This window comes from Hydrogenophaga sp. (assembly GCF_011390835.1).
Classification (GTDB): Bacteria; Pseudomonadota; Gammaproteobacteria; order Burkholderiales; family Burkholderiaceae_C; genus Hydrogenophaga.
In genome coordinates this window covers 55,934-113,604 of sequence record NZ_JAABRQ010000005.1, presented here as the reverse complement: position 1 = coordinate 113,604, position 57,671 = coordinate 55,934, and the positions used below count along the sequence as shown (strand labels likewise).

The following is a 57,671-nucleotide window of genomic DNA, read 5'->3' as shown; positions in this document are numbered from 1 at the left end:
TCAACCGCCTTTCGAATCGCTACTGGAAAGGATTCAGCAGAACATTGACGCTATGTGACGCTGCCACAGGATCAAGCACGCTCACCCGGAGCTGCAAGTAGTGGTGCAACCGGGACACAAGCCAAGCATGCCGAGCAATTTCGGACACGGGTCGGGACACGGAGTCCGAACTGGCGCCAAGCGGGTAAGTGGTCAGAGCGCCAGTCGCGCCAAAGCTGCTGCTGCGTGGTCGGCACGCAAGTGCCCGTAGTGGCGTTCAATCATGGCGACGCTGGTCCCACTAAGCTGAGCGACGGTGAGCAAGTCAAGGCCGTCTGTGACGAGGTCCGTGATAACGCTGTGGCGGATGGTGTAGGCGGTCACGTTGGCCGATAGATCGGCCGCAGCTGCTGCCTCCTTGATCGGCCCCTTCCATGAGTCCTTGTTCCACGCTTTGCTGTCCGCGCGGCAGAAGATCGGTGACAGTGCGGGCCGATCTCTGCACAAGTCGGCGAACTCGCCAGCGGTGGTCTCGGGCAGCTTGATCTTCCGATCTCTCCCGGCCTTGTCCTTTCCAATCGTGAGAACCGATAGGCGCAGATCGAAGTTTTCGACGGTCAGTGCCGCCAGGGCTCCAGGCCGCAAGGGGACTGCCGACAGGCCTCGCAAGAGAGTGGCTACGTCTTGGACAGCGTGTTTGATCAACGACCTGCGTTGGTCCCGGTCCAGAAAAACATCACGTCGTCCATCTGCGTTTTTGCTAGGTCGGAGTGCAACCCGCCACGCTATGTCGGTGGTAACGCTGCCTGCATCGTGAGCGAAGTTCAACGCAGCGCGTAGCGCCGCAATGTCGCGGTTAACGCTGGCAGCGGACCTGGGACGTGTGATTGGGGTCTCGCGCTTGTCACGGTTGACGACGACGGGGGTCTTCGCCATCTCATTGCGCCAAGTCTCAATACGGGTTTTGTTCAGTTTTTCCAGATCAAGCGCAGCCAGATTCTTGTTGCAGAAGACCCACCGTTTGAAGCGCATGCCGAGGTCGTCGGCGGGCTTGTCGCCGCGGGTGGAGCGAACGTGCTTCACGTATCGCTCACAAGCCGTTCGGACGGTCACGGACTCAGCAGTTCCGCCCTTGCCGAGATGCGCAAACCACTGCTCGGCCGCTCGCTTTGCTGCGTCATAGCGCTGCGAAGGTGGCATCTCGGCGTACTCGCCGAAGCTGCGCTTCTGCTGCTTGCCCTTGTCGTCCCGAAAACGAGCCAACCAAGTTCCGGTCGATGTCGGAGTCATCTTGCGAAAACCAAGGTAGCAGCCATTGCTGAGCTTCAACCAGTGCGGCTCGTGCTGAGGCTTCAGCTTGTCTCTTGCCTGAACGACGCCAAGTGCCGGCATCCTGGGTCTCCATTCAAGTGAGATCAAGTCTCACGACAACAGCGCAATGGACGAGATCTGGTGGGGAAAAAGTGGGAAAAACTTCGCTGGAATTATAGAGACAGTTTGGGACGGTTTACCTATGAAAGCGATGTCCCGTAACGTCCCAGAAAGTCCTATTTCCCGTCATTCACACGGCAGGGGTCGCAGGTTCGAACCCTGCACCGCCCACCAAACAAGACAACGGCGCCCGCGGGTGCCGTTTGTCTTTGCCCCTCACTGTTTGGGGATTTGCGCTGAAAATCGTTTCAGTCAGCGTGTGTCCCTCGCGCCAGCGGCTGCCAGCGGAAAAACATCGGGTACACGCGCTCCACTACGGGACCGTTGAAATCCCAGGCCAGGCATTGGCCCAGGTGCATGGGTGGGCTGCCGTCCTCCGGTGGGGCGAATGAAGCCGAGCGGCTCTGAAAAGCGGCGGTGGCCATGGCGAACAGCAACTCGCGCAGGTGGGTGCAGCCCTGAACGCCGGCCAGGTGGCGCATCACAGTCTGGCGCCAGCCGCGTCCCAAACTCTCGCCAATCAGCCGTTGCATCGGCGCCTGTGCCTGCGGGCAAGGGGCGTGGGGAAAACTGTCCATTGCCACCGCCACGTCGCGAATCACCATTCCCTCATCGAGCGTGAGGCGCACATGCATGTGGTGAATCGCCTGCTCGGGCTCCCAGCGGCCTTCACCTTCGATCTCGAACGTGTGGGGCTTTGTGTCTATGAGTTCACCCTCGATATCCCAGCAGCCGTCGTCGCGCGCATATCCGCGAAACGTGGTGCGGCGGGTGTGCATGGGGGTGCGGGGAGAAGGGCTGGGCAGGGGCATTGTCGTGAGGCCTTGGGGAAAGGCGATGGCGTGAACGGTCAGGCGTCTGGAAGCGGTCGATTGGTCAGCGCCGCGGCCGCGCGCAGCTTGTCTTTTTTGCTTGGCCGCTTGCCTTTGATACCGCCGGTGCCCTGCAGATCCTGATCGTTGGTCGGCGCCGACTCAGTGGGCTCAAACCCGGGCAGCACCTCGATTGGCAGGCCTGTCAAATCCTGCCGTCTGGCGATCAGCCGCCAGTGGGCTTCGGTCTCTGGGCTGACCAGGCTGATGGCCAGGCCCGGTGCGCCGGCGCGTCCGGTGCGGCCGATGCGGTGGGTGTGGTCGGTTGCAGAGCGTGGCAGGTCGAAGTTGATGACCACCGGCAATTGCTCCACATCCAGACCGCGCGCGGCGAGGTCGGTGGTGACCAGCACATCCCAGCGTTGCTGCTTGAACTCGCCCAGGGCCTGGCGGCGCGCGCCCTGGCTCAGGCCGCCGTGGAATGAGGTGGCGTACAGCTCGCCCTGGTGCAGCTTTCGCGCCAGGTGGTCGGCGGCGTACTGGCTGGCCACAAACACCAGCACCCGTTCCCAGCCATGCTCGCGAATGAGCTTGCGCACCAGTTGAGCGCGCCGGGAAGCATCCACCAGAATCACGCGCTGCTCGATAGTGGCAGGCCCTGGGCTGGGACCTGCGATGGCAATGCGTTTCGGCTCGATCAGCCAGCGGCTGGCGAGCTGCTCGACCACGGCCGGGAACGTGGCCGAAAACAGCAAGGTTTGCCGATGCTTGGGCAACAAGGCCAGCACCCGGTCCAGCTCGTTGGCAAAGCCCAGGTCGAGCAGGCGGTCGGCTTCGTCGAGCACCAGGTGCTGAACCTCTGAAAGTGAGAGGGCGTTGTGATCGACCAGATCGAGCAGTCGGCCGGGCGTGGCGACGACCACATCGGCGCCCCCGCGCAAGTCCATCATCTGGGGATTGATCGACACGCCGCCGACAGCGGTGACGACCTTGGGTCGCGACTCCAGGCTCTGCGTCAGCTGCTGGATCACATCAAAAATCTGGGCGGCCAGCTCGCGCGTGGGAACCAGCACCAGGAGGGTGGTCGCCCGAAGTCGCTCCGCGTTCGTCCGGCTCAGACAAAGTTGCAGCAAGGGCAGCACAAACGCCGCGGTCTTGCCCGAGCCGGTGGGTGCGGTGGCGAGCAGATCCGCACCCGACAGCACCACCGGCAGCGTGGACGACTGGATGGCGGTGGGGGTGGTCCAGCCGAGCTGGGCAGCGGCCTGGGCGAGGGTGGGCGCGAGGCCGAGGGCGGTGAAGGGCATGGCGGTGTGAGGCATTCAGTTTAACGGCCCTGTGCGGGTAGGCCGCGCTACCATGCTGGTCATGAATCAACGAGTGAAGTCGGACAGAAAAATGGGCGGGCTGGTGTACTCCACCGAAGCAGGCCGCATGTGCCCGGTCTGTCGCCAGTCACAAGCCACTTGCCGGTGCCAATCGCTGGCGCGCGCGGCGCCGGTGGGCGATGGTCGGGTGCGGGTGTCCCGGGAAACGCAAGGTCGCGGTGGCAAGGCGGTGACCGTGGTCAAGGGCGTGGCGCTGGATGCGGCCGGCCTGCTGGCGCTGAGCAAGTCGCTCAAGGCGCTGTGCGGCAGCGGTGGCACGGTGAAAGACGGTGTGATCGAGATCCAGGGCGATCACGTGGACCGGGTGATTTCATCGCTGCAGGCACAGGGGCATCAGGTCAAGCGCGCTGGCGGCTGATCAAAAGGTCTGCGCCCACCACAGCCGCACCCGCATGCCGAGCTCGGTGGTGTAGCCCACGGTGGGTGTGCGCAGCTGCCCTCCGGCATCCACCACCACAAATGCGGGCACCGCCCGAAAGCCCAGCGCGCTCGCGATCTCGCCCCGCGCATCGACAGCGGTGGCCCAAGGCAACTGGCGCTGCGCCAGCACGCGCGCCACCGCGTCGGGCGGGCCTGACTGCATGGCGATGCTCAGCACAGGGTGGTCTTCAGAGAGCGACGTCACGCTGCCTTCTTCGGTCTGGCAGATCGGACACCACTCGGCCCACACATGCAGGGCGACCGCCTGGCCGGGGTGTTGCGCACGCCACTCGGCCAGGGTGGTGGTGCGGCGTTGGCCATCGGGCTCGATCAAGGTGAAGGCGGCAGCATCGGGCAGTGTGCCGCTCGGCACGCCGCGCGTCTGCCAGGCTTGCACACCGAAGAAGACAAGCAGCACCAGCCCGACGGTACCGAGGTGCGATCGCAGCCTTTGCGGCCAGCTGGCTGGTGGGGGGGGAGGTGGGGGTGTTGCGGACACGCTGGCGGGCGGGGTCAGCGAAGCACTTCAAGCAGGCGGTCCAGCCCACCTTCGTTGATCGCCACCATCGCCTGCTCGCGCACCCTGGGTTTGGCGTGGTAAGCCACCGACAAACCAGCGGCGTCCATCATGGGCAGGTCGTTGGCGCCGTCGCCCATGGCGATGCACTGTGCGGGCGCGATGCCCAGCAGCGAGGCCACCTCCAGCAACGTTCGGCGCTTCTCTGCGCCGTCGCAGATGTCGCCCCAGGCCTGGTCCACCATGCGGCCGGTGAGCTGGCCGCAGTTCGGACCACTTTCAGTTTCCAACACGTTGGATCGGGTGAAGTCGATACCCAGCCGGTCGCGCACGCGGTCGGTGAAGTAGGTGAAGCCGCCCGAGACCAGCAGCACCTTGAGCCCGGCCGCCTTGCAGGCTTTCACCAGCGCCTCAGCGCCCGGGTTGAGCTGCAGGCGCTCAGCCAGGACCTGCTCCATGTGCGCCACCGTCACGCCACGCAGCAGCGCCACGCGCTGGCGCAAGCTCTCCTTGTAGTCGGTGATCTCGCCGCGCATGGCCGCTTCGGTGATGGCCGCCACCTCGGGCTTGCGACCGGCGGCGTCGGCGATCTCGTCCACGCACTCGATGTTGATGAGCGTGGAATCCATGTCGAACGCGATGAGCTTGAAGTCCGAAAGCTTCAACGGCGGGTCAAAGCCCTGGACGGTCAGGCCAGGGGCGAATTCGGTGGCAGTGGTCATTTTGATTTCAAGCAGGTTCGGGGGTTGCGGTTGGCTGGCCGAGCGAGCGCAGCACATCGCGCACCAGCAGCACGCGGTCTTTCACCTCGGGCAGCTCGCGCTCGATGCGCAGCTTTTCATTGCCAGCCAGTTTGATGTGCTTGTTCTTCTGGATCAGCTGGATGATCTTCATCGGCTCGATCGGCGGGTTGGGCTTGAAGGTGATGAGGGTCACGCCGGGCGTCGCATCGACCTTGATCACGCCGAACGGGGCACTCAGCACGCGCAGCCGGTGGACATCGACCAGGGTCTGGGCCTGCACCGGAAGCTTGCCGAAGCGGTCGACGATCTCTTCCAGCAGCGCGTCGACCTGGTCGGGCGTCTTGGCCGTAGCGAGCTTTTTGTAGAACGACAGTCTCAGGTGCACGTCGCCGCAGTAGTCGCTCGGCAACAGGGCTGGCGCGTGCAGGTTGATGTCGGTGGTGACCGACAGCGGCGAGAGCAGATCAGGCTCGCGCCCAGCCTTCAAGGAGCGCACGGCCTCGCTCAGCATCTCGTTGTACAGCTGGAAACCCACTTCCAGCATGTTGCCGCTCTGGTTCTCGCCCAGCACCTCGCCAGCACCACGGATTTCAAGATCGTGCATGGCGAGGTAAAAGCCCGAGCCCAGCTCTTCCATTTGCTGAATGGCGTCCAGCCGTTGCCCAGCCTGTTTGGTCAGGCCTTCGATGTCGGGCACCATGAGGTAGGCGTAGGCTTGGTGGTGGCTTCGGCCCACGCGGCCGCGCAGCTGGTGCAGCTGTGCCAGACCAAACTTGTCGGCCCGTGCCATGACGATGGTGTTGGCGGTAGGCACGTCAATGCCGGTTTCGATGATGGTGGAGCACAGCAGCAGGTTGTAGCGCTGCGCCACAAAATCGCGCATCACCCGCTCCAGCTCGCGCTCGGGCATCTGGCCATGGGCAATTGCAATGCGCGCCTCGGGCAAGATCTCTTCTAGCTTTTGCCGGCGGTTCTCGATCGTGTCGACCTCGTTGTGCAGGAAGTAGACCTGGCCACCGCGCTTGAGTTCGCGCAACACCGCTTCGCGGATCACGCCATTGCTCTCGCTGCGCACAAAAGTCTTGATGGCGAGACGCCGCTGCGGCGCGGTGGCGATCACGCTCAGGTCGCGCAGCCCTTCGAGCGCCATGCCCAGCGTGCGCGGAATCGGTGTGGCGGTGAGCGTGAGCACGTCCACCTCGGCGCGCAGCTGCTTCATCTGCTCTTTGTGGCGCACGCCGAAGCGGTGCTCTTCGTCGATGATGAGAAGGCCCAGGTCTTTGAACTTGGTCTTCTCGCTCAGCAGTTTGTGGGTGCCGACCACGATATCGACCGAGCCGTCGGCCACACCCTTGAGCGCAGCGGTGATTTCTTTTTGCGAGCGAAAGCGGCTCATTTCGGCGATCTTGATCGGCCATTTGCCGAAGCGGTCGACCAGTGTCTGGAAATGCTGCTCGGCCAGGAGGGTGGTTGGCGCGAGAAAGGCCACCTGACGCCCGCCGGTGACCGCCACGAAGGCGGCGCGCAGCGCGACCTCGGTCTTGCCGAAGCCCACGTCGCCGCAGACCAGCCGGTCCATCGGACGCGGGCTGATCATGTCCTGGATCACGGCATGGATGGCGGCGCGCTGGTCGGCGGTTTCTTCAAAGCCGAAGTCGTTGGCGAACACCTCGTAGTCCTGCGCCGAGTAGCGGAACGCATGACCCTGGCGTGCGGCGCGGCGGGCATAGATGTTGAGCAGCTCGGCGGCGGCATCACGCACCTGCTCTGCGGCCTTGCGCTTGGCCTTCTCCCACTGGCCGCTGCCCAGCTTGTGCAGCGGCGCTTCGTCGGCGCTCACCCCGGTGTAGCGACCGATCAGCTGGAGCTGGCTCACCGGCACGTACAGCACTGCCTTGTCGGCGTACTCCAGATGCAGGAACTCCATCAGCGCGGGTGTGCCGTCGGGGTTCTTGTCGCCCATGTCCATGTTCACCAGGCCGCGGTAGCGACCGATGCCGTGGGCGTTGTGCACCACCGGATCGCCCAGGTTGAGTTCGGAGAGGTCCTTGATCAGCGCATCGACATCGCTGACCTGTTCCTGCTTTCGGCGTTTGCGCGTGGTGGGACCAGCAGCGAACAGCTCGGTTTCGGTGACGAAGTCGATGCCGTCTTCAATCGACGAAAAACCCACTGTGAGCGCAGCGGTGGCGATGCCCACGCGCTCGTCGCTGGTCTGGAACTCGGCCAGCGTGTCGAAGGCTGGCGGGTTCACGCCACTGGCGCGCAGGAAATCAAGCAGGCTCTCGCGCCGGCCATCGCTCTCGGCCAACACCAGCACGCGGTGCGGCGTGTTGCGGATGTGGGCTTGCAGGCGGGCGAGCGGGTCTTCGGCACCCCGCACCACCGACAGATCGCCCAGCGCCTGGGCAAATGCATTGTCGGCCGCATCGTCCAGCGTGGGGCGAATCGCGAGCTGGGCGTGTGCGTTGGCCTCGGTGTAAAACTGCTCGGGCTTGAGAAACAACGATTCCGGCGGCAGGGCCGGGCGGTCGGGGTCGGTGCGCACGATGCGGTAGCGCTCTTGGGTATCCTGCCAGAAACGCTGGAAGGCGGGCTCGAGGTCGCCATGCAGCACGACAGTCGATGCGTCGCCCAGGTAATCAAAGACGGTGGCAGTCTCTTCAAAGAACAGCGGCAGGTAGTACTCGATGCCGGCGGTGGCCACACCGTTGCCCACGTCCTTGTAGATGCGACTCTTGGTTGGGTCGCCTTCGAGCAGCTCGCGCCAGCGGCTGCGGAATTTGGCCCGCGCCGCATCGTCCATCGGAAACTCGCGTCCAGGCAGCAGCCGCACCTCGGGCACCGGGTAGAGGCTGCGCTGGGTGTCGGGATCGAAGGTTCGGATGGTGTCGATCTCGTCGTCGAACAGATCCACTCGGTAGGGCACCAGAGAACCCATGGGGAAGAGGTCGATCAGGCCGCCGCGCACCGCGTACTCACCGGGGCTCACCACCTGCGTCACATGCTGGTAGCCCGCCAGCGTGAGCTGGGCCTTGAGCTGCGCTTCGTCGAGCTGTTGCTTGACCTTGAAGTGAAAGGTGTAGCCGGCCAGGAAAGCAGGCGGCGCGAGGCGGTAGAGCGCGGTGGTGGCGGGCACCAGCACCACGTCGGCACTCCCTTCGGCGTGTTGTGCCTGGCCGCGGGTGTGGATGCGCCAGAGCGTGGCCAGACGCTCGGAGATCAGATCCTGATGCGGTGAAAAGCTGTCGTAGGGCAGGGTTTCCCAGTCGGGAAACAGGGCGCAGCGGATCTCGGGCGCGAAGAAGGCGATTTCCTCGATCAGGCGCTGCGCGTCGGTGGCATCGGCGGTGACGATGGCCGTCAACCGGCCTTGCGCCTTGTCGCGTCGCGCGAGCTGGGCGAGCAACAAGGCATCGGCCGCCCCAGTGGGACGGGGCAGGGTGAAGCGCTTGCCGGGGGAGAGTTTGGGGAGGTCCATGGTGTCGCGGTGAACGCATGGCGCAGGTGGCCATGACGAACACCCCCCGGCTGGTACGACGGGGGGTGGATGCACTGATTCTAGAATGCAGCTTCTCACCGAACCCTGACCAGGCTCACTTGACCCCACCCGACGCCCCCCGCTTCTTTGTGCTCATGCCTTGCGCGGGACAGGGTGCGCGCTCCGGTAGCGCCACCCCCAAGCAATACCAGCTGCTCGCCGGTGTGCCCATGGTGCTGCACACTCTGGCGGCGTTTCAAGCGGTGGCGCGGGTGCGGCAGGTCTGGATCGTGGTGGCGCCGGCGGACCGGTTCCTCTCTCTTGACCATCCAGACGTGCACCTCGCACGATGCGGCGGCAGCAGCCGCGCGGAGACCGTGTTCAACGGTTTGCAGGCTTTGCGCGATGGCGGTGCTACCGACATGGACTGGGTGCTGGTGCACGACGCAGCGCGTTGCCTGATCACGCCGCAGCAAATCGAGGTGTTGATCGACGCCGGCGAGCACGATCCCGTGGGTGGACTGCTCGCGCTCAAGCTGCCCGACACGCTCAAGGTTGAAACAGAGGGTCGGGTGGCTGCCACGCTGGACCGGGAAGACAAATGGCTGGCGCAGACGCCCCAGATGTTTCGCCTGGGCGCTTTGCTGGATGCTCTGCAAGCTCAGGCCGGCAGCCGTTTCGCCGGCGTGACCGACGAGTCCAGCGCCATGGAGTTGGCCGGCCACGCGCCGCGCCTGGTGCCTGGCAGTGCACAGAACTTCAAGGTGACCTACCCGGAAGACTTTGGCTTGGCCGAAACCATCCTGAGGAGCCGCGCATGAAATCGCCTTTGTTTTCCCTGCGCATTGGCGAAGGGTGGGACGTTCACGCACTGGTGCCGGGGAGGCCGCTCATCATTGGTGGCGTGCAGATTGCGCACCGGCTGGGCCTGCTCGGTCACTCCGATGCCGATGTGCTGCTGCACGCGATCACCGATGCCTTGCTGGGTGCGGCCGGGCTGGGTGACATCGGTCGCCACTTTCCTGACACCGATGCGCAGTTTCTCGGCGCCGACTCCAGCGTCTTACTGGCGGAAGCGGCGCGGCGCGTGCGCGCCGCCGGCTTTGAAATCGTGAACCTCGACAGCACAGTGATCGCCCAGGCCCCCAGACTCGCACTCCACATCGAGGCCATGGTGGCGCGCGTGGCGCAGACCCTGGGCGTCGCGCCTGCGCAGGTGAACGTGAAGGCGAAGACGGCTGAAAAGCTCGGCCCGGTGGGTCAGGAGCTTTCCATCGAGGCGCGCGCGGTGGTGTTGCTGGCGAGCACATCGGCGGGTTCGGAGGGCGCAGCTGGCTTGGCTTGAGCCTGCGCCTTGGGCGCTGAGGCCTTGCCTGCGGCTGGTGCCTTGTTGAGCTTCATGTGGGCAGACAGCCCACCGGTGCTGCTGTTGGCCAGTGCAAACCGGCCTCCCATGCGCGTGATGGCGCGTTCCACGATGGCCAGGCCCAGCCCAGTGCCCGTGGCCGAGGTGCGCGACTCGTCACCTCGAAAAAAGGGCTGAGTCAGCTGGGTCAGCATCTCCGGGCTCACGCCTTGGCCGTGGTCGCGCAGCTTGATCAACACAGAGTCGTCTTTTTCCCGGGCCGCGATATCGATCTTGACCGTGCCGGTGACGGCATCCCGCCCATAGCGCTGCGCGTTTTCCAGCAAGTTCGATAGCACCCGCTGCAGCTCCACTGCATCGCCTAGAACCATGGTGTCAGGCGGGATGCTGGTGGTGATCTGTACCGACGGGTCCGAGCCTAGCGCAAAGGTAGCGGCGTCGACGCTTTGGTTGAGGTTGACGCGCTCAAGTTGGATGTTATCCGGGCGCGCGTAGTCAAGGAACTTGTCGATGATGGCGTTGACCTGCTCGATGTCTGCCGCCATGTGTTCGCGCGCTTGCTCGTCGCTCACGCTCATCTCGGTTTCCAGCCGCAGGCGTGAGAGCGGCGTGCGCAGATCGTGCGAGATCCCTGCCAGCATCAGGGCGCGGTCCTGCTCGATCTTGGACAGGCGCTGCGCCATGCGGTTGAAGCCGATGTTCACCTCGCGGATCTCGCTGGTGGCCACCGCTTCGTTGAGCTGGCTGGAATCAAAATCGCCTTCCCGCACGCGACTCGCGGCGAACGACAGTTTTTTGAGCGGGTGGTTGATCAGCCGGGCGATCACCGCCGCGCCCGTGAGTGAGAGCAGGGCGGCTGTGCCGAGCCAGATCAGCCAGGTGGTACCCGCGACAGGCCCGATTCGCGAAGGATCCGTGAGCAGCCAGTAGGGGTCGCCATCGATGGAAAAGCCAATCCACAGACCCGCAGTGCCATTGACCTCACGGGCCACCACCGTGTCGGGGCCGAGCCGTGCGCTCAGGCGCGCACTCACATTGCGGCTAAGCGAATCCCCGTTGTAGAACTTGAAGGTGTCGGCGGGCTCTCGGGGCGCGATGCGCAGGCCCTCTTCGTCGGCCAGGGTCTTGATCAGCGAGACTCGCGCGATCGAGTCCGAGTGCACCAGGGCGGCTCGACTCAGGTTCACCAACGAGGCCAGCTGCTGGGCACTTTGCAGGGCACGTGGCTCGTATTCCAGCGCACGAAAGGTTTGCAGCCAGGCGATGATGCAGCCGACCAGCAGAACCGAAAGAAAGAAAAACGTGCGCCAGAACAGGCTCACGCCGCGCCCCGGCCGCATCTCCAGCGGCGCGGGCGCCGTTTCCAGCTCGGCTGGCTGGGTTTCGAACGGGACGCGCGACTCCAGGCCGGACATCAGGCGCTTCCGTCGGGAACAAATACGTAGCCCACTCCCCAGACCGTCTGTAGGTAGCGCGGCGACGCCGCGTCTTCCTCGATCAGCTTGCGCAGGCGCGAGACCTGTACATCCAGGCTGCGGTCAAATGGCTCAAATTCACGACCGCGCGCCAGCTGGGCCAGCTTCTCGCGCGAGAGAGGCTGCCGCGGATGCCGCACCAAGGCCTTGAGCATCGCGAACTCGCCGGTGGTCAGTGGCAGGTCGGCACCTTCTTTGCGCAGGGTGCGCAGGCTGAGGTCGAATTCGAACGGGCCGAACTTGACCACCTCCTGGTCTTGTGACGGCGCGCCCGGTACCTCGGTGGGTGGGCGGCGGCGCAGCACCGCGTGGATGCGCGCCAGCAGCTCGCGTGGGTTGAATGGCTTGCCGAGGTAATCGTCGGCACCCACCTCCAACCCGACGATGCGGTCCACGTCTTCGCTTTTGGCGGTCAGCATGATGATGGGGGTGCGGTCTCCGTTGGCGCGCAGACGGCGGCAGATAGAGAGACCGTCTTCGCCGGGCATCATCAGATCCAGGACGATCAGGTCGACCGAATCGCGCTGCAGCACCCGGTTCAGCGCTTTGCCGTCTTCGGCCAGCATGACCTCGAAGCCTTCCTGCATCAGGTACCGCCGCAGCAGATCACGGATGCGGACATCGTCGTCTACGACTAGGACTTTGTTGGGGCGGGCGTTGGTTTGTGGCATGGCAGCAACTTCCGATAAATGTAACAACGGCCATTGTGGCAGCGCCAAGTGCTTGTCACGTCACGTTTTTCGGTATTTTGACAAGGTGTTACAGATGTTGCGCCCAGCCTGCCCTTCTCAAGGTCGATCCTGCTCGCACAATGCCCTCATCGTGACTCATACAAAGCCAATGAAAACGTACTGGGTGGGTTCTCTTCTTGTGTGCTGCCTGGGATCCGCGATGGCGGAGCCCGGTGGCGTTCTTGTGCTGACCAATGGCGCGTCGGCTCCGCTGGTGGTCCTGCCAGTTTCCGTGCAAGAGGAGGAGCCTCGGACTGCTGCCCGGCTGCGGGACGTGCTGCGTCATCCCTTTGACGAGCAGCAAGATCTGAGCAACAAGCCATATCGCCTCTCGTCTGAAGAGCGGCACCGGTTGCGGGAGCAACTGCGCAGCCACGCAGACGCTGGCAACACCAAAGACAAGCCATGAGTGCCGCCAGTGGACGAGCCAGGCAGAGCGCCCTGCTGCTGGCGATCTGGACGGCGGCTTTCGCATGGCTCGGCCTTGCACACGCTCAACCTATGGCGATGCCGGCTCCCGCCAACGTGGTGCAGATCGATGCCAGTGGCTTCAAGGAAGTGACACAGGACTGGCTCACTATGCGCCTGACCACCACCGAATCGGGCGCCGATGCTGGCACGGTGCAAAACCAGCTCAAGATGGCGATTGAATCCGCGCTGGTTGTGGCGCGTGCTCAGGCGCAACCCGGTTTGCTGGAGGTGCGCACCGGGCAGTTCAGCCTGTACCCCCGCTATGGCAGCGGCGGCAAGATCAATGGCTGGCAAGGTTCGACCGAGCTGGTGCTGGAAGGCCGCGACTTCGCCCGCATCAGCAGCACGGCGGGGAAGATCTCGACCCTCACCATGGGGGGCGTTGCATTCAGTCTCTCGCGCGAGGCGCGGCAGCAACTGGAGTCCGAAGTGCAGGCCCAGGCCATCGGGCGATTCAAGGCACGCGCTGCGGAAGTGGCCAAGGTCTTCGGGTTCAACGGCTACACCTTGCGCGAGATCGCGATCAGTTCGGCCGACTCGGGTGGCGAGGTCGTGGTCCGTCCTCGCGTGATGGCGATGGAAGCCAAGGCGGCCATGAGCGATGCACCGGTGCCGGTCGAAGCGGGCAAGAGCATGGTCAACGTGACCGTTTCGGGCAGTATTCAACTCCGCTGACATCGAACGGTGCAAAAAAGCCCGCTTTGCGGGCTTTTTGGTGGACGGGCGCTGAGCAGTCTCTGCAGCGCGGGTGGCGCTTATTGCGCGACCCAGCCACCGTCCATGTTCCAGGCTACGCCGCGCACGTTGCTGCTGGCTGGCGAGCAGAAAAACACCGCCAGCTCGCCCAGCTCCTCGGGCGTGGTGAACTGCATGGACGGCTCTTTTTCGCCCAGCAAAACCTTCTTCGCGTCTTCATTGGAAACCCCCAGGGCAGCGGCCTTGGCGTCCACCTGCTTCTGTACCAGCGGGGTCAGCACCCAGCCCGGGCAGATCGCGTTGCAGGTCACGCCGGTCGTAGCGTTCTCCAGCGCGGTCACCTTGGTCAGCCCAACCACACCGTGCTTGGCCGCCACGTAGGCCGACTTCTCGGCGGACGCCACCAGACCGTGCACCGAGGCCACGTTGATGATGCGGCCCCAGTTGGCCTTGCGCATAGCCGGCAAGGCGAGCCTTGTCGCATGGAAGGCGCTGCTGAGGTTGATCGCCAGGATGGCGTCCCACTTGTCGATAGGGAAGTCCTCGATGCGCGCCACATGCTGAATGCCGGCGTTGTTGACCAGGATGTCAACCTGGCCGAACGAGTGGGCCGCGAATTTCATCATGGACTCGATTTCGGTGGGCTTGCTCATGTCGGCGCCGTGGTAGGCCACCTTCGCGCCCAGTGCGCGAATCTCGGCCTGTGGGCCGTCGGCATCACCAAAGCCGTTGAGCACGATGTTGGCGCCCTGGCGTGCCAGCGCTTTGGCGATACCGAGGCCGATGCCGCTTGTGGATCCGGTGACGAGGGCGGTTTTGTTGGCAAGCATGGGGAAACTCCAGTTCCATTACGATTGGTCGAAAGGTTTGCGATCCATTATCGCGGACCCGTTCTTCTTGAAGATGCACGCCACATGATCGAACCCGCGCTCGAATTCCTCACCGTCGAAGGCCCTCGCGCACGCGGCGGTCAGCCACGTCGCCTGGCCTACTGGGACTGGCGGCCCGAGGCAGGTGCTTTGCCGGATCACATCGTGGTCTGCGTGCATGGACTGTCGCGTCAGGGGCGCGATTTTGATGCGCTGGCGCAGCAGCTCGTGCGTCGGTGCCGGGTGATCGCCGTCGACGTGGCTGGCCGCGGCCACAGCGACTGGCTGGCCGATCCCCTGGCCTATCAGGTGCCGACCTACGCAGCCGACCTCGTGTCGCTGATGTCCCGGTTGCGCGCCGACCAGCCGGACGCCTTCATAGACTGGGTGGGCACCAGCATGGGCGGGCTGATCGGCATGGCGGTGGCCTCTCAGCCCGCGCTTGCGCCACGCCGCCTGGTGCTCAACGATGTGGGTCCGGTGCTGCAGTGGGAGGCGCTGAGCCGAATCGGCACCTACCTGGGCCAGAACCCTTCGTTCGGCAGCGCGCAGGAAGCCACCGACTACCTCGCCTCCATTTCCACCGGCTTCGGACCACACACGCCCGAGCAGTGGCTGGCCTTGTCCCGCCCCATGCTGCGGCAGCGGGATGGGCGCTGGTGGCTGCACTACGACCCGGCGATTGCCGAGCCGTTCAAGGCCTTGATGGCGGGCGATGTGGAGACCTCTCGCCAGGCTGTGCTGGATGGCGAGGCGGCACTCTGGGGTCTGTACGACAGCATCCAGGCCCCCACCTTGCTGCTGCGCGGTGCCCAGTCCGACCTGCTCACGGCGGACACGGCCGCCCGCATGTGTGATCGAGGCCCTCGGGCGCGCTGTGTGTCGTTCGCCGGTATCGGCCATGCGCCCACGCTGGTGGCGGCAGACCAGCGACAGGCTGTGAGTGATTTCCTTTTGACTCCCTAACCACCCCACCGCATGGGCAGCAAGCGCAAGGTGGCCACCGCCACGCCTCAGGAGACACCCGTCGAAGAGCGGGCCATTCAGGCCGTGAGCATGTCACCCGATACGCCAGCGGCCATCATGGCGGTCACGGCGGCCAGCCTACCCCACCAGGCGCAGGCTCTATCGAGAGCGCGCGCCTTCGCCGAGCCCCTGCTGGTCAGCGAACGACTGGATACCGGCGAGAACATTCTCGACCACGCCGACGCGGTGGCCGAGATCCTGCGCCAGATCGGCGGCTCCGAGGCAATGCAGGCCGCGGCCTATCTGGTGTATGCCTGCGAGCACCTGAATCGGCCGCAGGAGGTGATCGCCAAGGCGTTTGGCGACAACTTCGCAGCGCTGGCGGTCGAGACAACCAAGCTGGTGCAGCTGCAGCGGCAGGCTCGCCTGAAGGCGGCCGAGGTGTTGGCCAAAAAAGAGGTTGAACGCATGGCTGCCCGGGAGCAGGCCTTGCCCATGCCATCTCCCAGCAAGCAGCCCGCCTCGGAGCTGGCGGCCAGCCAGACCGAAAACGTGCGAAAGATGCTGCTGGCGTTTTCCCGCGACTTGCGCGTCGTGATGCTGCGGCTGGCCTCTCGCTTACAGACCTTGCGCTTTTATGCGGCCAGCAAGGGCGATCCAGGGCAGGCCCTGGCGAGTGAGGCTTTGCATGTGTTCGCGCCGCTGGCCAACCGGCTCGGCATCTGGCAGATCAAATGGGAAATGGAAGACCTGGCTTTTCGTTTCCTGGAGCCGCGCACCTACAAGAAGGTCGCCAAGCAGCTGGACGAAAAGCGGGCAGAGCGCGAAACCCATGTCGAGCAGGTGCGCCAGACGCTGGAGCAGGATCTGTTGCGAGCGGGCGTCGAGGCCGCGGTGCAAGGACGGCCTAAGCACATCTACAGCATCGTGAAAAAGATGCGTGGCAAGGCGTTGGACTTCACCCAGGTGTTTGACATACGCGCTTTGCGGGTGATCGTGCCCCATGTGGACGCATGCTACGCGGCGCTGGCTCAGGTGCACGCGCAGTTCTCGCCCGTGACCGAGGAGTTTGACGACTACATCGCCAAGCCCAAGCCCAATGGCTACCAGTCGCTGCACACGGTGGTGCGCGACGAAGAGGGCCGGGCATTCGAGATTCAAATCCGCACCCAGGCCATGCACGACCATGCCGAGCACGGAGTCGCCGCGCACTGGGCTTACAAGGAGGCAGGCGCCAAAGGCTACGCTGGTGTGTCGGCGAGTTCGGCGTACGATGCGAAGATCGCCGTGCTGCGGCAGCTGCTGGCCTGGGAGCGCGATCTCAGCGGCTCGGGCGCAGCTCTGTTCGATGACCGTATCTACGTGCTCACGCCGGATGCCGCCATCGTGGAGTTGCCGCAGGGTGCTACTGCGGTCGACTTCGCCTACAGCGTGCACACCGACCTGGGCCACCGTTGCCGCGGGGCCAAGCTCGACGGCGTGATGGTCCCGCTCAACACCCCGTTGCAGAACGGGCAGACGGTGGAGATCAACGCGGCGAAAGAGGGGGGGCCCTCCCGCGATTGGCTCAATGCCGAGCTCGGCTATCTGGTCAGCCACCGTGCTAAGAGCAAGGTGCGCGCGTGGTTCAACGCGCAGGCCATGGAAGAGACGGTGGCCAGAGGTCGTGAAGCGGTGGAAAAACTGCTGCAGCGCGAAGGCCGCACCGCGCTCAAACTGGAGGAGCTGGCCACTGGCATGGGGCTGGACTCGGCGCAGGCCTTGTTTGAGCAGGTGGGCAAGGACGAGTTGTCGCTGCGAGCCATCGAGACCCACCTGCGTCCACCGGAGCCTGCCGCGCCGGCCGCCGATCCTGCGCCTTGGCTCAAAAAGGCACGCCGCGCTGACGCCCCGGCCAGCGCAGGCGTGCTGGTGGTGGGTGTAGGCTCGCTGCTGACCCAGCTGGCCAAGTGCTGCAAACCGGCGCCACCCGACGAGATCGGCGGCTTCATCACCCGCGGCAAGGGCGTGAGCGTGCACCGCGTTGACTGTCCCGACTTTGCGCACTTGCAGGGCAAGTGCCCAGACCGCCTGATCGAGGTGCAGTGGACGGGGGGTGCGCAGGGAGATGGTCAGGCGTCGTTCTATCCAGTGGATGTGGCGGTGGAGGCGCAGGACCGCCATGGGCTGTTGCGCGACATCTCCGACGTGTTCGCGCGCGAAAAGATGAACGTGGTCGGGGTGCAGACGCAGACCGTGCGTGGCGTGGCCTGGATGACCTTCACCATTGAGGTGACCGACGCGCGGCAGGTGGCGCGCGCTATGTCGGTTGTGGGGGATGTGCCGGGCGTGCGCGAGGTTCGTCGCAAGTAGCCTTGCCGCCGCCGGGGAAGCCCGCCATTGCTGATATACTGCCCAGCTTCGAACGGTTTGTAGGCGCGTAGCTCAGCTGGTTAGAGCACCACCTTGACATGGTGGGGGTCGTTGGTTCGAGTCCAATCGCGCCTACCAAAAAGATCGAAACAACGCCCAAGGCCTCCGGACTCGCGAGGCCTTTTTTTTGGTCTGCACTGCTGACTCGGCTGTGCCCCACAGGGTATTCCCATGCTGGCGCAAGCAGGCGGCCATTCTTAGAATCGGGCGTACCCTGAGGGTTTCTTTGCCCTTTCAAGAGAAAGTCACGACGTGCAAAAAAGCAAGGCTGATGCCGGCAGCGCCTCCCCCGGCGCCCTGCGGGTGATCAAAAAGTACCCGAACCGCCGTCTTTACGACACCGATACCTCGTCCTACATCACGCTGGCCGAGGTCAAGACACTGGTGATGGACAACGAGCCCTTCGTGGTGCGCGACGCCAAGACCAACGACGATCTCACCCGCAGCATCCTGCTCCAGATCATCCTGGAGGAAGAAACCGCAGGCGTGCCGATATTCACTGAACAGGTGCTGGCCAATCTGATCCGTTTTTACGGTCATGCGATGCAGGATTTCATGGGTGCATATCTGGAGAAGAACGTGCAGATCTTCATGGATCTGCAGCAGAAGATGACCCAGCAAACGCCTGGCATCAACCCCGATATGTGGAAGCAGTTCATGACCGTTCAGTCGCCCATGCTGAACGGCATGATGGGGACCTATCTGGAGCAGTCGCGCGACGCCTTCACCCAGATGCAGGAACAGATGCAGAAAAACAGCGAGCAAATGCTGGCTGCGCTGGGGCTCAAGCGCTGAGCGCCTCGCTGCTGCCCATCGGGCAGCCAACAGTCCTCGGTGGCGCCCGCGGCTCTGAGACAATCGCAGGATGAATGATTCCCCTGTCTCTCCGGGTATGTCCGCGCCCAAGGTCGGTTTCGTGAGCCTGGGCTGTCCCAAGGCGCTCACAGACTCTGAGCTCATCCTGACCCAGCTCAGCGCCGAGGGTTACGAGACCGTTAAGACCTTCGCCGGCGCAGATCTGGTGATCGTGAACACCTGCGGCTTCATCGATGACGCGGTGAAGGAAAGCCTGGATACGATCGGCGAGGCGCTGGCAGAAAACGGCAAGGTGATCGTTACCGGCTGCCTGGGTGCGCGCGAAGGCGAGGGCGGAGGCAATCTGGTGCGCAACATGCACCCCAGCGTGCTTGCGGTGACAGGGCCGCATGCCACCCACGAAGTGATGACCGCAGTACACCGGCACCTGCCCAAGCCGCACGACCCATTTGTGGACCTGGTGCCCGCGCAGGGCATCAAGCTGACCCCGCGGCACTACGCTTACCTGAAGATCAGCGAAGGCTGCAACCACCGCTGCACCTTCTGCATCATCCCATCCATGCGCGGGGATCTGGTGAGCCGTCCGATCGGTGACGTGCTGACCGAAGCCCGAAAGCTGTTCGACGCCGGGGTGAAGGAGTTGCTGGTGGTGAGCCAGGACACGTCCGCCTATGGCGTGGATGTGCAATACCGCACCGGCTTTTGGGACGGCAAACCAGTCAAGACCCGGATGCTCGATCTGGTGCGCTCGCTGGGTGAACTGGCCAAAGGCTACGGCGCCTGGGTTCGCCTGCACTACGTCTACCCGTATCCGCACGTGGACGAGATCGTCCCGCTGATGGCAGATGGGCTGTGCCTGCCTTATCTGGATGTTCCCCTGCAACACAGCCACCCCGCTGTGCTCAAGCGCATGAAGCGGCCTGCCAGCGGCGAAAAGAACCTGGAGCGCATCGCGCGTTGGCGCGAGCTGTGCCCGGAGATCGTGGTGCGCAGCACCTTCATCGCCGGCTTTCCCGGGGAGACCGAGGGCGAGTTTGAGCACCTGCTGAACTTCGTGCAGGAGGCTCGCATCGATCGTGCCGGCTGTTTTGCCTATTCGCCGGTGAAAGGGGCTGCTGCCAATGGATTGCCCGATGCGGTACCCAGCGAGCTGCGCGAAGAGCGCCGCGCGCGCTTCATGGCCGCGGCTGAGGCCGTGTCGGCAGACAAATTGCGTGAGCGGGTGGGGGCTACCATGCAGGTGCTGGTGGACTCGGCCCCCGGCACGGGCAAAAAGGGTGGCGTGGGTCGCAGCTACGCCGATGCCCCCGAGATCGACGGCGTGGTGCGCCTGTTGCCGCCCGAAAAAATCAGCAAGACCCTCAAGGTCGGGACCTTCACCCAGGCGCGCATCGTGGCGGCCGAGGGGCACGACCTGCTGGCGGTGCCATTTTGAAGTCTCCGCAGCGCAGCGCCTGCGCGCTGAGCCAACAAAAAAGGCTTGCAAACATGATGTTTGCAAGCCTTTATGATCGTGGTGCCCAAGAGAGGACTCGAACCTCCACGCCTCTCGGCGCTAGTACCTGAAACTAGTGCGTCTACCAATTCCGCCACCTGGGCATCTCAGGAAAACCAGAATTCTATCAGAGAAATTGTGAACGAAAAAAACAGCCTGTTGGCCGAATTTGAAGGTGTTGTATCCGGCCATCGCGATGGTCATGGCTTTGTAATCCGAGACGACGGACAAGCCGATATTTACCTGCCTTCCAATGAAATGCGCGCGGTCCTGCACCGGGATCGGGTCAAAGCGCGCATCGTGCGCACGGACCGCAAAGGCCGTCCCGAAGGCCGCGTGACTGAGATTGTGGAGCGCGCAGACGCCCCCATCATTGGCCGCCTGCTGCACGAAAGCGGCGTCTGGCTGGTGGCACCTGAGGACAAGCGCTATGGGCAGGACGTGCTCATCCCCAAAGGGGCCACGGGCTCGGCCAAGACGGGCCAGGTGGTGGTGGTCGAACTCACCGAACCGCCAGCGCTCTATGGGCAGCCGGTTGGCCGCGTCAAGGAAGTGCTGGGTGAAATCGACGACCCGGGCATGGAGATCGAGATCGCGGTGCGCAAATACAGCGTGCCGCACGAGTTTTCCGACGCGGCGCTGGCGCAGGCCCGCTCCCTGCCTGACCATGTGCGAGCGGCGGACCACAAGCACCGGGTGGATTTGCGCGACGTGCCGCTGGTCACCATCGATGGCGAAGACGCGCGTGACTTCGACGATGCGGTGTATTGCGAACCCACGAAAGTGGGGCGCGGCAAGGGCTGGCGATTGCTGGTGGCAATTGCCGATGTGAGCCATTATGTTGAGACCGGCTCGGCGATCGATGTCGACGCTTACGACCGCGCTACCTCGGTCTATTTCCCGCGCCGCGTGATCCCCATGCTGCCCGAGAAGCTCTCCAACGGCCTGTGTTCGCTCAACCCTGGTGTGGAGCGCCTGTGCATGGTGTGCGACATGCTGATCACCGCCAAGGGCGACATCCACGCCTACCAGTTCTACCCGGCGGTCATGTTCAGCCACGCACGCTTTACCTACACCGAGGTGGCGGCCATTCTGCAGAACACCCGTGGGCCAGAAGCTGCGCAGCGCAAGGGCCTGGTGCCTTACCTGATCAACCTGCACGACGTGTACGGCGCCTTATTGACGGCGCGCGGCGTGCGCGGCGCGGTCGACTTCGAAACCGTGGAGACGCAGATCGTCTGCGACGAGTCGGGGCGCATTGAGAAAATCGTGCCGCGCACCCGCAATGATGCGCACAAGCTGATCGAAGAAGCCATGCTGGCGGCCAACGTGTGCTCGGCCGACTTTATCGGCGAAGGCAAACACACCGGTCTGTTCCGGGTGCACGAAGGCCCCACACCCGAGAAGCAAGACGTCTTGCGCAACTACCTCAAGGCTATGGGCGTGTCGCAAACCCTGAGCGACAGACCGCATCCTTCGGAGTACCAGCGCATCGCGGCCGCCACCAAGGAGCGCCCGGAGTCGCAGCAGATCCACTCCATGCTGTTGCGTTCGATGTCGCAGGCCATCTACACGCCCAACAACGAGGGTCACTTTGGCCTGGCTTTTGAGGCCTACACCCACTTCACCAGCCCGATCCGGCGCTACCCGGACCTGCTGGTGCATCGCGTGATCAAGGCGATTCTGGCCGGCAAACGTTACCAGCTGCCGGTCTTGCCCACGCCAGGTGAGGCCCATGCCAAGTTGAGCAAACGCCTGGCCAGCCGAGCCAAGCCGGCGTCGGATGCGCCGGCCAAGAAGCCGTCGGCCGACACCCTGGCGTGGCAGGCGGCCGGCCTGCATTGCAGTGCCAACGAGCGGCGCGCCGACGAGGCGAGCCGTGATGTGGAAGCCTGGCTCAAGTGCAAGTACATGCGTGAGCACCTGGGTGAGGAGTTCAGCGGCGTGGTGAGTTCGGTCACCAGTTTTGGTCTGTTCGTCACGCTCGACAGCATGTATGTCGAAGGCCTGGTGCACATCACCGAGCTAGGTGGCGAATACTTCCGCTTCGACGAAGCGCGCCAGGAACTGCGCGGCGAGCGCACCGGCATCCGGTATGCGTTGGGCAGCAGGGTGCAGGTGCAGGTGAGCCGGGTGGACTTGGATGGGCGTCGTATCGATTTCCGCCTGGTGACGGGTGACGAAGATCTGACCTTGCGGGCCTTGCGCGACAAGAATGGTGTGGAGTCGACTGCAGGTGCCCCGGCAGGCAAGTCGCGTCGAAGTCGGTCAGGCGATGCTGCACCGCGCGATCGGACCAAAGGGAGCGCCGCAGGGGACCCAGCGGGGGCGCTGGCCAAGCCGAGCGGCCGCCGCTCGGAGGCCAAGCGCACCGACCGGGGCGGCGCGCGCAGCGCCACGGGCAAAGCCCGGAAAACCCGGCGCTGAGGCAATATGGTGCCCCTATCCCCGCGTGACCTTTCCCGATCCTGAGCCTGCCCTATGCGCGTCGTCTTCTTCCTGCTAGATACCCTGTTCTTTTTCCTGGTGGCCGCGACCTTGGTGCGTGCCTGGATGAACCAGCTGCGGATCCACATGTCGGCCCAGCCGGGGCAATTCGTCATCGCCATCACCGACTGGCTGGTCCAGCCGGTGCGTCGGGTGTTGCCTCGAGGCCTGGCACAAAGCCGAGTCGACTGGGGCAGTCTGATGGCCGCCTTGCTGCTGGCCATTGCCTATGGTGGCCTGTGGCTCACGCTGGCGACCATGGGCTCATCGGCCGATGTGTCGACCGCCGCCATGATCCTGGCCATTCCCACGCTTGCGTTCAAATTGCTGGTGCGCACCGTGCTGCAAGGTTTGATGGTGCTGCTGCTGGTTTATGCCATCCTCTCTTGGCTGCAGCCCCACGCGCCAGTGCTGGGCACGCTGGACCGCCTGTGTTCGCCGCTCCTGCGGCCAGTGCGCCGCATCGTCCCCACCGTGGGCGGTATCGACCTGTCGGTGCTGGTTCTCATCATCCTGCTGCAGGTGGCGCTGATGGTGCTGGGTTAGCGCAAGGTCATGACCCGCTCGGCGAGGCGGCTTGCGCTCAGTGCACCGCTGTCGGGCGGCCAGTGGTCGGCAAGCCAGCCGTGCTGGTACACCGCGGCGGCCACGCGCTGGCAGGCCTGCTGCGGGGTAAGTCTCGGAGTGGCCAGAGCCGCACCCACGAGGCCCGCGAGCACGTCGCCGGTGCCCGCAGTGGCCAGCGCTGCACTCCCGGTCGGATTGATCAGCGGCACAGCGCCCGGCGCTGCGATCACTGTCCCCGAGCCCTTGAGCACACAAATTGCCTGAAAACGCTCGGCAATTTCATTCGCTGCCTGCAGTCGGTCGGCCATCACCCGAGCGGTGTTGGTGCCGAGCAGGCGAGCCGCTTCCAGCGGGTGCGGCGTCAGCACTGTAATCCATGCGCGAGCAGTCCGTTGAGTCAGCTGTTGCTGCAGGGCTTCGTCGGCCGCGATGACGTTCAGCGCGTCGGCGTCCAACACCAGGCGCGGCGAGCGGGACAACACCGCGGTCAACGGACCGGCGACCGCCTGGCCGCCACCACAGCCACAGACCGTGGTTGAGTTGCTCAGGGCGCCGGCTTGCAGCAGCAAGTCGAGGTGCCGGAACATGAGTTCGGGTGCCAATGGGTCCCAAGCGGTGTGCGACTCGACGCCATCGAGCAGACCCACCAGCACCCGGCCAGCGCCGGCGTGCACGGCAGCGCGGGCCGCCAGCACCGCAGCGCCTGTCATGCCCGCGCCGCTCAGGCCGATGTCTTGTCCACCGATCACCACCACGTCGCCCCGACTGCCCTTGTGGCTGCTGTGAGGACCTGCGCTGCGGGACATGCCGCCATCCGTGCGGCCGGCCAGCCAGGCCGTTACCCCCAATTCGGGGGGTGGCGAGCACTGCAAGTCGTCGAACCAGACATCTCCAGCCAGATCGCGGCCGCGGTGGGTGAACAGGCCGGGTTTTAGAGTCAGCAAGGTCAGCGTGTGCTGCGCACCTGTGGGTGCACGGTCGGGTGACTTGCCTGCTGGTGGCAGCCAGTGACCAGTGTCCGCTGCAAGCCCTGATGGCACATCCACGCACAGGCAAGGGGCCTCTGACTGGTGCAGCCGGGACAACCAATCGCCCATCACGCCGTCGGGTGGGCGCGTCACACCAATGCCCAGCAATGCGTCGATGGAGAAGTCCCAGTGCTCAGGGGGGTGCTCGCAGATCTGCACACCCGCTGCCTGCGCTTTCGCCAGGGCCCACAAGGCATCGGCAGGTCGCTGTGCCGCAGGAAGCAGGGTGACCACCACCTGCAGGCCCTGGCCTGAAGCCAGCGCCCCTTGGTGCAGGTGCGTGGCGGCGATCAGGCCATCGCCGCCGTTGTTGCCGGGGCCGCAGGCAACCCAGATGCAGCTTGCGTGTGGTGCCAAAGCTTGCGCCAGCTGGGCCACAGCCAAGCCCGCTCGGCCCATCAACGCATGATCGGGAAGCCTGGCCGCAGCCGCCTGCTCCAGGGCGCGGGTTTGCGCCACGCCATGGAGCGGTTCAGTCGACTGCTGGGTGATCCGCCGTGGCGGCATGGGCTCAGGCTGCCGGAATGCGCAGCACCTGGCCGGGGTAGATCTTGTCGGGGTGGGTCAGCATGGGCTTGTTGGCCTCGAAGATCTGCGGGTACTTGTTGGGCGTGCCGTAGAAATGCTTGCTGATCTTGGAGAGGTTGTCTCCCTTGACTACGGTGTACATCTGTGATTCGGGCTCTGGCGTGGAGACTGTCATCAGGTCGTTGACTTTGGTGACGTTGGCCACGTTGCCGCAACACAGCACCACCTTTTCCCGCGTGTTCTGGTCGGGTGCGACGCCCGAGACGGTCACGGTTTCGGTGGCTGCATCAAAGCCCACGTCCAGCGCTTCAACCTTCAGACCCATCCTGTTGATGTAGGTGGCAATCGCGTTGCCGGCGGTCTTGCTCAGTTCGGCAGCCTGTTCCGGGCTGGGTGCCGCAGGTGCCGAGGGGGTGGCGGCCTGGGCCTTGCCAATGCCAAACAACTTTTCGCCGGCTTCCTTGATGAAACTGAACATGCCCATGACTATCTCCTGGTTTGGTAAGTGAAAAGAATCAACAACTATCGTGCGATGCTTGGCGCCCTGCGTCAAGACCTCGAATCGGTGCACGTCCATTTCCTCACATGCCTTGGCCGTCCTAGCAACACCCTAGCCTGGGACGGGCCAGGGATGTCGAGCCAGGCCGGGTGGGTGCGGTGGTGCCTCGGCGGGCGCCTGCTATAATTGATTGGCTTTGCAGGTGGTGAGCGATCTCGGGTTTCGGGGCGGCATTGATCGGCGAAGTCAATCGCAAACCAGCCCATCCGGGTGTTGGGGCGTGGGTTTGGATACCTCGGTGTCTGCCTGTGCCGCAATCGGGGCTGGATTTCAGAACCAACCTTTGGAAACTTAACTCATGTCTATCTCCATGCGCGAAATGCTGGAAGCCGGTGTCCATTTTGGCCACCAGACCCGCTTCTGGAACCCCAAGATGGCGCCGTACATCTTTGGCCATCGCAACAAAATTCACATCGTCAACCTCGAGAAGACGCTGCCGTTGTTTGAAGAAGCAGCGAAGTTCGTGCGTCAGCTCTCGGCCAATCGTGGCACCATCTTGATGGTGGGCACCAAGCGGCAGTCGCGCGACATCGTGGCTCAGGAAGCCCGCCGTGCTGGCGTGCCGTTTGTCGACCAACGCTGGCTGGGCGGCATGCTGACCAATTTCAAGACGGTCAAGACCTCGATCAAGCGCCTGAAAGAGATGCAGGCCCAACAAGAAGCTGGCTTGGACGCGATGAGCAAGAAAGAGCAGCTCATGTTTGCCCGCGAAATGGAGAAGCTGGAAAAAGACATCGGCGGCATCCAGGACATGGCTGCACTGCCGGACGCCATCTTCGTGATCGACGTCGGCTTCCACAAGATTGCGGTGCTCGAAGCGCAAAAGCTGGGCATTCCTCTGGTGGGCGTGGTTGATACCAACCACTCGCCGGTCGGCATCGACTACGTGATCCCCGGTAACGACGACTCGGCTCGTGCCATCGCTCTGTACGCCCGCGGCATCGCCGACGCCATCCTGGAAGGCCGCAACAACGCGGCGAACCACGTGGTCAAGGCCGTGTCGGCCGAAGGCGGCGACGAATTTGTCGAAGTCAAGGAAGACACAGCCGCCTGAGCTCAGGCACTGCGCGAAAGAGGGGCTCGCGTGGCCCCTTTTTCACAACCCGATTTGTTTAACGAACCGCCCGCTGCCCGATCCCGGCGGCGTGGCTCATGGAGAACCCCGATGGCAATTACCGCAAGCATGGTGGGCGAACTGCGCGCCAAGACCGATGCACCCATGATGGAATGCAAGAAGGCTCTGACCGAGGCCGATGGCGACATGGCCAAGGCAGAAGAGCTGCTGCGCGTGAAGCTGGGCACCAAGGCTGGCAAGGCCGCCAGCCGCGTGACCGCTGAAGGCGTGGTCACCAGCGCCATCAACGGCAGCACCGGCGCCATGATAGAAGTCAACTGCGAAACCGACTTCGTGACCAAGAACGACAGCTTCCTGGCCCTGGCCAATGCTGCCGCCTCCCTGGTGGCCGAGCACAACCCGGCCGACGTGGCGGCGCTAGGTGCGCTGTCCTACAGCCAGGATGGCTTTGGTCCGACCCTCGAAGACGTGCGCAAGGGCCTGATTGGAAAGATTGGCGAGAACATGAGTTTCCGCCGTTTCAAGCGCTACAGCAACGGTGGCAAGCTCGCCAGCTACCTGCACGGCACGCGCATTGGCGTGATGGTGGAGTTTGACGGTGAAGAAGCGCCGGCCAAGGATACCGCCATGCACATCGCGGCCATGAAACCCGTGGCGCTGACCAGCGCCGACGTACCGGCCGACCTGATCGAAAAAGAGCGTTCGGTTGCCACCGCGAAGGCAGCGGAATCCGGAAAGCCAGCCGATATCGCGGCCAAGATGATCGAGGGCTCGGTGCAGAAGTACCTCAAAGAGGTGTCGCTGTTCAACCAGCCTTTCGTCAAGAACGATAAGCAGACCGTCGAGCAGATGCTCAAGGCCAGCGGCACTACCGTCAAGGGTTTCACCCTTTATGTGGTGGGCGAGGGTATCGAAAAGAAGGTCGACGACTTTGCCGCCGAAGTGGCTGCCCAGGTGGCCGCTGCCAAAGGCGCCTGACGCGCCCGGCTGCTCGCAGCCGATTCGCCATATGACGACGGGCCGAAGGGCCCGTTGTCACGTCTGCGGCGGCTTGACGCCTCCGATCTGCACCGACCGCTCGGTACACTAAAGGGGTCGCCTGTTTGCGACCCGGATGACCTGAAAGTGATTTATGCCAGCCTACAAACGGATTCTGCTCAAGCTCTCGGGTGAGGCCCTGATGGGTGACGATGCTTTTGGCATCAACCGAGCCACCATCGTGCGTATGGTGGAGGAGATTGCCGAAGTGACGCGCCTGGGCGTCGAGGTGGCCATCGTGATTGGTGGCGGCAACATTTTTCGCGGCGTGGCCGGTGGGTCAGTCGGCATGGACCGTGCCACTGCAGATTACATGGGCATGCTGGCCACGGTGATGAACTCGCTGGCGCTGGCCGATACCATGGAAAAGGCGGGCGTGGTGGCGCGCGTGATGTCGGCCATCGCCATCGAGCAGGTCGTTGAGCCCTACGTGCGCCCTAAGGCGCTGCAATACCTCGAGGAAGGCAAGGTGGTGGTCTTTGCTGCGGGCACCGGTAACCCATTTTTCACCACCGACACCGCAGCGGCTCTGCGCGGCGCCGAAATTGGGGCCGAGATCGTGCTCAAGGCGACCAAGGTCGATGGCGTGTACAGCGCCGACCCCAACAAGGATCCCAAGGCCACGCGTTACGCCACCATTTCGTTTGACGAAGCCATGGCGAAGAACCTTCAGGTCATGGATGCAACCGCGTTTGCGCTGTGCCGCGACCAGAGGCTGCCGGTCAAGGTGTTCTCGATTTTCAAGCCGGGAGCGCTGCGCAAGGTGGTGCTGGGCGGCGACGAAGGCACGCTGGTCCACGTCTGAGCCCGCTGTCTCTGAGCGCAGAGGCTGGCTACACTGACCCTACTGAGGAGTATTCATGAGCATTCCCGAGATTCACGAACAGGCCGAGCACAAGATGCTTCAGTCGCTGGAGTCTTTCAAGCATGGTCTCACCAAGATCCGCACCGGCCGCCCCAGCCCCCAGCTGCTGGACACGGTGCATGTGGAGTACTACGGAGCCATGTTGCCGCTGTCGCAGGTGGCGAACCTGTCGCTGCTGGATGCGCGCACCATTGGCGTGGCGCCTTGGGAAAAGGGCATGGGAGCCAAGATCGAGAAGGCGATTCGCGAGTCCGATCTGGGCCTCAATCCTTCCAGCCAGGGTGACCTGATCCGGGTGCCCATGCCGGCCATGACCGAAGAGCGCCGTAAGGAGCTGACCAAGGTGGTGCGCAACGATGGTGAGGCTGCCAAGATCGCCATCCGCAACCTGCGTCGCGACGCCAACGACGCTGTCAAGAGGCTGGTCAAGGACAAGCTGGCGTCTGAGGACGACGAGCGCCGTGCACAAGACGACGTCCAGAAGCTCACCGACCGCATGATCAATGAAGTGGACCGGCTGGTGGCTTCCAAAGAGCAGGACATCATGGCGGTGTGAGGCGCCAGTGTGCTTGCTGCCGCTGTCCCTTGTCTACCTGATCGGAAGAGCCCCGTTTTGACCCAAGCCCTCCAGGTGCCGACCTGTTTACCGCGCCACGTGGCCATCGTCATGGATGGCAACGGGCGCTGGGCCAGCCAGCGCCATCTGCCGCGACTGGCCGGGCACAAGAAGGGCGTCGATGCGCTGCGCCGAGCGGTGCAGGCCAGCATCGACCAGGGTGTGTCGGTGCTCACCGTGTTTGCCTTTTCCTCGGAAAACTGGAGCCGGCCCGCCGCCGAGGTCGCTGGCTTGATGGATCTGCTCTCGCTGGTGTTGAACCGCGAGGTGGACGCCCTCGACAGCAATGGCGTGCGGCTGCACTTTCCTGGTGATCGCGCCGGTTTGTCCGAGCGGGTGGTGCAAGGACTGGCGGCGGCCGAAGCGCGCACCGCCCACAACCAGCGCCTGGTACTTAATGTCTGCTTCAACTACGGCGGCCGTTGGGACATCGCCAACGCAGCCCGCCGCCTGGTCGCCGAGGGCCGCGAGATCACCGAGCAAAGCCTCTCTGAAGCCACGGCCCTGTCCCATGTCGGCGACCCCGATCTGCTGATCCGCACCGGTGGAGAAATGCGCATCAGCAACTTCCTGCTTTGGCAGACGGCCTACACCGAGCTGTTTTTTTCCCCTTGCCTTTGGCCTGACTTCGACGCTAGCGAAATGGCGTGTGCCCTGAAGGCCTACGCCGAGCGAGAGCGGCGTTTTGGGCAGATCGGCGAACAGGTGCAGCAGCCGGTCGGGCCGCAATATGCTTAAGCAGCGCATCATCACGGCCGTGCTGTTGCTGGCCGTGCTGCTGCCAGCGCTCTTCTACCCTCGGATTGAGCCGTTTGGATTGCTGACGCTGGTGCTGATCGCCGCTGCCGGTTGGGAGTGGGCCCGCCTCAACGGATCTGGCCCGCAGACTTCGCTGCTGTTGGGCATCGGTCTGGGCGGCGCGCTGGCGGTTTTCTGGTGGCTGGGTGGCCTAGCTCAGGATTGGCGCTTGCTGTGGCGGATGCTGGGGGCCATCTGGGTGGTGCTTGCCTTCGTGATGCTGTCACGGGGCGTTCCGGGCTGGGTCAAGTGGCCTGCTGGGCTGCGCTTGTGGATCGGTCTGCTGTTGATCGCCTCCGCCTGGCTGGCCCTGGTGCAGGCGCGCCAGTTGGGCCTGGGCTTTTTGCTGTCGGCGCTGCTGCTAGTCTGGATGGCCGATATTGCCGCCTACTTTGGTGGCAAGACGCTGGGGCGTCGCAAGCTGGCGCCCACGGTGAGCCCAGGCAAAACCTGGGAGGGCGCCATCAGCGGCGCAGTTGGTGTCTTTTTACTGGCTAGCGCCTGGATCTGGGCCGACGTGCGCGGCTGGGGCGATCACAACAGCCTATACGTGCACCTCTGGTCGCTGGGCCCGCTGCTGGCGGTGCTCGGCTTGGTGTTTCTGGTCGCGATGAGCGTGGTGGGTGACCTGGTGGAATCGCTGGTCAAGCGCAGCGCCGGTGCCAAGGATTCAAGCCGCCTGCTGCCCGGCCACGGCGGCGTGCTCGACCGGGTCGACGCCTTGTTGCCAGTTCTGCCTCTGACCATGATGCTGGTCACCTTGTGAACCCATGACTACGCCGCAATTCGTCACCATCCTCGGCTCAACCGGATCAGTCGGCACCAACACGCTTGACGTGCTGGCCCGCCACCCCGATCGTTTCCGCCTGTTCGCACTCACGGCCTCGACGCAGGTCGACGCCATGTTGTCGCAATGCGTGCGATTTCAACCGCGCTTCGCGGTGATGGCCGACGCCACCGCCGCCCAGGATCTGGCGCAGCGCATCCGGCAGCAAGGGCTAACGGTGGAGGTACTCGCCGGCGCGCAGGCTCTCTGCGACGTGGCGCAGGCACCCGAGGTGCATGCGGTGATGGCGGCCATCGTCGGTGCCGCGGGGCTGGCGCCCTCGCTGGCCGCGGCACGCACAGGCAAAAAATTGCTGCTGGCCAACAAGGAGGCGCTGGTGGTGGGGGGTGAGCTGTTCATGTCGGCGGTGCGCGAGGGCGGTGCGACCTTGTTGCCCATCGATAGCGAACATTCGGCCATCTTCCAGTGCCTGCCACCAGACGCATCCACGTGGCGCCGCAGCATCCAGCACATCATGCTCACATCATCCGGCGGACCATTTCGGGATGCGCCGCTGAGCCAGATGGCGAGCATCACCCCGGACCAGGCCTGTGCCCATCCCAACTTTGTCATGGGGCGCAAGATTTCGGTCGATTCGGCCACCATGATGAATAAGGCGCTGGAGGTGATTGAGGCGCGCTGGCTGTTCGATCTCGCGCCCGAGCAGATCCAAGTCCTGATTCACCCGCAGCAGATCATCCACTCGATGGTGCAGTTTCACGACGCCTCCGTGCTGGCCCAGCTGGGTACGCCCGACATGCGGGTGCCGATTGCCTACGGCCTGTCCTGGCCGGAGCGTTTCGAAAGCGGTGCCGACCCACTGGATTTTCGTCAGCTCGCCGCGCTCACGTTTCGCGAACCCGACTTGCAGCGTTACCCAAGTCTGGGCCTGGCCTGGGATACCTTGCGTGCGCCTGAGGGCACCTCGGCGGTGCTCAACGCCGCCAACGAAGTGGCGGTGGCGGCCTTTCTTGATCGTCGCCTGTCTTTTGACCACATTCATGCGGTCAACCATGCAACTTTGTCGGCGCTCAGCCCCTCCAAACCGGGCTCTTTGACCGACCTGCTGGCCATCGACCGGGAGGCCAGGCAACTGGCCCAGGATCAGGTGCGGCGCCTGGCCGACTGACCCGGCGATCGATCTCGACACCGCGACGGAACCTTTTCTATGCTCACCCTGTTTGCTTTCATCCTGGCCCTGGGCCTGCTGATAGCCGTGCACGAATACGGTCACTACCGCATGGCCGTAGCCTGTGGGGTGAAGGTCCTGCGGTTTTCGGTCGGGTTTGGCAAGCCGCTGCTGAGCTGGAAACGCCCGGGCAATCCGACCGAGTTCGTGTTGGGCGCCTTGCCGCTGGGTGGTTACGTGCGCATGCTCGACGAGCGCGAGGCGCCGGTGGATGCGGCCGAGCGGCACCTGGCCTTCAACACCCAGCCGCTGCGATCGCGCGCGGCCATTGTGGCCGCTGGCCCCGCGGCCAACCTGTTGCTGGCGGTGCTGATCTATGCCCTGGTGAATTGGACCGGTGTCGAAGAGCCCAAGCCCGTTCTGGGCAGCCCTGCGCCAGCATCGCTGGCCGAGCGCGTTGGCATCCAAGGCGGCGAATGGGTGGCCCAGACCGCGGGTTCCGACGAGGCTCCGAGCGATGTGGGTTCATTTGAAAGTCTGCGCTGGCGCCTGACCCAGGCCGCTTTGTCCAACGAAGACGTGACGCTCTGGCTAGCTGATGCAGAGGGGGGTACCACACGCGCAGTGATCCTGCCGCTGGCCGAGCTTGACGTGCGCGAGGCCGACGCCAGCTTGTTCCAGCGTATCGGCATCGTCGGTCCCTGGACCGAGCCGGTGGTCGGTGAGGTGATGGCGGGTGGTGCCGCAGAAGCGGCTGGCCTGCGCGATGGCGATCGCGTGATCAGCATCGATGGACAGCCAGTGGGTGACGGCCAGCGGCTGCGCGCCCTGATCCGCGCCGGTGTGGGGCCAGCCGGCCAGGAAGTGGAACAGCAATGGGCGATCCGCCGTGCGTCCCAGCCACTGGAACTGGTGGTCAAGCCGGCGCCCGAGCCACGGGGTGAAGCCTGGGTAGGGCGCGTTGGCGCCTACATCGGTGCCGCGCCCGAGATGATGACGGTGCGGTTCGGCCCGCTGGACGGCTTGTGGCAAGGCGCGGTGCGCACGGTGGAGGTTTCCTGGCTTACGCTCAAGATGATGGGGCGCATGCTGATCGGCGAGGCCTCGATCAAGAACCTCAGCGGACCACTCACGATTGCTGACTACGCGGGCAAATCCGCCAGCCTGGGCCTTACCCAGTACCTGTTGTTTCTCGCGCTCATCAGCGTGAGTCTGGGCGTGTTGAACCTGCTGCCGCTGCCCGTGCTCGATGGCGGGCACCTGATGTATTATCTTTGGGAGGGTGTGACCGGGCGCAGTGTGAGCGATGCTTGGATGGAGCGCCTGCAGCGCGGAGGTGTAGCGATTCTGTTTGCACTCATGGCCGTTGCTTTGTTCAATGATGTAGCCCGCTTGGCTGGCTGACCGCTTCCTTCTCATGAAAAAATCCAAGATGGGTCTGCGTGGCCTGACGCTGTCGGTGCTCGCGTCCTCCCTGCTGGCGGCCTTGCCTGCCTGGGCAGTTGACCCCTTCACCGTGCGCGACATCCGTGTCGAAGGCCTGCAGCGCGTAGAGCCTGGCACGGTGTTCGCTTCGCTGCCGTTTCGCATCGGCGACCAGTACAACGACGACAAGGGCTCCACCGCCATCCGGGCGCTGTTTGGCCTGGGCTTGTTTAGCGATGTGAGGCTGCAGGTCAACGGAGACGTGCTGGTGGTGATCTTGGAGGAGCGGCCCACAGTGGCTGACCTCACATTTTCCGGCATCAAAGAGTTTGATGCCGAAGTGCTGAAAAAGTCGCTGCGCGACATTGGCCTGACCGAGGGACGCCCTTACGACAAGGCGCTGGCCGATAGGGCCGAGCAGGAGCTCAAGCGCCAGTACATCAACCGCAGCCTCTACGCCGCGCAGGTGGTGACTACGGTCACGCCCGCCGAGCGCAACCGGGTGAGCCTGAATTTCAGCGTGACCGAAGGCGATGTGGCCAAGATCCGTGATATCCGCATCGTGGGCAACGAGGTTTTTTCGGACTCGACGCTGCGCAGTCTGTTCGACCTCAGCACCGGCGGCTGGTTGACCTGGTACACCAAGTCAGACCGTTATTCCCGGGCCAAGCTCAACGCCGATCTGGAGAGCCTGCGGTCTTATTACCTCACGCGCGGCTACCTTGAATTCCGCATCGATTCGACCCAGGTTGCGATCGATCCGGGCAAAGAGGATATGACCATCACCATCAACATCAGCGAGGGCAATCGGTACGTTGTGTCCTCGGTGGAGCTGCAGGGTGAGTACCTCGGCAAAGAGGCCGAGTTCAAGTCCCTGGTGGCGCTGCGCGCGGGCGAGCCCTACAACGCCGAGGACGTGTCGACCACGGTCAAGGCCTTCACCGACTATTTCGGCGCTTTCGGCTATGCCTTCGCCCAAGTCGAAGCCACGCCGGAAATCGACCGGGTGAACAACCGCGTGGCATTTGTGCTGCGCGCCCAGCCCTCGCGCCGCGTCTACGTGCGCCGCATCAACGTCGAAGGCAACGACCGCACCCGAGACGAGGTGATTCGCCGGGAATTTCGCCAACTCGAATCGGCCTGGTACGACAGCGACCGCATCCGCCTTTCGCGCGATCGCGTCGACCGCCTCGGCTTTTTCACTCAGGTCGGCGTCGAAACCCAGCCTGTGCCGGGCTCGCCCGATCAGGTAGATCTGACGCTGTCGGTGGTTGAGAAGCCTACCGGTAACCTGTCACTGGGCGCGGGCTACTCGCAGGCAGAGAAGTTGTCCATCATTGCCGGTATCAAGCAGGAAAACGTGTTCGGTTCAGGCAACTACCTGGGTCTGGACGTCAACACCAGCAAGTTCAACCGCCAGTTTGTACTCAGCACCACCGATCCGTATTACACGGCCGATGGCATCTCACGCACCTTTGACCTCTACTACCGCACCACCACGCCATTCACCGAACAGGGCGGCGACTACCGCCTGATCACGCCTGGCATCAGCGTGCGCTTCGGCGTACCGTTCACCGAGCAGGACACGGTGTTTTTTGGCATTGGCGCAGAGCAGACCGAGATTGAACCCGGCACCAATATCCCCGCGGCCTACCTCAAGTACGCCACCGATTTCGGCTTCAAGAGCACCTCGGTGCCGCTCACCATCGGCTGGAGCCGCGACAACCGGGACAGTTCGCTGGTGCCCACCACCGGCCGGCTGCAGCGCGTCAACGGCGAGCTGGGTATTGCTGGGGATACCCGCTACGTGAAACTCAATTACCAAGTTCAGCAGTACATCCCTCTGAACAAGCAGTACACGCTGGCTTTCAACGCAGAGGCCGGCTGGGGCAAGGGTGTGGGTGGCCGCCCCTTTCCGGTGTTCAAAAACTTCTTTGGTGGTGGTCTGGGCTCGGTGCGTGGTTTCGACCAGGGCACGCTGGGTCCGCGGGACATCACCGGCTCCTTCATCGGTGGCTCTCGCAAGCTCGGCCTGAACGCCGAATTCATCGCTCCGTTCCCAGGTGCCGGCAACGACCGGACCTTGCGCGTGTTCGGATTCATGGACGTGGGCAACGTCTACGGCGAGAACGACAAAATTGACTTCGCCGAAATGCGGGCTTCGGTTGGCGTGGGCCTGAGCTGGATCTCGCCGATCGGCCCGCTGCGATTCGCCTATGCCAACCCAGTGCGCAAGTTCGCTGGCGATAGAATCCAGAAATTCCAGTTCCAGATTGGTACGTCGTTTTGATGAAGACTTATTTCCGCTCCCTCGTTCGTCCCCTGCTTGCCCTGGCCGCTTGCGGCTTGCTGGCCAGTGCGGCACTGGCGCAGGATTTCCGCATCGGTTTTGTCAACACCGAGCGCATCTTCCGCGAGGCCAATCTGGCCAAGGCCGCGCAGACCAAGCTGGAGCAGGAGTTTTCGCGCCGCGAAAAAGAGGTCGCTGGCTTGGCATCGCAACTGAAGTCGGCTTCCGAAAAGTTCGAGCGTGAAGCGCCTACCTTGCCCGAGTCGCAGCGCGTGACCCGTCAGCGCCAACTGGTCGAGCTCGACCGGGACTTCCAGCGCAAGCAGCGCGAGTTCCAGGAAGACCTGAACCTGCGCAAGAACGAGGAGCTTCAGCAGGTGCTGGAGCGCGCCAACCGCGTGATCAAGCAGGTCGCTGAAAACGAGAAATACGACCTCGTGATCCAGGAAGCGGTCTACATCAACCCCAAGCACGACATCACCGACAAGGTGCTCAGCGGCTTGAACAGTCTCAAATAAGAGGCGTCCAGGTGTCCAAATCCCTGGGCTCCCTGGTCGAGGCCCTGGGTGGTGAGTTGCTCGGAGACCCGGCCACGCCGATCGATCGGCTCTCGCCGCTGTCGAGCGCCCAAACCGGTGCATTGGCCTTTGTGGCGCAGGACCGGTACGCCCATCAGATCCAGACCACCGGGGCATCAGCCCTGATCGTCACGCCCGCACTGGCGGCAGCCGCTGCAGCGCGCGGCGCCTGCATCGCCACGTCCGATCCTTATCTGTATTTCGCACGCCTGACGCAGTGGTGGCGCGCCGAACATGCGCCGGTGGACGCGCCCGCCGTGCACCCATCGGCCAGCATCCATCCCGACGCCACGGTGGACCCTTTGGCCAGTATTGGACCGTTTGCGGTGATCGGCGCGCAAGCGACGGTTGCCAAAGGTGCGCGCATCGGCGCCCACTCCGTCGTGGGAGCTCGGGCGCAGGTGGGCGAGGGCTCGCTGCTGTACCCCCGAGTGACGATCGGGGACGACTGCTGCCTGGGCGATCGCTGCATCCTGCATTCCGGCGTGGTGGTGGGGGCCGATGGTTTTGGTTTTGCGCCTGAGGCGGGTCGGTGGGTCAAGATCGAGCAGCTGGGTGCGGTGCGCATCGGCAACGACGTGGAAATCGGCGCCAACACTTGTATCGATCGCGGAGCGCTGGACGACACCGTCATCGAAGACGGGGTGAAGCTCGACAACCTGATCCAGATCGGCCACAACGTGCACATCGGTGCGCACACGGCGATGGCCGGTTGTGTGGGCGTGGCGGGCAGCGCCACCATTGGAGCGCACTGTACCGTCGGCGGTGGCGCCGTGGTACTGGGTCACCTGAGACTTGCCGATGGGGTGCACATCTCTGCGGCATCGGTGGTGACCCGCTCGATCAGGCAGCCGGGCCACTACACCGGCATGTTTCCCATCGACGACAATGCAGCCTGGGAAAAAAATGCGGCTTCCCTTAAGCAACTCCATCGGCTGCGTGATCGCCTCAGAGCGATCGAACAGGCGATGGCACACGCCACACCCGAGACACCTGAATCACCATGATGGACATCCACGAAATCCTCAAGCAGCTTCCGCATCGTTACCCGTTCCTGCTGGTGGATCGCGTGATCGAGCTGGAAAAAGGCAAGCGCATCCAGGCGCTGAAAAACGTCACCATCAACGAGCCGTTTTTTGGTGGTCATTTTCCACACCGTCCCGTGATGCCGGGTGTGCTGATGCTCGAAGCCATGGCCCAGGCCGCTGCCTTGCTGGCCTTCGACGCGCTGGACAAGACGCCGGACGACAACACGGTCTACTATTTTGCTGGTATCGACGGTGCGCGGTTCAAGCGTCCAGTAGAGCCCGGTGACCAGCTCATCATGGATGTGACGCTCGACCGCATGAAGTCCGGCATCTTCAAGTTCACCGGGGTTACGCGGGTCGCGGGCGATGTGGTGTGCGAGGCGCAGCTGATGTGCACCATGCGTACTATCGCCTGAAGCAGCCGGACCCGTTGACGTGACGCAGGTTCATCCCACCGCCCTGGTTGATCCGGGCGCCGAGCTCGACAGCTCGGTGAGTGTCGGCCCCTACACCGTGATTGGTCCGCACGTGAAGGTGGGGGCAGGCACCAACATCGGTGCGCACTGCGTGATCGAGGGTCACACCACGATCGGGCGCGACAACCGCATCTTCCAGTTCAACTCGCTTGGCGCCATTCCGCAAGACAAGAAATACGCAGGCGAACCGTGTGAGCTCGTCATCGGTGATCGCAACACGGTGCGCGAGTTCTGCACTTTCAACATCGGCTCGCCCACTGGGGGCGCCATCACTTCGGTGGGGAACGACAACTGGATCATGGCCTATGTGCACCTGGCGCACGATTGCCGGGTGGGCAACCACACCATCTTCGCCAACAACTCGCAGCTGGCCGGTCATGTGCGGGTCGACGACTGGGTGATCCTGGGTGGCTTTACTGTGGCGCACCAGTTTGTTCGCATCGGTGCCCATGCGATGACCGCCATGTGCTCCCTGCTGTTTGCCGATCTGCCGCCTTTCGTGATGTGCCAGGGGCAGCCCGCCGGTGCGCGCTCCATGAACTACGAAGGCCTGCGCCGACGGGGCTTCAGTGCGCCTCGCATCGCGGCGGTGAAGGGCATGCACAAGGCCTTGTACCGCGGCGATTTGACGCTGGAGCGCGCCATGCAAGACATTGCAGCGCTGGGAGAGCAGACGCCCGAGGCGGCACCCGATGTGGCCATGATGCTGGACTTCTTGAAGCAGAGCTCCCCCCAGCGCGGTATCGTGCGCTGACGGTATGAATGGCAGCCCGCGTTTTGCCTTGGTGGCTGGCGAAACGTCGGGCGACCTGCTCGCGGGGCTGCTGCTGGGTGGCATGCGCGAACGCTGGCCCGACCAACAGAGCTACGGCATCGGTGGCCCGCGCATGGCGGAGCAGGGCTTCGAGGCCTGGTGGCCGAGCGAGCGCCTCGCGGTGCGAGGCTACATTGAGGTGCTGCGTCACTACCGGGGCATCATCGCAATCCGCAACCAGCTGCGCCAACGCCTGCTGACCCGCGACCGGCCAGACCTTTTCATCGGCGTCGATGCGCCCGATTTCAACCTCGATCTCGAAGCTGCGCTCAAGGCACAAGGCGTTCCCACGGTGCACTTTGTCTGCCCGTCGATCTGGGCCTGGCGGGCTGACCGGGTCGAGAAGATTCGCCGCAGCGTCAACCATGTGCTGTGCATTTTTCCGTTTGAGCCCGAGCTCCTGGCGCGACACGGCATTGCCGCGACCTACGTCGGCCATCCGCTGGCCAACGTGATCCCGCTGCAGCCCGACCGGGCCGCAGCGAGGACATCCTTGGGGTTGTCTCTGGATGTTCCGGTGGTCGCCATCCTGCCCGGCAGCCGGGCGTCGGAACTCCAATACCTCGGTCCCCGATTTCTGCAGGCGGCGGTGCGCATCCGCCAGGCTCGTCCGGGTGTGCGCTTCGTGATCCCGGCGGTGCCCGCGCTGCGTGAGCGGATCGAACAACTGGTGCGCGACAGCGGCCTGACCGATGCCGCCCAGGTTCTGGACGGGCAGTCGCACATGGCGCTGGCCGCCTGCGACGTGACCCTGATCGCCAGCGGCACCGCAACCCTGGAGGCGGCGCTGTTCAAGCGGCCCATGGTGATCGCCTACAACATGCACTGGCTGTCTTGGCAAATCATGCGACGCAAGCAGCTGCAGCCCTGGGTGGGCCTGCCCAACATCCTGTGTGAAAACGCGGTGGTGCCTGAGCTCTTGCAGGACGCGGCCACGCCCGCTTCCATGGCCCAGGGTGTGCTCGACTGGCTCGACGATGCTGCGAGAATCGAAGCTCTGCAGCAGCGTTTTCAGGCGCTGCACCTCACTTTAAAGCGCGATACCGCCCAACTCGCCACCAATGCGATCGAACAAGTTCTTGAAGGCTGAACAGGCCTCTTTAGTCTGGGACCTGCCTGGCCTCATGGCTGGGGTCGATGAGGCCGGGCGCGGCCCGCTGGCCGGCCCGGTGGTCGCAGCCGCGGTCATTCTGGACGACCGCGCGCCCATCAAAGGCCTGGCCGATTCGAAGCAGCTCAGTGAGCGGCGTCGCGAACAGCTGTACGACGAGATCCGGGCCAAGGCGCTGTGCTGCAGCGTGGCCCAGGCGTCGGTCGAAGAAATTGACCGCCTCAACATCCTGCAGGCCACGTTGCTGGCGATGCAGCGCGCTGTCCTGGGTCTGCGCCTGAAGCCGGCCAAGGTGCTGGTTGATGGCAACCGCCTGCCGGCTCTGGATGTGCTGGCCGAGGCTGTGGTGTCTGGCGATGCGCTGGTGCCCGCCATTTCGGCTGCATCCATCCTCGCCAAGGTCACGCGGGACCGGCTGCTGCTCACCCTGCACGAACAGTTTCCCGCCTACGGCTTTGATCGCCACAAGGGTTACGGCACTGCACAACACCTGCTGGCCCTGCGCACCCTGGGCCCGCTGGAAGCGCACCGGCGCTCGTTCGCGCCAGTGGCCCGGGTCATGCAACAACAGCAGCTGGCGCGGTGAGCACGCCACAGGACATCGCCTCGCGCGACAACCCGCTGATCAAGCGCCTGCGCCAACTGTCTCAGGACAGCACGGCCTACCGCAAGCAAGGCCAAGTGTGGCTCGAAGGTGAACACCTCTGCCTGGCACTGCTGGCGCGGGGCCTACGGCCAGCGGTTGCGGTGTTCACCGAATCCTTCTGGCCACAGGCCGAGCCCGTGCTGCGCGAAGCGGCACCGCAAGTGAATCGCATCCCGGACAGCCTGATGGCGAGCCTGAGTGGCCTGGAATCGCCGGCACGCGTGGGTTTTCTCTGGACGCTGCCGGCCCAGGCTCTGGTGGATCCTGACTTGCCCACGGTGGTACTTGATCGCTTGCAGGACGCGGGCAACGTGGGCTCCATCCTGCGCAGCGCCGCCGCGCTGGGCTTTGCCCAGGTGCTGGCGATCAAGGGCACGGCGGCCTTGTGGTCACCCAAGGTGGTTCGCGCGGGCATGGGCGCGCACTTTGGCCTGAACCTGTTGGAAGGGCTGTCGCACGATGACATAAAGGCGCTTGCCGTGCCCTTGTTGGTGACCAGCTCGCATGCTGGTGATTGGCTGCACAAAACCACGCTGCCCTGGCCCTGTGCCTGGGTGCTGGGCCATGAGGGGCAGGGCGTGGACCCGGCGCTGGTGGCGCTGGCCCGGCAGTCGGTGCGCATCGCCCAGCCGGGGGGCGAAGAGTCGCTCAACGTGGCAGCAGCAGCGGCCATTTGCCTGCATGCGAGCGCGGCTGCTCGCTGACCCTGGCGAACGCGCTCGCGGGTCGGTTGCTCAGCGGGCAGAGGCTATAATCCCGGGGTTTACCCGCAACCGACGCACTACACTGCGTCACCCGGCTCCCTGCCCAGGTTGCCGGCCCGTTCATCTCGGGGCTCGGCCGGCCCGAAGCCCGACAAGAACGGCCCGATTCCTCCCCGGTTGTGTCCCTTGACGGGGCGGGTGCGCTCGAAAAAAACCTCTGGAGAAGAACTTGCTGCCCGTCCACCCGAAAGCCCTCCTTGCGCTCGCCGACGGCACCGTGTTCACCGGCATTTCGATTGGCGCCACCGGGCAGACCGTGGGCGAGGTGGTCTTCAACACCTCGCTCACCGGGTACCAGGAAATCCTGACCGATCCAAGCTATTGCCAGCAGATCGTCACGCTGACCTATCCGCACATTGGCAACACCGGCATCAACGCCGAAGACACGGAAGCCAGCCGCATCCATGCTGCCGGTCTGATCATCAAAGATTTGCCTCTGCTCGCATCGAACTTCCGCAGCGAGCTCACCCTGTCGGACTACCTCCAGCGTGAACACACGGTGGCCATCGCCGAACTCGACACCCGCGCGCTCACCCGGCGCCTGCGCACCCACGGTGCGCAAAACGGTTGCATCCTGGCCCTTGCCGCGGGGGTCGCCCTCACCGATGCGCATCGCGACCAGGCTGTTGCTGCGGCGCAGGCGGCGCCAAACATGGCAGGCCAGGATCTGGCCCGCGCCGTCACCACCAGTGAACCGTATGCCTGGACCCAGACCGAGTGGCAGCTGGGCTTTGGCTATGGCGAGCAGATCTCGCCGAAATTCCATGTGGTTGCGTACGACTTTGGCGTGAAGCGCAACATCCTGCGCATGCTGGCGGCCCGGGGCTGCAAGGTCACGGTGGTGCCCGCGCAGACCTCGGCGGCCGATGTCGCCAAGCTCAAGCCCAATGGCGTGTTCCTCTCCAACGGCCCGGGTGACCCCGAGCCTTGCGACTACGCCATCACCGCCGCGCGCGACATCATCGACAGCGGGGTGCCCACTTTCGGCATCTGCCTGGGCCACCAGATCATGGCCCTGGCCAGCGGCGCCAAGACCTTCAAGATGAAGTTTGGCCACCACGGCGCCAATCACCCTGTGAAAGACCTGGACAGTGGGCGCGTGAGCATCACCAGCCAGAACCACGGCTTTGCGGTCGACGAAAAAAATCTACCCGCCAACCTGCGCGCTACCCACGTGAGCCTGTTCGACGGCACCCTGCAAGGCCTGGCCCGCACCGACCGCCCCGCGTTCTGTTTCCAGGGCCATCCGGAAGCGTCGCCCGGCCCGCACGACATCGGTTACCTGTTTGACCGCTTCGTGGCGCTGATGCAGGAGAGGGCCCCCGCATGAAGCTGTTTGCTTTCCCGGCCTTTGCGGTGGAAAAGGCGATCGCCAAGCGCATGCTCACACTGGAGCCCCCCCACCGGGAGTGGTTCACCCAGCGCTGGGTGCAAAAGCCTTACCGCAAATCCTTTGTTGAACACAAGGCGATGCCGCTGGTGACCTTGCTCGCCAAGGGCAAGACATGGGATGACGAGACCTTCAACACGGAACTCGCCGCCTGGGACGCCAGTTTCTACCCCGCCGAGGTCGAGGTGCTGCGACCCATGATCGAAGGCGATGGCCTGCTGCAGCTGATGCAGAAAAACATCCCGGTCGGGCGCGTGCAGGCGCTGCTGGCCCAGCTCGAGTCGCGACCCGTCGCCTGAGATCCGCACATACCGTTTTCGCCACCGGACCGCCATGCCCAAAAGAACCGATATCCAGACCGTCCTCATCATTGGCGCCGGCCCCATCATCATTGGCCAGGCCTGCGAGTTCGATTACTCGGGCGTGCAGGCCTGCAAGGCCTTGCGAGAAGAAGGCTACCGCGTGGTGCTGATCAACAGCAACCCCGCCACAATCATGACCGATCCGGCCACGGCCGACGTCACTTACATCGAGCCCATCACCTGGCAGACGGTGGAAAAAATCATTGCCAAGGAGCGTCCGCTGTGTGAAGGTGGCTTTGCGATTTTGCCCACTATGGGTGGGCAAACGGCGCTGAACTGCGCGCTTGATCTGTGGCACAACGGCGTGCTGGAAAAACACCAGGTCGAACTCATCGGAGCCACGCCTGAAGCCATCGACAAGGCCGAAGACCGCCTGAAGTTCAAGGACGCCATGACCAAGATCGGTCTGGGTTCGGCGCGCTCTGGCATTGCCCACAGCCTGGACGAAGCCTGGGGCGTGCAGAAGACGGTGGGCTTTCCGGTGGTGATCCGGCCGAGCTTTACGCTGGGCGGCACGGGCGGTGGCATCGCCTACAACCCGGAAGAGTTCGAAACCATCTGCAAGCGAGGCCTGGAGGCTTCGCCCACCAACGAACTGCTGATCGAAGAATCGCTGCTCGGCTGGAAAGAGTACGAGATGGAGGTGGTGCGCGACAAGGCGGACAACTGCATCATCGTTTGCTCGATTGAAAACCTCGATCCGATGGGCGTGCACACAGGTGACTCCATCACCGTGGCGCCCGCTCAGACGCTGACCGACAAGGAATACCAGATCCTGCGCAATGCCTCGCTGGCCGTGCTGCGCGAGATCGGGGTGGACACCGGTGGCTCCAACGTGCAGTTTTCGATCAACCCCAAAGACGGGCGCATGGTCGTGATCGAGATGAATCCGCGTGTCTCGCGCTCGTCGGCCTTGGCCTCCAAGGCTACCGGCTTTCCGATCGCCAAGGTCGCTGCCAAGCTGGCTGTGGGCTACACGCTGGACGAGCTGCGCAACGAGATCACCGGCGGTGCCACGCCAGCATCTTTCGAGCCTTCGATCGACTACGTGGTCACCAAGATCCCGCGCTTTGCATTCGAGAAGTTTCCTGCCGCCGACAGTCGCCTGACCACGCAGATGAAAAGCGTGGGCGAAGTGATGGCCATGGGCCGCACCTTTCAGGAGTCGTTCCAGAAAGCCCTGCGTGGCCTGGAAGTGGGCGTGGACGGCATGAACGAAAAAACCCAGGACCGCGAGACGCTGGAGCGCGAGCTCGGCACTCCCGGCCCGGACCGCATCTGGTACGTGGGCGACGCGTTTGCCGCTGGCTGGACGCTCGACGAAGTGCATCACTTCACCAAGATCGATCCGTGGTTCCTGGTGCAGATTGAAGAAATCGTCAAGATCGAGTTGCAGCTGGAGCAGACCAGCCTGGACGCCATTGATGCATTAACGTTGCGTGGTCTGAAGAAAAAGGGCTTCTCTGACCGCCGCTTGGCCAAGCTGCTCAAGACCACCGACAAGGCCGTGCGCGAGCGCCGCATTGCCGAGAATATCCGACCGGTTTACAAGCGGGTCGATACCTGCGCGGCTGAGTTCGCCACCGATACCGCCTATCTGTACTCCACCTACGAAGGTCATGGTGACGGTGAGTGCGAAGCCGAGCCAACCAACAACAAGAAAATCATGGTGCTGGGTGGTGGTCCCAACCGCATCGGCCAGGGCATCGAGTTCGACTACTGCTGTGTGCACGCTGCGCTCGCCATGCGAGAAGACGGGTATGAGACCATCATGGTCAACTGCAATCCCGAAACCGTGTCCACCGACTACGACACCAGCGACCGCCTGTACTTCGAACCACTCACCCTCGAAGACGTGCTGGAAATCGTGGACAAGGAGAAGCCACTGGGCGTGATCGTGCAGTACGGGGGGCAGACCCCTTTGAAACTGGCGCTGGGCCTGGAGGCCGCGGGCGTGCCCATCATCGGCACCAGCCCCGACATGATCGACGCTGCCGAAGACAGGGAGCGCTTCCAGAAGTTGCTCAATGACCTCGGCTTGCGCCAGCCACCGAATGCTACCGCTCGCACCGAGCCCGATGCGCTGGAGAAGGCCGCGGCACTGGGCTACCCGCTGGTGGTGCGACCCAGCTATGTGCTGGGGGGCCGCGCCATGGAGATCGTGCACGAGCAGCGCGACCTGGAGCGATACATGCGCGAGGCGGTCAAGGTGAGCAACGACTCGCCAGTGCTGCTCGACCGCTTTCTGAACGATGCCATTGAATGCGATGTAGATGCGATCCGCGACGCGTCCGGGCGTGTTTTCATCGGCGGCGTGATGGAACACATCGAGCAGGCGGGCGTGCACAGTGGTGACTCGGCATGTTCTTTGCCTCCGTACTACCTGTCCAAGGAAACGGTTGAAGAACTGAAACGACAGACCGCTGCGATGGCTGAGGGCCTGAACGTGGTGGGCCTGATGAACGTGCAGTTCGCGATCCAGGAAACCGACGGCAGCGGTGCCAAGAAGGATGTGATCTTTGTGCTGGAGGTGAACCCACGGGCGTCACGCACCGTGCCCTTCGTCTCCAAGGCCACGGGCATTCAGCTTGCCAAGGTGGCGGCGCGATGCATGGCCGGCCAGACGCTAGACCAGCAAGGCATTGGCGCCGAGGTCAACCCGCCTTATTTCAGCGTCAAGGAAGCTGTGTTCCCGTTTGTGAAGTTTCCGGGTGTGGACACCATACTTGGCCCTGAGATGAAGTCCACAGGTGAAGTGATGGGTGTGGGCAAGACCTTTGGGGAGGCTTTTGTGAAGAGCCAGCTCGGCGCCGGTACGCATTTGCCGCGGGCCAAAAAGGCCGATGGCACACCGTCGGGCAAAGTCTTCCTCACCGTCAAGAACAGCGATAAGCCTCGCGCAGTCGAGATCGCGCGCCAGCTGGCGGTCATGGGCTTCGAGCTAGTCGCCACGCGCGGTACGGCCGCAGCCATCTCGGCCGCCGGCATCGCGGTGGACACGGTGAACAAGGTCACCGAAGGCCGACCGCATATCGTCGACATGATCAAGAGCGACGGTATAGTGCTGGTGATCAACACCGTAGAAGAGCGGCGAAACGCCATTGCCGACTCGGGTGCCATCCGCACCTCGGCCTTGCTTGCCCGGGTGACTACCTACACCACCATCGCGGGCGCTGAAGCCGCGGTCGAGGGCATGGCTTACTTGGACAGCCTGGGCGTGATCTCGGTGCAGGAAATGCACGCACAGCTCGCGGCCTGAGTCGCCGCTGGGAAACGACTGCGCCCATCCCTGGCGGAGTGGTGTGCTGCATAATGTTGCGAAACCACCGCCGACCGGTAACGCTCGGCGGTTTCCTTTTGTGCTGGGGCCGCTTGCAAATGGCGACGCCCAGCTTGCTGGAGAGAAGCCATGCCCACGATTCCCATCACCCTGCGCGGTGCTGAAAAACTCAAGACGGAACTGCATCGCCTGAAGACGGTGGAGCGCCCCGCCGTAATTAACGCGATTGCCGAGGCGCGCGCCCAGGGCGACCTGAGCGAAAACGCCGAGTACGAAGCCGCCAAGGATCGCCAGGGCTTCATCGAAGGCCGCATCGCCGAAGTCGAAAGCAAACTTTCGGCCGCGCAGATCATCGATCCGACTACAGTGGATGCCTCTGGCAGAGTGGTGTTTGGCGCCACGGTGGATTTGGAGGACGAAAACAACGGTGCGAAGCTGACTTACCAGATCGTGGGCGAGGACGAGGCCGACCTGAAGCTCGGTCTGGTGAACATCAGCAGCCCGATCGCGCGCGCGCTCATTGGCAAGGAAGTTGGTGATGTGGCCGTGGTGGAGGCGCCCGGTGGCACGCGGCGGTATGAGGTCGTGGCGGTGCGCTACGTCTGACGGCCGCCGTGTCCGTGCTGCTTGCCCGCCTGCCGGTGCTGTTGGCCGCCCTGTGGTGGGGTGGCATCAGCGCATTGAGCTTTCTCGCGGTACCCACCCTGTTCGCCACCTTGGGCAGCCCCGCTGTGGCGGGACCGATCGCGGCCAAGCTCTTCTCGTTGCAATGCTGGGCGGGGCTGCTGCTTGGCCTGGCCTTGCTGATGTTGCTTCGCCGTGAACGCTCGCAGATGGTTGGCCCTGCGCCTTCGCCCGAGCAGCTGGTTCTCCTGCAGCGCACGCTGGCGACCATGGGCGTTGTCATTCTCGGGATGATGCTCGCGCTGTTGCAGGAGTTTGGCGTGGCCCAGCGCATCGTGACGGCTCGCGCCAGCGGTGGCAATTTGAAGCTCTGGCACGCCGTGGGCAGTGCCATGGTGCTCGGGCAGTGGCTGTGCAGCGGAGCGGTGCTCTGGCGATTGGGTAAATGACTCCCCGCGCCGCTCCTGCGGTGCGTCACTCCCCGGGGGCGGCACTTGCCGCCGGGCCAGTTCGTGCAAGTTCGAGGGGGAGTCGTTCCAGGGCACTGCGGAACCGGCTTTGCCAGACCGCCAGTGCTGCCCCCTGAGAGGTGTCAGCGAAGCCAGCGCGGGGGGTCAAGCCCTTTCAGCCGATTCCAGTGTGTTGACCATCAACATGGTGATGGTCATGGGGCCGACGCCACCGGGTACAGGAGTGATGTGGCCAGCGACTTCCTTGACGCCATCAAAATCGACGTCGCCACACAGCTTGCCTTCGTCATTGCGGTTCATGCCGACGTCGATCACGACCGCGCCGGGTTTGACCATGTCGGCGGTGAGCACGTTGCGCCGGCCCACCGCGGCCACCACCACATCGGCCTGACGGGTGAAGGCGCCGATGTCGGGCGTGCCGCTGTGGCAGATGGTGACGGTGGCGTTGGCCTGCAGCAGCAACAAAGCCATCGGCTTGCCGACCGTGTTGCTGCGTCCTATCACGACCGCGTGTTTGCCCTTGAGGTCGATACCCGTCGTTTCGATCAGCTTCATGCAGCCATAAGGTGTGCACGGGCGAAAGCCGGCCAGGCCCGCCATTAGGTCACCCGCGCTTTGCACCGAGTAGCCATCGACATCTTTGGCGGTGGAGATGGTCTCGATCACGCGCTGCGGGTGGATGTGTTTGGGCAGCGGCATCTGCACCAGGATGCCGTGGATGCTGGGGTCGGCGTTGAGCGCTTCGATGCGCGCCAGCAGATCCGCCTCGCTCAGCGCGACGTCGTATTTTTCGAACACCGAGTGGATGCCGGTCTCGCCGCAAGCTCTGACTTTGTTGCGCACATAAACCGCCGAGGCGGGATCCTCGCCAACCAGGATCACCGCCAGGCCCGGCGTTACACCGCGGGCTTTGAGCGCCGCGGTGCGGGCGGCGACATCGGTTCGGAGCTGGCGGGAGAGTGCGTTGCCGTCGATGATTTGAGCTGTCATGGTGATGGACGTGTACGGTGTTGAAACAGAAACGCCCGCCGGAACATGTCGGCGGGCGTGTGTGTGAGGAGCCGGAGCGTCAGACCTTGACGGCGGTGGGTCCGAGCGCGATCTTGAGCAGGTCGGCCACGGTGTTGGCGCCGAGTTTTTCCATGATGTTGGCGCGGTGCGCCTCCACCGTCTTGATGCTGATACCCAGGTCGTCGGCAATCTGCTTGTTGAGCCGGCCGGCGACGATACGCTCAAGCACCTGGGCTTCGCGGCTGGTCAGTTTGGAGAGCAGGGCGTCGCGGCTGGCCGCCTGCTGATGGGTGGCAAATGCCTCCTTTGCGGTGTCGAGCATGCGCTCGACCAGGGCTACCAGCTGGTCCTCTTTGAACGGCTTCTGGATGAAGTCCAGCGCGCCCTTCTTCATCGACTCCACCGCCATCGGCACGTCGCCGTGGCCTGTGATGAAGACGATGGGCAGCGGCGACTGCCGCTCCATCAGCTTTTCCTGCAGCTCCATGCCGGTCATGCCACCCATGCGGATATCCGCGATCATGCAGGCTACTTCGCGCGCGTCGTACCGGCTTAGGAACGCTTCAGCAGACTCGAAGCAGCGAACGCGGTAGTCCTTACCCTCCAGTAGCCACTGGAGAGAATCGCGCACGGCTTCGTCGTCATCAACGACATAGACCGTGCCTTTTTTGGGAATCAAACTCATCTCGCTCTTTCTGGTTCCGGCAACGACGCCGAGGTTGCATCAGGTTGCGACGCCTCAGGCCGCAGTCGCGAGACCACGGGAATCCAGAAACTGAAAGCACAACCCACCACCTCGGGGCCATTGTAGATGTTCTCCATGTGCATCCGACCGTGGTGCGACTCCACGATGCTGCGACACAGCTTGAGGCCGATGCCCATGCCTTCGCTCTTGGTACTGTAGAAGGCTTCGTAGATGCGCTCGACCATTTCCTCGGGCACGCCGTTGCCGGAGTCGCGCACCGAGAACTCCACCACCTCGATGCCATCGCGCTGGCTCGGCCCCACCCGCAACTCAATGAACCGCGCGCCAGGCAACCGTCCGGCTTGTGCGATCGCGTCGCCCGCGTTGCGCAGCAGGTTGATCAGCACCTGCTCGATCAGGATCGGGTCGACCATGAGCGGAGGCAGGCGCGCGGCCACATACGGCGTGAGGCGAACCTGCTGCCTGCGCAGCTCGATGTCGGCCAGCTCAATCGCGTTGCTGATCATGGGCGCAACTTCGGACAGGGTCGGGTTGGGCTCGCTGCGCTTCACGAATGAGCGGATGCGCTGGATGATCTGGCCGGCGCGCTGGGCCTGGCGCGCGGTTTTTTCCAGAGCACCGAGCAGCTCCTCAGTGCCAATGCGATCTTCCCGAACGCGGGAGATCATGCCGGTGCAATAGTTGCTGATGGCAGTCAGCGGCTGGTTGAGCTCATGTGCCACGCTCGAGGCCATCTCGCCCATGGTGATCAGGCGACTTGCGGTCTGGGCACGCTCGGCCTGGTGTGCGGCCAAGGTCTCAGCATTCCGGCGGGCGGTGATATCGCTGGCGATCACCATTTGCGCCAGGCGCCCGTCGACCCAGGTCAGGTAGCGCGTGCGCACCTCCAGCCAGTGGTCGAGTTCTTCGACGAAGACCTCGGCGTTTTCGGAGCCTGCATCGGTCAGCGAGTCGGTCGGCATGCCGGCGAACGCATCCACCGCGTCGCCGTCATCCGGGCTGGGGCTGGGCTGCTTGCCTGCCAGTTCGACCAAGCGCCGGTGACCCTGGCCGCGGGTGCCAAACCAGAGCCGGTACATTTTGTTGGCAAACAGCATCTCGTCACTGCCCAGCGGCGCCACCGACACCGCGGAGTCCAGGCTCTCCAGGACGGTAGTGAAACGCTCGTAGGAGGCCGACAGCTCTTCTCGAATCCGCTTTGGCTCTGTGATGTCGGTCATCGAGGTCATCCAGCCGCTCTGGTGTCCTTTGGGATCGATCAGTGGCGACACGTACATGCGGGCATCGAAGATAGAGCCATCGCGCCGCTGCACGCGCACCTCGAAACCGCCCGGCGTGGAGCGGCCCTTGAGCTCATCTTCCAGGCGTGCGGCCAGCAGCTCGTGATCGGCGTCTGGCCAGTAAGGGAACGGCGCGGTGCGACCGACCAGTTCGGCCTCGGTCCAGCCGGTCATGGAGCAGAACGCCGGGTTCACGTAGGTGATGCGGCCCTGCAGGTCCAGCGCCCGCATGCCGGTGAGCATGGAGTTCTCCATGGCGCGGCGGAAGTTGGTCTCCGATACCAGCGCCTGCTGAGCCTGCACGCGTCGGCGCGTGTGGCGCCAGGTGCCGAGCAGCATCCAGACGGTGAGCGCGCTTAACGCGCCGATGACCCAGAAAAAGCCGCTGCCCACGATGTCCTGAGAAGTCCGATAGCCCTGGGCCTTGATGATCAGGCCATTGCCCACCGGCGACACCGGCGCCTCGTGCTCCATCGGCTGCGCCGACCAGGGCAGCACGCGCAACACCTCGCTGCCGCTTTGCAGGCTGCCGGCGAGCACACGCTGCCGGTCGTCGAGCAAGGCCACAGCGTAGCGGGCCATGATTTCGGGTGGCATGCCGAAGCGCATCAACCCGTCGATCGAGTACTCGCCCATCACCGTCCCGGCAAATCGCCCTTGTTCGGACAATGGCACCTGCAGCATCAGGGTGGCGCTGCGCGGGTCCTCGCCCAGCGGGCGGGAGTAGATCGGCTGCCGAAGCTCACGCGCAAGATCGAACGAGCCGTCGGTTTCATCCGCTCCCAGGGCGCTGCCGACTTGGCGGATCAGGGCTGGCGGCGTGCTCGGTGAGGCGTAGGTCGCCAGCACGTTGCGCCGCGCATCGACCCAGCTGATGGCGAGCAACTCTGGGAATTGGCTGATCAGGGACTCAACCTGGAACTCAAATTCCTCGGTCGCAATTTCCTTGTTGTCGATTTCGCGAGCCAGTCGCATCAGCTGCTCCTGGCGCTCGAGCAGGCGCAGTCGCAGTCGCTGCTGCGCGTATTCCACGTCACGAGTCACCGCCTCCTGCTCGCGGTCCAGCTCCTCGTAGCGCAGGTAGGTGATGGCCACTACGATGGCCGCGAGAAACAGCAGCACCGCCAGCAGTGGGACCAGAGTGGCGACGCGGTCCTGCCGGGACGGGGGCAGCCGGCGCCACCAGCGATTCCACCAAGGCGCGGCTGACCGCTTGATGTCTGCAGCGGTGTTCGGGGCGGGGCGCGGCGTCATGAAGCTTCGAGTCTACGTGAGCGCCGGGTTTGTGGCGGTGCTGCCGGGCGGCGGCGCGTTACCGATTGATCGCCGTGGTTTGTGTTTAATTTCATAATACAAAATACAAACGCACATATTGAAATGCCGTGAGGATGGTGGCAAAATCCGTGACAGGCTGCAAAAGCCGCCTTAAGCTCGATTTCAAATCAACAGGAGACAAACATGTCAGCGTCAGACGCTCTCAAGGGTCGCGGTGCAGGCGACCTGGATGCCCAGGAAACCCGCGAATGGATGGAGGCGCTGGTCGCCGTAATCGAGCGCGAGGGACCCGAGCGCGCGCACTTTTTGCTGGAGCAGCTGCTGGAAGAGGCTCGGCAAAACAGCATCGATCTGCCGTTTTCGGCCAATACTGGTTACGTGAACACGATCGAGCCAGGCCAGGAAGCCCGCTCGCCCGGCAACCTGGAAATCGAGCAGCGTCTTCGCGCCTACATGCGCTGGAACGCCATGGCCATGGTGGTCAAGGCCAATCGGGCCAATCCAGCCGACGGCGGTGACCTGGGCGGTCACATCGGCTCGTTTGCCTCGTTGGCCAGCCTGTTTGGCGCTGGCTTCAACCATTTCTGGCATGCCGAGAACGAAAACCACGGAGGCGACTGCCTGTTCATTCAGGGCCACGTCTCGCCCGGCGTCTACGCCCGGGCCTACATGGAAGGTCGCCTGACGGAAGAACAGTTGCTGAATTTCCGCCAGGAAGTGGATGGCAAAGGCCTGTCCAGCTACCCACACCCCAAGTTGATGCCCAATTTCTGGCAGTTTCCGACAGTGTCGATGGGACTGGGCCCACTCATGGCGATCTACCAGGCGCGCTTCCTGAAATACCTGCATGCCCGCGGCATCGCCAACACCGAAAACCGCAAGGTCTGGGTGTTTTGCGGCGACGGTGAGATGGACGAGGTCGAGTCGCTGGGCGCCATCGGCTTGGCCGCGCGCGAAAAGCTGGACAACCTGATCTTCGTGATCAACTGCAATCTGCAACGCTTGGACGGCCCGGTGCGCGGCAATGGCAAGATCATCCAAGAACTTGAAGGCGAATTCCGTGGCTCGGGCTGGAACGTGATCAAGCTGATCTGGGGCAGTCAATGGGATCCGCTGCTGGCCGCCGACAAGGACGGTGCGCTTCGCAAGATCATGATGGAGTGCAACGATGGCGACTATCAGGCCTTCAAGGCCAACGACGGCGCCTATGTGCGCAAACACTTCTTTGGTCGCGATCCCCGCACCCTGGAAATGGTCGCCCACATGAGTGATGAAGAGATCGGCGACCTTCGCCGCGGGGGTCACGACTCCAAAAAGGTCTATGCCGCGTTCGACGCTGCCGTGAAAACCTCCGGCCAGCCGACCGTGTTGCTGATCAAAACCGTCAAAGGTTTCGGCATGGGCAAAGTGGGCGAGGGCAAGAACACGGTTCACCAGACCAAGAAGCTCGGCGAAGAAGACATCAAGTTCTTCCGCGACCGATTCAACATTCCGATTCCCGACAGCCAGCTGGCCGAATTGCCGTTCTACAAGCCGGCCGATGACACCCCGGAGATGAAGTACCTGCACGAGCGCCGCAAAGCGCTTGGCGGCTACCTGCCGCACCGCCGCACCAAGGCCGACGAAAAATTCACCGTGCCGCCCATCGAGACCTTCAAGGCCGTGATCGAGCCGACCGCCGAAGGCCGCGAGATTTCCACCACGCAGGCTTACGTGCGTTTCCTGACACAGCTGCTGCGCGAAAAGGAAATCGGCCCACGCGTGGTGCCGATTCTGGTCGATGAAGCCCGCACCTTCGGTATGGAGGGTCTGTTCCGCCAGATCGGGATCTACAACCCGGCGGGCCAACAGTACACCCCGGTCGACAAAGACCAGGTCATGTACTACAAGGAAGACAAAGCGGGTCAGATCCTTCAGGAAGGCATCAACGAGGCAGGCGGCATGAGCAGCTGGATCGCTGCGGCCACCAGCTACAGCACGAGCAACCGGATCATGATCCCGTTTTACGTGTACTACTCCATGTTCGGCTTCCAGCGCATCGGCGATCTGGCCTGGGCTGCGGGTGACATGCAGGCGCGTGGCTTCCTCCTCGGCGGCACGTCGGGCCGTACCACGCTCAACGGCGAAGGCTTGCAGCACGAAGACGGTCACAGCCATATCCTGGCCGGCACCATCCCCAACTGCATTTCCTACGACCCGACCTTTGCCCACGAAGTGGGAGTGATCCTGCACCACGGCTTGAAGCGCATGGTGGAAATGCAAGACAACGTCTTCTACTACCTGACGCTGCTAAACGAAAACTACGCTATGCCAGGCCTCACGCCCGGTACCGAAGACCAGATCATCAAAGGCATGTACCTTTGCAAGCCGGGTGCCACACTCAAGCAGCGCGTGCAGCTGCTGGGCTCGGGCACGATTCTGCGCGAGTCGATTGCTGCGCAGGAGTTGCTGGAGAAAGACTGGGGCATCGCGGCCGACGTGTGGAGCTGCCCAAGCTTCAACGAACTGACACGCGATGGTCAGGACGCGGAACGCTGGAACCTGCTGCATCCCCTGGAGAAGCCACGCGTATCGTTCGTGAGCCAGCAGCTGGACAAGCACACCGGCCCGGTCGTCGCGTCAACCGACTACATGAAAGCCTACGCCGAGCAGATTCGTCCGTTCATTCCCAAGGGCCGCACCTACAAGGTGTTGGGTACCGATGGTTTCGGCCGCTCCGACTTCCGCGTCAAGCTGCGTGAGCACTTCGAGATCAATCGCCACTACATCGTGGTGGCTGCGCTCAAGGCGCTGAGCGAAGATGGTGCGGTGCCAGTGGCCAAAGTGGCCGAGGCGATCAAGAAGTACGACATCAAAGTGGACAAGATCAACCCGCTGCACGCATGACACACCCGTAGCGCCTTCGGCGCTTTCCCCGCGAGGGGTCGAGACCCTGCCGTCTGGCCAAGCCAGATCGGCGGTCTCCTGGTTTGAAGAGATAGCGCGCAGCGTTGAGAACATCTGATTGGAGACAGACATGGCATTGGTAGAAGTGAAAGTCCCGGACATCGGTGACTTTGATGAGGTGGCGGTGATTGAGCTGCTGGTGAAGGTGGGCGATACGGTCGCGGCCGAACAGTCGCTGATCACGGTCGAGTCGGACAAGGCATCCATGGAGATTCCATCGAGCACGGCGGGCGTGGTGAAGGAACTGCGAGTGGCCCTGGGCGACAAGGTGAAAGAGGGCTCGGTAGTGCTGGTGGTCGAGGCCGCTGGCGAAGCAACTTCCTCGGCCCCCGTGGTCCCTGCGCCTGCTCAGGCACCTGCGCCCGCGCCTGCAGCCACCGCGGCCCCGGTTGCCGCCACTGGTGGCGGCAGGGTCGAGGTCATGGTGCCAGACATCGGTGACTTCAAGGACGTGGCGGTGATAGAGGTGTTCGTCAAACCAGGCGACACCATCAAGGTCGAGCAAAGCCTGATCACGGTCGAGTCCGACAAGGCTTCCATGGAGATTCCGTCCAGCCATGCTGGTGTGTTGAAAGAGCTCAAGGTCAAGGTGGGCGACACGGTCAACATCGGGGACCTGCTGGCGGTGCTCGAAGGCGTGGCCGGCGCGGCCACCCCTGCTGCCACCCCTGCTGCCACCCCTGCTGCTTCATCGGCGCCCGCCGCTGCGCCAACGCCTGCCCCGGCGGCGGCCGCTGCGGCCAGCGTTGCTGTGCCTGCACACAACCCTACGACAACTCCTGCCGTTGGCCTACCTCACGCCTCGCCTTCGGTGCGCAAGTTCGCGCGTGAATTGGGCGTGCCGCTGGGCGAAGTCAAAGGCTCCGGTCTCAAGGGCCGCATCACGGCGCAGGACATCCAGGAATTCACCAAGTCCGTCATGAGCGGTGCGGCGCAAACGGCGGCGCAGGCCGCCAAGGCGCCTGCTGGCGGTGGCGGTTCCGAACTGGGCCTGATCCCATGGCCCAAGGTGGACTTCACCAAGTTCGGCCCCATCGAACGCAAGGAGATGGGCCGCATCAAGAAGATCAGCGGTGCCAACCTGCTGCGCAACGCGATCATGATTCCGGCCGTCACCAACCACGACGATGCCGACATCACCGACCTCGAAGCCTTCCGCGTGTCCACCAACAAGGAAAACGAGAAGAGCGGCACCAAGGTGACCATGCTCGCTTTCCTGATCAAGGCCTGCGTGTCCGCGCTCAAGAAATTCCCCGAGTTCAACAGCTCGCTGGATGGTGATGCCCTGATCTACAAGCAGTACTACCACATCGGTTTCGCCGCCGACACGCCGAACGGCCTGGTTGTGCCTGTGATCAAGGACGCCGACAAAAAAGGCGTGATGCAGATCAGCCAGGAAATGGGCGAACTCGCCAAAAAAGCGCGCGATGGCAAGCTCGGCCCGGCCGACATGTCTGGGGCTTGCTTCACGATTTCGTCGCTCGGCGGTATCGGTGGCCGGTATTTCACGCCCATCATCAACGCCCCCGAAGTGGCCATCCTCGGCGTTTGTCGCAGCAACATGGAACCGGTATGGGACGGCAAACAGTTCGTGCCGCGCTTGATGTTGCCGCTGTCGCTGACCTGGGATCACCGCGTGATCGACGGCGCTGCCGCTGCCCGCTTCAACGCCTATCTCGGCCAGATCCTCAGCGACTTCCGTCGTGTCTTGCTGTAAAGGAGCGGAACGATGGCAATCCTAGACATTCAAGTTCCTGACATTGGCGATTTCGACGAGGTCGCGGTGATCGAGCTGCTGGTCAGCGTGGGCGACACGGTGAAGGTTGAACAAAGCCTGATCACCGTGGAGAGCGACAAAGCTTCGATGGAGATTCCTTCATCGCACGAAGGCGTGGTCAAAGCGATCAATGTCAAAGTGGGCGACAAGGTCAAACAAGGCTCGGTGGTGTTGTCGCTGGAAGCGGCGGGTGAGGGCGCTGCTGCGCCAGCGCCTGCCCCGGCAGCCGCACCGGCTGCGGCCCCGGCGGCAGCCGCTGCTCCTGTGGTGGCGCCTGCCGCATCGAGCTTTGGCGGCAGCGCTGATGTGGAGTGCGACCTGATGGTGCTTGGAGGCGGCCCCGGTGGTTACTCCGCTGCGTTCCGTGCCGCTGATCTGGGTCTCAAGGTGGTGCTGGTGGAGCGCTACGCGACCATCGGTGGCGTGTGCCTGAACGTGGGTTGCATCCCGTCCAAAGCGCTGCTGCACGTGGCCGCGGTGATGGACGAAGTGAGCCATATGGCTGATCTGGGTGTGGACTTCGGCGTACCAAAGGTCGACATCAACAAGCTGCGCACCCACAAAGAAAAGGTCATCGGCAAGCTGACTGGCGGCCTGGCCGCCATGGCCAAGATGCGCAAGGTCACCATCGTGCGCGGTGTCGGCTCATTCGTGGGCGCGAACCACATGGAGGTTGAAGAGACGGCCGGCACGGCTCAGAAAAAGACCGGCAAGAAGCAGGTTGTGGCTTTCAAGAAGGCCATCATCGCGGCCGGTTCGCAGGCCGTGCGCCTGCCCTTCATGCCCGACGATCCGCGCGTGGTGGATTCCACCGGCGCCCTGGCGCTGAAGGATGTGCCCAAGCGCATGCTGATTCTGGGCGGCGGCATCATCGGCCTGGAAATGGGCACCGTTTACAGCACGCTGGGCGCCCGCCTGGACGTGGTGGAAATGATGGACGGCCTCATGCAGGGCGCTGACCGCGATCTGGTCAAGGTCTGGCAGAAGATGAATGCCAAGCGCTTCGACAACATCATGCTCAAGACCAAGACGGTGGGGGCCAAAGCCACGCCAGCAGGCATTGAAGTGTCGTTCGAAAGCGCAGAGCCGGGCGGCAAAGCGCCTGAGCCGCAGGTTTATGACCTGGTTTTGCAAGCCGTGGGCCGCACGCCCAATGGCAAGAAGATTGCGGCTGAGAAAGCCGGTGTGGCCGTGACCGATCGCGGTTTCATCGACGTCGACATCCAGATGCGCACCAACGTGCCCCACATCTTCGCCATCGGCGACATCGTGGGCCAGCCCATGCTGGCGCACAAGGCGGTGCATGAGGCACATGTGGCGGCTGAGGTGATCGCAGGCGAACTGCAGGGCAACAAGGAACTGGCAGCGGCGGCGTTCAATGCACGGGTGATTCCCTCGGTGGCCTACACCGACCCCGAAGTGGCCTGGGTTGGGCTCACCGAAGACCAGGCGAAGGCGCAAGGCATCAAGGTCAAGAAGGGCCTGTTCCCGTGGACGGCCTCGGGCCGCGCCATTGCCAATGGGCGCGACGAAGGCGTGACCAAGCTGCTGTTCGATGATTCACCCGAGGCCCACGGCCACGGCAAGATCCTGGGCGGCGGTATGGTGGGCACCCACGCCGGCGACATGATCGGCGAAGTGTCGCTGGCCATCGAGATGGGCGCCGACGCGGTCGACATTGGCAAAACCATCCACCCACACCCCACGTTGGGTGAAAGCATCGGCATGGCGGCCGAAGTGGCGCACGGGTCTTGTACCGATCTGCCACCGAGCAAGAAGTAGTCCGCTTCAGCGCTCACAACAGTAAAAGCCCTGGCTGGCAACAGTTCGGGCT

Annotated in this window: 49 protein-coding genes and 2 tRNA genes (1 of these 51 cut by a window edge); 36 read left to right on the top strand and 15 right to left on the bottom strand. The window is 63.7% G+C overall.

The window, feature by feature from the left end; all coding sequences use genetic code 11:
* Positions 1-58: the 3' portion of a nucleotidyl transferase AbiEii/AbiGii toxin family protein gene (locus tag GPT34_RS05250; RefSeq protein WP_363356363.1), read on the top strand. It extends 887 nt beyond the left edge of the window; 58 of the gene's 945 nt are visible here — the last part of the coding sequence; the start codon falls outside the window, past its left edge; it ends in the stop codon at positions 56-58.
* 134 nt (positions 59-192) lie between these two features.
* Here GPT34_RS05250 and GPT34_RS05245 read toward each other — a convergent pair whose 3' ends face one another.
* The 3 genes from GPT34_RS05245 to GPT34_RS05235 form a co-directional block, all read right to left on the bottom strand.
* Positions 193-1,371, bottom strand: coding sequence for a tyrosine-type recombinase/integrase (locus GPT34_RS05245; RefSeq protein WP_291010194.1), 1,179 nt, complete (start codon positions 1,369-1,371; stop codon positions 193-195).
* 287 nt (positions 1,372-1,658) lie between these two features.
* Positions 1,659-2,189, bottom strand: coding sequence for a DUF2889 domain-containing protein (locus GPT34_RS05240; protein ID WP_291010193.1), 531 nt, complete (start codon positions 2,187-2,189; stop codon positions 1,659-1,661).
* Between the two features lie 71 nt (positions 2,190-2,260).
* Positions 2,261-3,529, bottom strand: coding sequence for a DEAD/DEAH box helicase (locus GPT34_RS05235; protein ID WP_291010192.1), 1,269 nt, complete (start codon positions 3,527-3,529; stop codon positions 2,261-2,263).
* 61 nt (positions 3,530-3,590) lie between these two features.
* On the opposite strand from GPT34_RS05235, the gene GPT34_RS05230 reads away from it, so the two are divergent.
* Entirely contained in the window at positions 3,591-3,968 is a 378-nt protein-coding gene (locus tag GPT34_RS05230; protein WP_291010191.1) for a translation initiation factor Sui1, read from the top strand.
* On the opposite strand, the gene GPT34_RS05225 is transcribed toward GPT34_RS05230, so the two are convergent.
* The 3 genes from GPT34_RS05225 to mfd form a co-directional block, all read right to left on the bottom strand.
* A complete protein-coding gene (locus GPT34_RS05225; protein WP_291010190.1) occupies positions 3,969-4,448 on the bottom strand; it encodes a redoxin domain-containing protein in 480 nt (159 codons plus the stop codon).
* A gap of 95 nt (positions 4,449-4,543) precedes the next feature.
* Positions 4,544-5,269, bottom strand: coding sequence for a phosphoserine phosphatase SerB (gene serB, locus GPT34_RS05220; RefSeq protein WP_291010189.1), 726 nt, complete (start codon positions 5,267-5,269; stop codon positions 4,544-4,546).
* A gap of 7 nt (positions 5,270-5,276) precedes the next feature.
* A complete protein-coding gene (mfd, locus tag GPT34_RS05215) occupies positions 5,277-8,771 on the bottom strand; it encodes a transcription-repair coupling factor (RefSeq protein WP_291010188.1) in 3,495 nt (1,164 codons plus the stop codon).
* 155 nt (positions 8,772-8,926) lie between these two features.
* On the opposite strand from mfd, the gene ispD reads away from it, so the two are divergent.
* Together ispD and ispF are read left to right on the top strand one after the other, a co-directional pair.
* Positions 8,927-9,592, top strand: a complete 666-nt coding sequence (gene ispD / locus GPT34_RS05210; protein WP_291010212.1) for a 2-C-methyl-D-erythritol 4-phosphate cytidylyltransferase — start codon at positions 8,927-8,929, stop codon at positions 9,590-9,592.
* Complete coding sequence (gene ispF, locus GPT34_RS05205; protein WP_291010187.1) at positions 9,589-10,116, top strand: 2-C-methyl-D-erythritol 2,4-cyclodiphosphate synthase; 528 nt, start codon at positions 9,589-9,591, stop codon at positions 10,114-10,116. Before ispD ends, ispF begins: the two co-directional genes overlap by 4 nt.
* Here the strand turns inward: ispF and GPT34_RS05200 are convergent.
* On the bottom strand, positions 10,032-11,477 hold the full coding sequence (locus GPT34_RS05200; protein ID WP_291010211.1) for a sensor histidine kinase: 1,446 nt from the start codon (positions 11,475-11,477) through the stop codon (positions 10,032-10,034). The genes ispF and GPT34_RS05200 overlap by 85 nt on opposite strands.
* Positions 11,478-11,551: 74 nt before the next feature.
* Positions 11,552-12,283 carry a two-component system response regulator OmpR gene (ompR, locus tag GPT34_RS05195; protein WP_291010186.1) on the bottom strand — a complete coding sequence of 244 codons (732 nt, stop codon included), beginning with the start codon at positions 12,281-12,283 and terminating at the stop codon, positions 11,552-11,554.
* A 561-nt stretch (positions 12,284-12,844) separates the two neighbouring features.
* On the opposite strand from ompR, the gene GPT34_RS05190 reads away from it, so the two are divergent.
* The gene (locus GPT34_RS05190) at positions 12,845-13,489 is read left to right on the top strand and encodes an SIMPL domain-containing protein (RefSeq protein WP_291010210.1); all 645 of its coding nucleotides are present in this window, start codon (positions 12,845-12,847) and stop codon (positions 13,487-13,489) included.
* Between the two features lie 80 nt (positions 13,490-13,569).
* Here the strand turns inward: GPT34_RS05190 and GPT34_RS05185 are convergent, their stop codons facing one another.
* Positions 13,570-14,340 (bottom strand): 3-hydroxybutyrate dehydrogenase, encoded by a 771-nt coding sequence (locus GPT34_RS05185; protein ID WP_291010185.1) that lies wholly within the window; start codon positions 14,338-14,340, stop codon positions 13,570-13,572.
* Between the two features lie 84 nt (positions 14,341-14,424).
* Between GPT34_RS05185 and GPT34_RS05180 the strand changes: the two genes are divergently transcribed.
* The 5 genes from GPT34_RS05180 to rimO all read left to right on the top strand — a co-directional run bounded on the left by GPT34_RS05180 (position 14,425) and on the right by rimO (position 20,008).
* Positions 14,425-15,345 carry an alpha/beta hydrolase gene (locus tag GPT34_RS05180; protein WP_291010184.1) on the top strand — a complete coding sequence of 307 codons (921 nt, stop codon included), beginning with the start codon at positions 14,425-14,427 and terminating at the stop codon, positions 15,343-15,345.
* 90 nt (positions 15,346-15,435) lie between these two features.
* Positions 15,436-17,697, top strand: a complete 2,262-nt coding sequence (locus GPT34_RS05175) for a bifunctional (p)ppGpp synthetase/guanosine-3',5'-bis(diphosphate) 3'-pyrophosphohydrolase (protein WP_291010209.1) — start codon at positions 15,436-15,438, stop codon at positions 17,695-17,697.
* 61 nt (positions 17,698-17,758) lie between these two features.
* A tRNA-Val gene (locus tag GPT34_RS05170) sits at positions 17,759-17,835 on the top strand.
* 174 nt (positions 17,836-18,009) lie between these two features.
* A complete protein-coding gene (gene phaR / locus GPT34_RS05165; RefSeq protein ID WP_291010183.1) occupies positions 18,010-18,552 on the top strand; it encodes a polyhydroxyalkanoate synthesis repressor PhaR in 543 nt (180 codons plus the stop codon).
* Between the two features lie 70 nt (positions 18,553-18,622).
* The gene (gene rimO / locus GPT34_RS05160; RefSeq protein ID WP_291010182.1) at positions 18,623-20,008 is read left to right on the top strand and encodes a 30S ribosomal protein S12 methylthiotransferase RimO; all 1,386 of its coding nucleotides are present in this window, start codon (positions 18,623-18,625) and stop codon (positions 20,006-20,008) included.
* Between the two features lie 79 nt (positions 20,009-20,087).
* On the opposite strand, the gene GPT34_RS05155 is transcribed toward rimO, so the two are convergent.
* A tRNA-Leu gene (locus GPT34_RS05155) sits at positions 20,088-20,172 on the bottom strand.
* Between the two features lie 34 nt (positions 20,173-20,206).
* Between GPT34_RS05155 and rnr the strand changes: the two genes are divergently transcribed.
* Both rnr and GPT34_RS05145 read left to right on the top strand, forming a co-directional pair.
* Complete coding sequence (gene rnr / locus GPT34_RS05150) at positions 20,207-22,495, top strand: ribonuclease R (protein WP_291010181.1); 2,289 nt, start codon at positions 20,207-20,209, stop codon at positions 22,493-22,495.
* 54 nt (positions 22,496-22,549) lie between these two features.
* On the top strand, positions 22,550-23,101 hold the full coding sequence (locus GPT34_RS05145; protein ID WP_291010180.1) for a YggT family protein: 552 nt from the start codon (positions 22,550-22,552) through the stop codon (positions 23,099-23,101).
* Here GPT34_RS05145 and GPT34_RS05140 read toward each other — a convergent pair.
* The gene (locus GPT34_RS05140; protein ID WP_291010179.1) at positions 23,098-24,657 is read right to left on the bottom strand and encodes an NAD(P)H-hydrate dehydratase; all 1,560 of its coding nucleotides are present in this window, start codon (positions 24,655-24,657) and stop codon (positions 23,098-23,100) included. The genes GPT34_RS05145 and GPT34_RS05140 overlap by 4 nt on opposite strands.
* A 4-nt stretch (positions 24,658-24,661) precedes the next feature.
* On the bottom strand, positions 24,662-25,162 hold the full coding sequence (gene lysM, locus GPT34_RS05135; protein ID WP_291010178.1) for a peptidoglycan-binding protein LysM: 501 nt from the start codon (positions 25,160-25,162) through the stop codon (positions 24,662-24,664).
* Between the two features lie 373 nt (positions 25,163-25,535).
* Here lysM and rpsB point away from each other — a divergent pair, with 373 nt between their 5' ends.
* The 21 genes from rpsB (at position 25,536) to GPT34_RS05030 (ending at position 46,821) form a co-directional block, all read left to right on the top strand.
* Complete coding sequence (gene rpsB, locus GPT34_RS05130) at positions 25,536-26,291, top strand: 30S ribosomal protein S2 (RefSeq protein ID WP_291010177.1); 756 nt, start codon at positions 25,536-25,538, stop codon at positions 26,289-26,291.
* 111 nt (positions 26,292-26,402) lie between these two features.
* A complete protein-coding gene (gene tsf, locus GPT34_RS05125) occupies positions 26,403-27,290 on the top strand; it encodes a translation elongation factor Ts (RefSeq protein ID WP_291010176.1) in 888 nt (295 codons plus the stop codon).
* Between the two features lie 154 nt (positions 27,291-27,444).
* On the top strand, positions 27,445-28,155 hold the full coding sequence (gene pyrH, locus GPT34_RS05120; protein ID WP_291010175.1) for a UMP kinase: 711 nt from the start codon (positions 27,445-27,447) through the stop codon (positions 28,153-28,155).
* Between the two features lie 55 nt (positions 28,156-28,210).
* Positions 28,211-28,771 carry a ribosome recycling factor gene (gene frr / locus GPT34_RS05115; RefSeq protein ID WP_291010174.1) on the top strand — a complete coding sequence of 187 codons (561 nt, stop codon included), beginning with the start codon at positions 28,211-28,213 and terminating at the stop codon, positions 28,769-28,771.
* Between the two features lie 57 nt (positions 28,772-28,828).
* Positions 28,829-29,569, top strand: coding sequence for a polyprenyl diphosphate synthase (uppS, locus tag GPT34_RS05110; protein ID WP_291010173.1), 741 nt, complete (start codon positions 28,829-28,831; stop codon positions 29,567-29,569).
* Entirely contained in the window at positions 29,562-30,395 is an 834-nt protein-coding gene (locus GPT34_RS05105) for a phosphatidate cytidylyltransferase (RefSeq protein ID WP_291010172.1), read from the top strand. The genes uppS and GPT34_RS05105 overlap by 8 nt, the downstream gene beginning before the upstream one ends.
* Positions 30,396-30,399: 4 nt before the next feature.
* Complete coding sequence (gene ispC / locus GPT34_RS05100) at positions 30,400-31,584, top strand: 1-deoxy-D-xylulose-5-phosphate reductoisomerase (RefSeq protein WP_291010171.1); 1,185 nt, start codon at positions 30,400-30,402, stop codon at positions 31,582-31,584.
* 39 nt (positions 31,585-31,623) lie between these two features.
* Positions 31,624-32,988: an RIP metalloprotease RseP gene (rseP, locus tag GPT34_RS05095; protein ID WP_291010170.1), complete on the top strand. Its 1,365-nt coding sequence runs from the start codon at positions 31,624-31,626 to the stop codon at positions 32,986-32,988.
* Positions 32,989-33,001: 13 nt separating this feature from the next.
* Complete coding sequence (gene bamA, locus GPT34_RS05090) at positions 33,002-35,299, top strand: outer membrane protein assembly factor BamA (RefSeq protein WP_291010169.1); 2,298 nt, start codon at positions 33,002-33,004, stop codon at positions 35,297-35,299.
* The gene (locus tag GPT34_RS05085; protein WP_291010168.1) at positions 35,299-35,817 is read left to right on the top strand and encodes an OmpH family outer membrane protein; all 519 of its coding nucleotides are present in this window, start codon (positions 35,299-35,301) and stop codon (positions 35,815-35,817) included. Before bamA ends, GPT34_RS05085 begins: the two co-directional genes overlap by 1 nt.
* 11 nt (positions 35,818-35,828) lie before the next feature.
* The gene (gene lpxD, locus GPT34_RS05080; protein WP_291010167.1) at positions 35,829-36,884 is read left to right on the top strand and encodes a UDP-3-O-(3-hydroxymyristoyl)glucosamine N-acyltransferase; all 1,056 of its coding nucleotides are present in this window, start codon (positions 35,829-35,831) and stop codon (positions 36,882-36,884) included.
* On the top strand, positions 36,881-37,321 hold the full coding sequence (gene fabZ / locus GPT34_RS05075) for a 3-hydroxyacyl-ACP dehydratase FabZ (protein ID WP_291010166.1): 441 nt from the start codon (positions 36,881-36,883) through the stop codon (positions 37,319-37,321). The genes lpxD and fabZ overlap by 4 nt, the downstream gene beginning before the upstream one ends.
* A 19-nt stretch (positions 37,322-37,340) precedes the next feature.
* Positions 37,341-38,135 (top strand): acyl-ACP--UDP-N-acetylglucosamine O-acyltransferase, encoded by a 795-nt coding sequence (gene lpxA / locus GPT34_RS05070; RefSeq protein ID WP_291010165.1) that lies wholly within the window; start codon positions 37,341-37,343, stop codon positions 38,133-38,135.
* Between the two features lie 4 nt (positions 38,136-38,139).
* Positions 38,140-39,285 (top strand): lipid-A-disaccharide synthase, encoded by a 1,146-nt coding sequence (gene lpxB / locus GPT34_RS05065; protein WP_291010164.1) that lies wholly within the window; start codon positions 38,140-38,142, stop codon positions 39,283-39,285.
* Positions 39,257-39,892, top strand: a complete 636-nt coding sequence (gene rnhB / locus GPT34_RS05060) for a ribonuclease HII (protein ID WP_291010163.1) — start codon at positions 39,257-39,259, stop codon at positions 39,890-39,892. Before lpxB ends, rnhB begins: the two co-directional genes overlap by 29 nt.
* On the top strand, positions 39,889-40,656 hold the full coding sequence (locus GPT34_RS05055) for an RNA methyltransferase (RefSeq protein WP_291010162.1): 768 nt from the start codon (positions 39,889-39,891) through the stop codon (positions 40,654-40,656). Before rnhB ends, GPT34_RS05055 begins: the two co-directional genes overlap by 4 nt.
* A gap of 229 nt (positions 40,657-40,885) precedes the next feature.
* Positions 40,886-42,046, top strand: coding sequence for a glutamine-hydrolyzing carbamoyl-phosphate synthase small subunit (gene carA / locus GPT34_RS05050; RefSeq protein ID WP_291010161.1), 1,161 nt, complete (start codon positions 40,886-40,888; stop codon positions 42,044-42,046).
* The gene (locus GPT34_RS05045; protein ID WP_291010160.1) at positions 42,043-42,405 is read left to right on the top strand and encodes a hypothetical protein; all 363 of its coding nucleotides are present in this window, start codon (positions 42,043-42,045) and stop codon (positions 42,403-42,405) included. The genes carA and GPT34_RS05045 overlap by 4 nt, the downstream gene beginning before the upstream one ends.
* Before the next feature lie 34 nt (positions 42,406-42,439).
* Positions 42,440-45,727, top strand: coding sequence for a carbamoyl-phosphate synthase large subunit (gene carB, locus GPT34_RS05040; protein ID WP_291010159.1), 3,288 nt, complete (start codon positions 42,440-42,442; stop codon positions 45,725-45,727).
* A 150-nt stretch (positions 45,728-45,877) separates the two neighbouring features.
* The gene (gene greA, locus GPT34_RS05035) at positions 45,878-46,354 is read left to right on the top strand and encodes a transcription elongation factor GreA (RefSeq protein ID WP_291010158.1); all 477 of its coding nucleotides are present in this window, start codon (positions 45,878-45,880) and stop codon (positions 46,352-46,354) included.
* Positions 46,355-46,362: 8 nt separating this feature from the next.
* The gene (locus tag GPT34_RS05030; RefSeq protein ID WP_291010157.1) at positions 46,363-46,821 is read left to right on the top strand and encodes a DUF4149 domain-containing protein; all 459 of its coding nucleotides are present in this window, start codon (positions 46,363-46,365) and stop codon (positions 46,819-46,821) included.
* A gap of 165 nt (positions 46,822-46,986) precedes the next feature.
* Here the strand turns inward: GPT34_RS05030 and folD are convergent, their stop codons facing one another.
* From folD to GPT34_RS05015, 3 genes are all read right to left on the bottom strand, one after another.
* Positions 46,987-47,832 (bottom strand): bifunctional methylenetetrahydrofolate dehydrogenase/methenyltetrahydrofolate cyclohydrolase FolD, encoded by an 846-nt coding sequence (gene folD, locus GPT34_RS05025; RefSeq protein ID WP_291010156.1) that lies wholly within the window; start codon positions 47,830-47,832, stop codon positions 46,987-46,989.
* A gap of 79 nt (positions 47,833-47,911) precedes the next feature.
* Positions 47,912-48,538 carry a response regulator transcription factor gene (locus tag GPT34_RS05020; protein ID WP_291010155.1) on the bottom strand — a complete coding sequence of 209 codons (627 nt, stop codon included), beginning with the start codon at positions 48,536-48,538 and terminating at the stop codon, positions 47,912-47,914.
* Positions 48,535-51,093, bottom strand: coding sequence for a PAS domain S-box protein (locus GPT34_RS05015; protein WP_291010154.1), 2,559 nt, complete (start codon positions 51,091-51,093; stop codon positions 48,535-48,537). Before GPT34_RS05015 ends, GPT34_RS05020 begins: the two co-directional genes overlap by 4 nt.
* A 204-nt stretch (positions 51,094-51,297) precedes the next feature.
* On the opposite strand from GPT34_RS05015, the gene aceE reads away from it, so the two are divergent.
* The 3 genes from aceE (at position 51,298) to lpdA (ending at position 57,619) form a co-directional block, all read left to right on the top strand.
* Positions 51,298-54,000, top strand: a complete 2,703-nt coding sequence (gene aceE / locus GPT34_RS05010; protein WP_291010153.1) for a pyruvate dehydrogenase (acetyl-transferring), homodimeric type — start codon at positions 51,298-51,300, stop codon at positions 53,998-54,000.
* Between the two features lie 130 nt (positions 54,001-54,130).
* Positions 54,131-55,777: a dihydrolipoyllysine-residue acetyltransferase gene (gene aceF / locus GPT34_RS05005; protein WP_291010152.1), complete on the top strand. Its 1,647-nt coding sequence runs from the start codon at positions 54,131-54,133 to the stop codon at positions 55,775-55,777.
* 12 nt (positions 55,778-55,789) lie between these two features.
* Positions 55,790-57,619, top strand: a complete 1,830-nt coding sequence (lpdA, locus tag GPT34_RS05000; RefSeq protein WP_291010151.1) for a dihydrolipoyl dehydrogenase — start codon at positions 55,790-55,792, stop codon at positions 57,617-57,619.
* The last annotated feature ends 52 nt before the right edge of the window (positions 57,620-57,671 follow it).

Coding starts and splice junctions, on each gene's coding strand:
- folD (WP_291010156.1), bottom strand. CDS start 47,832: ATGACAGCTCAAATCATCGACGGCAACGCACTCTCCCGCCAGCTCCGA.
- GPT34_RS05140 (WP_291010179.1), bottom strand. CDS start 24,657: ATGCCGCCACGGCGGATCACCCAGCAGTCGACTGAACCGCTCCATGGC.
- GPT34_RS05235 (WP_291010192.1), bottom strand. CDS start 3,529: ATGCCCTTCACCGCCCTCGGCCTCGCGCCCACCCTCGCCCAGGCCGCT.
- ispD (WP_291010212.1), top strand. CDS start 8,927: ATGCCTTGCGCGGGACAGGGTGCGCGCTCCGGTAGCGCCACCCCCAAG.
- carB (WP_291010159.1), top strand. CDS start 42,440: ATGCCCAAAAGAACCGATATCCAGACCGTCCTCATCATTGGCGCCGGC.
- lpdA (WP_291010151.1), top strand. CDS start 55,790: ATGGCAATCCTAGACATTCAAGTTCCTGACATTGGCGATTTCGACGAG.
- GPT34_RS05145 (WP_291010180.1), top strand. CDS start 22,550: ATGCGCGTCGTCTTCTTCCTGCTAGATACCCTGTTCTTTTTCCTGGTG.
- GPT34_RS05185 (WP_291010185.1), bottom strand. CDS start 14,340: ATGCTTGCCAACAAAACCGCCCTCGTCACCGGATCCACAAGCGGCATC.
- rpsB (WP_291010177.1), top strand. CDS start 25,536: ATGTCTATCTCCATGCGCGAAATGCTGGAAGCCGGTGTCCATTTTGGC.
- tsf (WP_291010176.1), top strand. CDS start 26,403: ATGGCAATTACCGCAAGCATGGTGGGCGAACTGCGCGCCAAGACCGAT.
- ispF (WP_291010187.1), top strand. CDS start 9,589: ATGAAATCGCCTTTGTTTTCCCTGCGCATTGGCGAAGGGTGGGACGTT.
- GPT34_RS05175 (WP_291010209.1), top strand. CDS start 15,436: ATGTCACCCGATACGCCAGCGGCCATCATGGCGGTCACGGCGGCCAGC.
- GPT34_RS05190 (WP_291010210.1), top strand. CDS start 12,845: ATGGCGATGCCGGCTCCCGCCAACGTGGTGCAGATCGATGCCAGTGGC.
- lpxB (WP_291010164.1), top strand. CDS start 38,140: ATGAATGGCAGCCCGCGTTTTGCCTTGGTGGCTGGCGAAACGTCGGGC.
- bamA (WP_291010169.1), top strand. CDS start 33,002: ATGAAAAAATCCAAGATGGGTCTGCGTGGCCTGACGCTGTCGGTGCTC.
- aceF (WP_291010152.1), top strand. CDS start 54,131: ATGGCATTGGTAGAAGTGAAAGTCCCGGACATCGGTGACTTTGATGAG.
- GPT34_RS05180 (WP_291010184.1), top strand. CDS start 14,425: ATGATCGAACCCGCGCTCGAATTCCTCACCGTCGAAGGCCCTCGCGCA.
- ompR (WP_291010186.1), bottom strand. CDS start 12,283: ATGCCACAAACCAACGCCCGCCCCAACAAAGTCCTAGTCGTAGACGAC.
- aceE (WP_291010153.1), top strand. CDS start 51,298: ATGTCAGCGTCAGACGCTCTCAAGGGTCGCGGTGCAGGCGACCTGGAT.
- rimO (WP_291010182.1), top strand. CDS start 18,623: ATGAATGATTCCCCTGTCTCTCCGGGTATGTCCGCGCCCAAGGTCGGT.
- GPT34_RS05020 (WP_291010155.1), bottom strand. CDS start 48,538: ATGAGTTTGATTCCCAAAAAAGGCACGGTCTATGTCGTTGATGACGAC.
- GPT34_RS05200 (WP_291010211.1), bottom strand. CDS start 11,477: ATGCGGCCGGGGCGCGGCGTGAGCCTGTTCTGGCGCACGTTTTTCTTT.
- pyrH (WP_291010175.1), top strand. CDS start 27,445: ATGCCAGCCTACAAACGGATTCTGCTCAAGCTCTCGGGTGAGGCCCTG.
- GPT34_RS05230 (WP_291010191.1), top strand. CDS start 3,591: ATGAATCAACGAGTGAAGTCGGACAGAAAAATGGGCGGGCTGGTGTAC.
- lysM (WP_291010178.1), bottom strand. CDS start 25,162: ATGGGCATGTTCAGTTTCATCAAGGAAGCCGGCGAAAAGTTGTTTGGC.
- fabZ (WP_291010166.1), top strand. CDS start 36,881: ATGATGGACATCCACGAAATCCTCAAGCAGCTTCCGCATCGTTACCCG.
- rseP (WP_291010170.1), top strand. CDS start 31,624: ATGCTCACCCTGTTTGCTTTCATCCTGGCCCTGGGCCTGCTGATAGCC.
- GPT34_RS05015 (WP_291010154.1), bottom strand. CDS start 51,093: ATGACGCCGCGCCCCGCCCCGAACACCGCTGCAGACATCAAGCGGTCA.
- serB (WP_291010189.1), bottom strand. CDS start 5,269: ATGACCACTGCCACCGAATTCGCCCCTGGCCTGACCGTCCAGGGCTTT.
- GPT34_RS05085 (WP_291010168.1), top strand. CDS start 35,299: ATGAAGACTTATTTCCGCTCCCTCGTTCGTCCCCTGCTTGCCCTGGCC.
- GPT34_RS05105 (WP_291010172.1), top strand. CDS start 29,562: ATGCTTAAGCAGCGCATCATCACGGCCGTGCTGTTGCTGGCCGTGCTG.
- mfd (WP_291010188.1), bottom strand. CDS start 8,771: ATGGACCTCCCCAAACTCTCCCCCGGCAAGCGCTTCACCCTGCCCCGT.
- GPT34_RS05045 (WP_291010160.1), top strand. CDS start 42,043: ATGAAGCTGTTTGCTTTCCCGGCCTTTGCGGTGGAAAAGGCGATCGCC.
- greA (WP_291010158.1), top strand. CDS start 45,878: ATGCCCACGATTCCCATCACCCTGCGCGGTGCTGAAAAACTCAAGACG.
- rnhB (WP_291010163.1), top strand. CDS start 39,257: ATGCGATCGAACAAGTTCTTGAAGGCTGAACAGGCCTCTTTAGTCTGG.
- frr (WP_291010174.1), top strand. CDS start 28,211: ATGAGCATTCCCGAGATTCACGAACAGGCCGAGCACAAGATGCTTCAG.
- GPT34_RS05245 (WP_291010194.1), bottom strand. CDS start 1,371: ATGCCGGCACTTGGCGTCGTTCAGGCAAGAGACAAGCTGAAGCCTCAG.
- GPT34_RS05240 (WP_291010193.1), bottom strand. CDS start 2,189: ATGCACACCCGCCGCACCACGTTTCGCGGATATGCGCGCGACGACGGC.
- ispC (WP_291010171.1), top strand. CDS start 30,400: ATGACTACGCCGCAATTCGTCACCATCCTCGGCTCAACCGGATCAGTC.